The following is a 55673-nucleotide window of genomic DNA, read 5'->3' on the forward strand; positions in this document are numbered from 1 at the left end:
AGACGTCCTTCGTGGTCGACGACACCGCGGTCACCGTCTCCTGACCTGACCGACGCGAGGGCCCGGCGGCCACCCCTCAACGGTGGTCGCCGGGTCCGCGCCGTTATGGTCGCCGCACGGCGCACGTCGCCGGAGTGCTGTATCGGCGGCGTCGGACGGTGGCGCGGGAAGGGGTGGACGTGTCGGACGCGGAGTTGACCGTCGAGGTGACCGGACCGGTCGCGACCGTGGTGATCCACAACCCGGCCCGCCGCAACGCGATGACCGCGGCCATGTGGCGACAGCTCCCCGAACTGCTGGACCGGCTGGAACCGGACCCCGGCGTACGGGCGCTGGTGCTCACCGGCGCGGGCGACGCCTTCTGCGCCGGCGCCGACCTCGGTGACCTCGCCGAGCTGCTGGACGCCGGTGACGCCAGCATCGCGGTAGCCGCCGAGGAGCGGCTGGCCCGCTTCGCGAAGCCCACCGTGGCGGCGATCCGGGGCGCCTGCGTCGGAGGTGGCTGCCAACTCGCGGTCGCCTGCGACCTGCGGATCGCCGCCGACGACGCCCGGTTCGGCGTACCGCCGGCCCGGCTGGGACTGGTCTACCCGGCGCCGACCACCCGCCGGCTGACCCGGCTGGTCGGCCCGTCCGCCGCGAAGCACCTGCTGTTCACCGCCGAGCTGATCGACGCCGAGCGCGCTCTGCGGGTCGGCCTGGCCGACGAGGTGCTGCCGGCTGACCGGCTCGCCGCGCGGGTGGACGACCTCACCGCGGCGATCGCCCAGCGGTCGGCGTTGAGCGTCGCCGCCGCGAAGGAGATCGTGGACGACCGGGCCGGGCCGGCGCGGATCGCCTGGTGGCACCGGAAGGTGGCGACCAGCGGTGAGGCCCGGGAGGGGGTGGCAGCGGTAGCCGAGCGCCGGACGCCCCGCTTCGCCTGGCGTCCGCCGGACGGGGACTGACCCGTCGCAGCCGTGCCGGTCGCCGTAAGGTCCGGCTCCGCCACGAAGCGGTGCAGGCTGGCCGGCTCCCGCCATTCGACGATCTCGATCCCGGCTGGCGCCCCGCCGGGGCGGTACGGCAGGCTGTCCGTCGTGCAGCGTGATCAGTTGCTTGCGGGCCGCTACCGGCTCCTGGAGCGCCTCGGCAGTGGCGGCATGTCCGCGGTGCACCGGGCGTACGACGAGGTGCTCGAACGGGACGTGGCGGTGAAGGTGCTCGTCGCCTCGGACGCCAACGCCCGGCAGCGGATCCGGGCCGAGGCCAAGGCGGCCGCCAGGCTGTCGCACCCGCACGTCACCAGCGTCTACGACTACGGCGAGTCGAGGCTCGACGGCGCCCACGTCCCGTTCGTGGTGATGGAGCTGCTCGGCGGCCACACCCTCGAACAGCGGTTGGACGCCGGGCCGCTGCCACCCCGCGCCGGCCTGCGGGTCTGCGCGGAGGTGGCGACCGCGCTCGCTGCCGCGCACGCCCAGGAACTGGTGCACCGCGACATCAAGCCGGGCAACGTGATGCTCACCCCCACCGGCGCGAAGGTGCTCGACTTCGGTATCGCGGCGGCCGTCGGCGATCCGGAATTCGACTTCGAGGGGCGGCTGCTGGGCACGCCGGCCTACCTCGCCCCGGAACGGTTGGAGGGCGGCGAGGTTCTGCCGGCCTGCGACGTGTACGCCCTCGGCCTGCTCGTGCACCGCGTGCTGACCGGCCGGCCGCCCGGTACGTGGGCCGGGACGCTCCGCGTGCCGGCGCATGTCGAGCCCGACCCGCTGCCCGAGATCGTCGGAGTGCCGGCCGAGATCCGCCGGCTGTACCGCTGGTGTCTGGCCCGTGATCCCGCCGACCGGCCGCCGGCCACCGAGGCGGCCCGCATCCTGCTCGCCGCCGGCGAGCGGACCGCCGTCCGGCGCGGACCGGCCGCCGCCCCGGAGGCGAGCGGCGAACCGACCGCCATCGGGGGGACGGCCGTTGCCGTCGCGGGCCGGCCGAATTCGGACGCGCGACCTCCCGAGGTGGCGGACACCTCGTTCAGCAGGCCGGCCGAGCCGGCTGGCAGTGCGGCAGCCGGGACGACCGGTGCCGCGCGGCACCGGTCCTGGCGGTGGGGGCGGGCAGTGCTGGCGGTCGGCGTTGCGGTGGTCGCCGCGGTGGCGATGGGCGGGTCACTCGGCGACCCTGGCACGCGGCGACAGGGGGCGGACGCGCCGCGGACCGGCATCGGGCCGGGCGGCGCCACCACCGTGGCGATGCCGAGGACCGCCGAGTCATCCGACCTGGCCGATCCCCGCCCACCCGCAGCCCCACCCGCCGCCCCGCCGGCCAGCGCCGCCGCGCCCAGCGCCCGGACCAGCCCTCCGACCGATCCGGGCGGCACGCGTATCCCGAGCCCAACCGCCCCGCCCGCCGGCCCGACTCCGACCACCGCCGCACCCACGCCCGCTCCCCGACCTGGGGTGCCGGTGGACTCCCGGGGCGGGACGGTCACCGTCCGCTGCCTCGGGGCGTCGGCCGAGGTGCTCGCGGTGGCGCCCGCGCCCGGCTACCGGGCGGAGGCGTACGACCCGGGTCCGGCGAAGCGGGTCGAGGTCGAGCTGACCTCCGACGAGCACCGCAGTGAGGTCCGTGTGCACTGCGCCAACGGCCGCCCGAAGCCGAAGGTCAAGGAGCGTGCGGCTGACCGGGGGCGTGCGGGTGCCACGTCAAAGGCGTACCCCCGACGCGGCCCCCCGGCCCCGACGGCCGCTGATCACCGCCCGGCCAACAGGCCCCGGGGTCGTACCGACCACACCGGCTCGGTCGCGCCGCCCTCCGCCCGCAGGATGTGGTTCGCGGCGATGATCCCGGTCGCCGCGGAGCGTTCCATCAGCGCGCTCGGGAAGTCCGTGGCGATCCCGTCTCCGGCCAGGTAGAGGCCGGTCGCGTCGGTGCGTACCCCCGGTCGCCAGGCGTGGCTGCCGGGGGTGAACGCCGGTGCCTGCGCCTCCACCCGGGCGCGCAGCTCGCGGACCCGCAGGCCGGCGGCCTCCGGCCAGAGCGCCACCAGCTCACGGCGCATCCGCTCGGCCAGCTCCTCGGCCGGCACGTCCGGCTCGCAGGCGTACGCGTGCAGCTCGATGACCGAACCGCCGGTCCGCCGCGCCCAGCGCCGCGACTCGTTCTCCAACCGGTGGTAGAGCGTCACCGAGTCCAACGTGGGCTGCCGGGACACCCCGCTGAACACCGCCCGACCGGCGGCCACGTCCCCGTCGCACCAGTACCGGGCCACCGCGTACGGCGGGCCGGGCGTGCCGAACGCGGGCATCCGCGCCACCAGCTCCGGTGCCTGCCCGGCCAGGTCGGGGGAGGCCGTGACCAGCGTGGCCAGCGCCGGCGGGTCGAGGGCGAGCACGACGTGGCGCGCCCGGTGGCTGCCGCCGTCGGCGGTCGTCACCCGCCAACCGTCGGCGTCGCGGTGCACCCCGGTCGCCGCGGACCGGGTGAGCACCCGGCCGCCGTGCTTCTCCACGTGCCGGGTCAGCGGCTGCCAGATCGCGGTGGCGTAGTCCTCGTCCGGGCAGTCGAAGGCCAGCCCCTCCGGGTTGCCGAGCAGGTAGAAGTGGAACTGGGCGACCATCTCGGCGGCGGACATCTCCGCCTCGTGGTTGAAGAACGAGTGTGAGAAGACCTCGAACAGCATCGCCCGGGCGCGGTCCGGCAGCCGCAGCGAGGCCAGCAGTTGATCGGCGGTGGTGGCGTCCAGCTCGGCGTAGGTGCGTACCGGGTCGTAGCTGAGCAGCGGCAGCGCGGCGCCCCGGTCCATCAGCCGCAGGTCGGCCAGGCGCAGGCTGGGGCTGCGCAGCAGCAGCGCGAGCAGGTTCGCCGGCGGTGCGGGCGGCAGCTTGCCGAACTCCTCGGTCGGCCACCGGGCACTCAGGATCGGATAGCCCGGGATCGGCTTCAGAAAGCCCAGGTCGGGGTCGACCCGGCGAAGGATGGACCGCCAGTTGTAGTACTGCCGAAAGAACGCGTGGAAGCCGTGCTCGTTCTGCTGGCTGCCGTCGGCGAGCGCCTCCGGCCAGGCGCCCAGCCGTCCGCCGAGGGTGGGCGCCGCCTCCAGCACCGTCACCTCCACACCGCGCTCGGCCAGCACCGCGGCCGCCGACATGCCGGCGATGCCGCCACCGACCACCACCGCCGCGACCGGTCCCGGCACGCGGTCGGCGCCACCGCCTCCGGGGTCGACCTGATGCTGGCGTACGCCGATGAGCCGACCCACCACTTGCGACAGCGCCATGACCGCCTCCCCGTCCCAGTCTGCCCTTTTCTACGGCAGGCAGCGACGGGTGCGGTCGGAGGCGGGCCAGACGTACTCCAGGTCCTCCGGGACGTCGTCGCCGAAGATCGGGCGATAGTGCGTGGGGTCCTTGCGCAGCAGCGACGAACGGTGGCTCAGGTGCAGGTCGTCGCGACCCAGCCAGGGTGGCAGCTCACCGGCCCGGGCCAGTTCGTCCTGGGTACGCACGACGCCGGCGCCGCAGGCGGCGGTGAGGTCGACGGTCAGCGTGGTGGCGCAGGTGTCGGCCCTGCCCGGCTCGGACCAGACCGCGCACATGTCCAGCCCGTAGCGGGTGAGCGCCTCCTCGTACCCGGCCCACATCTTCACCGCCGGGTGGTTCCGCCAGCCGTACCCGGGTCGGGTCAGCCCGCGCAGCACCTGGATGGCCTCCACCCGCTGCTTGCCCAGCCGCTTCTGGTCCAGCGTGCGGGCGCTGGCCAGGAAGTCCGGGTACGGGAGGAAGGTCTGCATGCCGCTGCTCTACCCGCCGCCTGGGCCGGCATGCCTGGTCGGGATGATCCGGACGGGGTCCCCCACCGTGGCCGTGCTGGCTACGATCCGGGCATGGCGGAGCCGTGGCGGGACCGGGCGCGACGGGCGGTCGAGTGGAACTGGCGGCTGCGAGCCGCCGGCGATCCGCGACCGCACTACGTGATCTGTGGGCGCGACGCGCTGGCCTACTACGTGGCCCGGGCGATGCTCGAATCCGAGTTGCCGGCCGGCGGGGCCCGGGTGACCGTGGTGGTGCCGGAGCGCTACCGCAGCAACGGGCCGGACGTGGCCGGGCTGCGCGGCGTGCGGGTGGTCCGGTCGGAGCGGTTGGACGTGGCCACCTTCGAGGCCGCCGGTCTGGCCGGGGCGACCGGTCTGGCCCTGCTGCACCAGGACGACGTGGGCAACCTGCACGCCGCGCTCTGCGCACAGGCCGTCGACCAGCGGGTCCGTCAGGTGCTGCGGATGTTCAACGGCACCCTCGCTGACGGCGTGCGCAAGCTGCTCAAGGCGCCGGTCGAGGTGCTCTCCGACGCCGAGATGGCCGCGCCGGCGTTCGTGGCCGCCGCGCTGGGCGAGGTCGACCCGAACTCCTTCCAGCACCGGGACAAGACGCTGCGGGTGGCGCGGCGGGCCGACGTCCGACCGCAGGACGTGGTCTGCGCGTTGGCGGACTTCAGCGAGGCGCAGGGGGTGGAGCTGCTGCCGGCCGAGCAGGCCGGCGCCGACCTGGTGCTCGCCGAGGCGACCGGCCAGCCACCGGCCACCGAGGTGGCCGCGCGCCGGCTGGTCCGGGCCCGCCGTCGACGACGGCCGATGGCGGTGCTGCTGCGGGCCGTACGGGGCTTCGCCACCCGCAAGATCGGCATCGCGGTGATGCTGGTGCTCGCGGTGATCGCGGTGCTCGGCGCGTTGATCTCCCGGGCGGAGGACGTCTCCCCGGTGGAGGCGCTGTACCTGACGCTGGTCACCACGCTCAGCGGTGCGGATCCGGACACCGACAAGGCGGCCGACGCGCAGATCATGCAGGTGGTGCTCAACCTCGCGGGGTTGGCGCTGATCCCGTTGATCACCGCGGTGGTGGTGGACGGCATCGTCAACGCGCGGCTGGCCCTGCACACCGGCAAGCTGCAACCGGCCCGGGCCGGGCACGTGGTGGTGATCGGCCTCGGCAACGTCGGCACCCGGGTGATGGCGCAGCTCCGCGAGTACGACGTCGAGGTCGTGGCGATCGACAAGGACCCCGAGCCGCGCGGGGGCACCCTGGCGCGGCAGTTGGAGGTGCCGTTGATCGTGGGGGACGCCGCGCTGCCGGAGACCCTTGCCGCCGCGTCGGTCGCCGACTGCCAGGCGCTGGTGGTGGCGTCCACCGACGACGTGGCCAACCTGGAGGCGGCGTTGGCCGCCCGGGACCTCCGCACCGATCTGCGGGTGGTGCTGCGGCTCTTCGACGGTGACTTCGCCGAGCGGGTGGAGGAGACGTTCGCCCTGGGGGTGTCCCGTTCGGTCTCGTACCTGGCGGCCCCGGCCTTCATCGGGGCTCTCACCGAACGGGCGGTCATCACCACCATCCCGGTCGACCGGCACGCGCTGCCGGTCGCCGAGGTGCCGGTCGCGCCCGGCTCCGAGCTGGACGGTCGGCCGCTCGACGTGGTCAACCGCGACGGGCAGGTCCGACTGATCGCACGGACGCCGGCCGGCGGGGCGAAGACGATCTGGTGGAAGGACCTCGATCCCCGCCAGGTGATCTTCGCGGGTGATCGGCTCACCGTGGTCGCCCGCCGACGTGGGTTGGACTGGCTGACCAGGCAGTGTGCCCCGCCCGCCCGCACCGGTGCGGTTCCCCGGCCGGCCGGGCCGGTTCTCGGCGGAGAGTCGACCCCGCCGGCGGCATCCCGCTCGACGCCCGGGCCGGCGGACTGGGAGGTCGCCGCCGCGGCCCCCGGCGCGGCCCATCCGGTGCCTGACCGGTCAGCGACTCCGCTGCCGCACGAGGTGCCACGCGGCGCCGACGGCGAGCACGCCGAAGCCGGCCAGCACGCTGCCCAGCGGCAGGTTGACCGCGAGCAGCAGGCAGCCGACCAGCCCTAGGCCGGCGAGCACCTGAACCGGTATCCGCCGGCCCGGGTCCCGGCCCAGGGTCAGCGCGGCGGCGTTGGTGATCGCGTAGTAGACCAGCACGGTGCAGCTGGAGAAACCGATCGCGTCCCGCACGTCGCCGAGCAGTACGACCACGATCACCACGGCGGCCACCGCCAGCTCGGCGCGGTGCGGCACCTGGCGCACGGGGTGCACGGCGGCCAGCGCGCCGGGCAGGTCGCGGCGGCGGGCCATCGCCAGCGTGGTCCGGCCGACCCCGGCGACCAGCGACAGCAGCACTCCGGTGACCGCGATCGTGGCCCCGGCGCGGACCACCCAGGTCAGCCCGGGCAGTCCGGCGGCGGTCACCACGTCGACCAGGGGCGCGGCGGAACCGGCCAGCCGGTCGGCGCCGAGTACGCCGAGCGTGACGACGGCCAGCACCAGGTAGATCGCGAGCACCGCGCCGAGCGCCAGCGGCACCGCGCGGGGGATGGTCCGTCGCGGGTCGCGTACCTCCTCGCCGAGGGTGGCGATCCGGGCGTACCCGGCGAAGGCGAAGAACAGCAGCCCGGCGGCGGTGAGCACGCCCCGGCCGGAGCCGCCGGGGTCGCCGAGCCGGCCCAGGGCGACATCACCGCCGGCGACGCCGACGACCGCGACCAGGGTCAGCACCGCGAGCACCACCGCGACCAGCAGCTTCGTGACGGTGGCCGTCTTACCGATGCCGCGCAGGTTCACCGCGGTCACCGCGAGCACCGCGGCGGCCGCGACCAGCCGGGCCTGAGCGGGCCACAGGTACGCGCCGATGGTCAGCGCCATCGCCGCGCAGCTCGCCGTCTTGCCGACCACGAAACCCCAGCCGGCCAGGAACCCGGCGAACGGCCCGAGGCGTTCCCGGCCGTAGACGTAGGTGCCGCCGGACTCCGGGTAGCGGGCCGCCAACCGCGCCGAGCTGGTCGCGTTGCAAAAGGCGATGAAACCGGCGAGCGCCAGCGCGGGCAGCAGCCCGGCGCCGCCGGCCGCCGCCGTGGCCGGGGCGAACACCACGAAGACGCCGGCGCCGAGCATCGACCCGAGCCCGATGACCACCGCATCGGGTACGCCCAGCCTGCGCGCCAGTTGATCCACCGCCGAACCCTAGGGGTACGAGGTGAACGGCCGGTCCCATTCGCGTAGCCGGCCGGGTAGCGGCACGTCGTCCCAGGGCACCCGGTGCAGCAGCCGGTCCAGGAACAGCCCCAGCAGCAGCGCCGCCACTCCGTCGGTGAGCCAGTGGAAGTTCAGGTAGGTGGTGGTGACCAGCAGGATCGCCGGCGGGGCGAATCGGACCAGCCGGTGCACGGTCGGGTGCAGTCGCCCGGCCGTCAGCGCGGTCAGCAGTACGGCGATCACCCCGTACCAGACGATCGCGTTGGCGACGTGCCCAGACGGGTAGGAGAGGCCGTACTCGGTGGGCGGCAGGTCGTTGAAGATCCGGACGGACTGGGCCGGCGGCAGATCCGAGCTGGGCGCGGCCCGGTCGGTCAGGACCTTGAGCGGTCCGACCGTCAGGTACAGGAGCACGAACGCCCCCGCCACCAGCAGCAGCGGCCGGACTGTGCGGGCCCGCCACGCCACTGCCAGGGCGAGCGCCCCGGAGAGCGGCATCAGCAACCAGCCACCCTGCCCGAGGAAGTTGAACACCCGAGCCGTCCAGTAGATCGGCGCGGGGTGGTGGGCGTAGGCCCATTCGCGGACCGCGAGGTCCCACCCGAGCAACGCCCCTGCGGCGAGGGCCAGGGTCAACGCGCCGAACCCGACCAGCAGCAGCGCGTCGAACCACCAGCCGGCCGGGCGAACCGGCCGCAGCCGCAGGTCACGTCGTACCGCCATGGGTTTGAGCACGGGACCACGCTACCGGCCTCGGGCGAGGCCGGGGTGTGCGGCGCTGTGGGCCCAGCCACGATGGGAGGCGGATGCGGGGGGCGAGGCGGCATGCTTGTGCCCGTGCGGATCACCTCTGCCCTCGTGGACCCGGCGCTGCTCGACCTTCCGTGGTCGACACCGCTGGAGGAGTGGCCTGCCCAGCACCTGGTCGCCCTGCCGAAGGGCATTTCCCGGCACATCGTCCGGTTCGTCCGTCTCGGTGACTACGTGTACGCGTTCAAGGAGACTCGCGAGCGGATCGCCGAGCGGGAGTACGACCTGCTCCGGGCGCTGGAGCGGATCGACTTCCCATCGGTCGAGGCGGTGGCGGTCGTCGCCGATCGGCAGACCGAGGACGGGGAGCCCCTCGAATCGGTGCTGATCACCCGGCACCTGCAGTTCTCCCTGCCCTACCGGGCGCTCTTCTCGCACACGCTGCGACCGGAGACGATGAGCCGTCTGCTCGACGCGCTCGCCGCCTTGATCGTGCGGATGCACCTCACCGGCTTCTTCTGGGGCGACTGCTCGCTGTCCAACACGCTGTTCCGGCGGGACGCGGGCGCGTTCGCCGCGTACCTGGTGGACGCGGAGACGGGTGCGCTGCACACCTCGCTCTCCAACGGCCAGCGCGGTGAGGACCTGGAAATCGCCCGGGTGAACATCTTCGGCGAGGCGCTCGACCTCCAGGCTGCTGGCCTGCTGCACGAGTCCATCGACCCGGAGGTGGTCTGCGAGGAGGTCGTGCAGCGGTACGAGCGGCTCTGGCACGAGATCACCTACGAGCAGGCGGTCGAGCGGGAGGCCCGACACGACATCGAGGGTCGGATCCGCCGCCTCAACGAGCTGGGCTTCGACGTGGCCGAGGTGGCCATGTCGACCATCGACGACGGACGCTACCTGGTCCGGCCGAAGGTGGTCGACGCCGGCTACCACACCCGGCGGCTGCTGCGGCTGACCGGCCTGGACGCCGAGGAGAACCAGGCCCGCAAGCTGCTCAACGACCTGGACGCCTACCGGGCGGAGAGCGACCTCGCCGACGAGCAGCAGGCGGCGCACCGGTGGGTGACCGAGGTCTTCGAGCCGGTGGTCCGGGCCGTGCCCGCGCACCTGCGTCGCAAGCTGGAGCCGCAGGAGTTGTTCGCGCAGATCATCGAGCACAAGTGGCTGCTCTCCGAGCGGGCCGGCCGGGACGTCGGGATGCGCCACGCCGTCCAGTCGTACCTTGTCGACGTGCTGGTGCACCGCCCCGACGAGCAGGCCGTGCTCGGCGTCGAGGTCCCCACCATCGTCTGACCGCGGTGATCGTCGCACCGGCGACGACGCCGCGATGGCCGCCCTTAAGTGGCGGTCGCTGACGACCTCGCCCCGGATCGCCCCCGACCGGCCGCACCTACGCCCGCGGAGCAGCGGGCGTCACTCCACCCAGGAGCCGCCGCGCAGCACCCGGACCACGTTCAGGTCCTCGTCCAGCACCACCAGGTCGGCGCGGAGGCCGACCTGAAGGGCGCCGACCCGGTCACCCAGGCCGATGGCGCGGGCCGGGGTGGTGGCCACCATCCGGGCCGCGTCCGCGATCGGGATGCCGGCGTCCACGGCGTGCCGCAGTGCGGCGTCCATGGTCAGGGTGCTGCCGGCGATCGTGCCGTCGCGGGCCAGCCGGGCCACCCCGTCGGCCACCGTGACGGCCTGGCCGCCCAGCTCGTACTCACCGTCGGCCATCCCGGCGGCGGCCATCGCGTCGGTGATCAGGGCAGCCCGGTCCGGGCCCGCGGTCGAGGTGGCGAAGGTCAGCGTGCCGTCGTGCAGGTGCACCCCGTCGGCGACCAGCTCACAGACCACGGTGGGCGCGTCGAGCAGGGCCACCACCGGACCCGGCTCGCGGTGGTGCACCGGCCGCATGCCGTTGAACAGGTGGGTGCCGACGCTCGCTCCCGCGGCGACCGCGGCGCGGGTCTGGTCGTACGTGGCGTCGGTGTGGCCGACCGCGGCCACCACCCGCTGGGCGGTGAGCAGCTTGATCGCCTCCAGCGCGCCGTCGCGCTCCGGGGCGAGGGTGACCATCCGGATCGCGCCCGCACCCAGCTCGATCAGCTCGGCCAGCTCGTCGGTGGACGGGTCGCGCAGGTACTCCGGGTTCTGCGCACCGCAGCGGGCGGCGGAGAGGTAGGGCCCCTCGAAGTGGATGCCCGCCAGCACGCCCTCGTCGACCAGCGGGGCGAACGCCTCGGTGGCGGCACGCATCAGCGGGAAGGGAGCGCTGACCAGGCTGGCCAGCAGGGTGGTGGTGCCGTGCGCCAGGTGGAAGCCGGCAGCAGCCCGGGCCTGGTCGGCGTCCCCGGTGGTGAAGGTGTGCCCACCACCGCCGTGCGTGTGCATGTCGACGAAGCCGGGCAGGATCCAGTGCCCGTCGCGGACCGACGGATACTCCGCCACCGCGGTGATCCGGTCACCGGCCCACTCGACGCAGCCCTGCCGGATGACACCGTTCGGGGTCACCACTCGGCCGTTCACCCGTACGGTCATCGCTTCTCCTGATGGTCACGGACGCGCGCGGCGTCCAGGGCGAGCAGGGCGGCGCCGAGGCAGCCGGCCTCGTCGCCGAGGGCCGCCGCGACCAGCCGCGGCTCCCGGTGGAAGGTCATCCGCTCGTGCAGCGCCGCCCGCAGGGGGACGAGCAGCCGGTCCCCGGCCTGGGCCAGGCCGCCGCCGAGCACGATGGTCGCCACGTCGAACAGCGCCTGTCCGGAGGCCAGGCCGTCGGCGAGCGCCTCGACCGCCTCCTGCCAGACCCGGCCGGCCAGTGGCTCGCCGGCCGCGGCCCTCTCGGCCACCTCGGCCGCCGTCACCGGCCCGTCGGGCGACTCGCCGGCCAGCTCGGCATAGCGGCGGCCGATCGCGGCGGCCGAGGCGACCGCCTCCAGGCAGCCGGGCCGGCCGCAGCCGCAGCGCGGCCCGTCGGGACGGACCAGGATGTGGCCGATCTCCCCGGCGGCGCCGTGTGCGCCGACGGCGGCCGTGCCGTCGACCACGTGCGCGGCGGCGATGCCGGTGCCGATCGCCACGAAGAGAACGTGCCCGGTGCCGCGCCCGGCACCGAGTCGGGCCTCGGCGAGACCGCCGACCCGCACGTCGTGGCCGAGCGCCGTGGGCAGGCCGAGCCGCGCCACCGCCAGGTCCCGCAGCGGTACGTCCCGGAAGCCCACGTTCGCCGACCAGACCGCGACACCGCCCGCCTCGTCCACCACTCCGGGCACGGCGATGCCGAGCGCGACCGGGGTGAGCCCGTCGGCGCGGGCCTTGTCGGCCAGCCCTTCGGCGACGTCCAGGATGGTGCCGACCACGGCGGCCGGGCCGCGTGCGGCGTTGGTGGGGTGCCGTTCGGTGCGTACCGCGACGCCGTCCGGCCGGACCAGGGCGCACTTCATGCCGGTGCCGCCGACGTCCAGCGCGACGACCACCGGGTCGGCGGGCACGGCGTCGCTCACGGCGCCATCTCGGTTCGCGACTGCGGGGCTCGCAACCCCGGCTCACTCCTCGCGCTCACGCCAGCACCACCGACCGGGTCAGGTGTCGGGGTGCGTCCGGGTCGAGGCCCCGGCTGGTGGCGAGCGCGACCGCGAAGCGCTGGGCCAGGATCAGGTCGGCCATCGGATCGACCGGGGTACGACCGGCGGCCCAACTGCCCAGCACCGTGCGGCAGCCGTGGGTACGGCTGTGCACGAAGGCCGCGCCGGTGGCGGCGACATCCTCGGGCAGCCCGTCGGGCAGCTCGCCGAACGCCCAGACCAGCCGGCCGGGCGCGGCGATCGAGATGGGCCCGTGCCGGTAGTCCATCGCCGGGTACGCCTCGGCCCAGAAGGTGGCCGCCTCGCGGCACTTCAGCGCGGCTTCCTTGGCCAGCCCGACCGTCCACCCCCGACCGAGGAAGGTGACCTGCCCGATGGTTGTCGGGTCGATCGGCAGCGGGGCGCGCACCGCCACCTCGGCGTCGGCGGCGAGCGCGGTCACCGGGTCGCCGAGGTGGGCCCGGAGCAGGGCGAGCGCGGTGGTCGCGAAGCGGGTCTGCACCACCGACCGCTCGTCGGCGAAGGGCATGGTCACCGCGGCGGTGGCCAGGTCGACCGCCGGGGACGCCGGATCGCCGACGATGACGGTGCTGGGCACCCGCCCGCGTAGTGCGATGAGCAGGTCCAGCACCTCGGTGGTGGTGCCGGAGCGGGTGATGGCGATCAGCCGGTCGTAGTGGCGGCCGGTGGGGAACTCGGACGCCTGGAACGCGTCGGTCTCGCCCTGGCCGGCCTGCTCGCGGCGGGCCGCGTACGCCATCGCCATGAACCACGACGTTCCGCAACCGACGACGGCGACCCGCTCACCGGGGCGCGGCAGGTCACCGCGTACGACGCCGGCCAGATCGGCCGCCTCCCGCCAGCAGTCGGGTTGACTCGCGATCTCCGCGTCCACGTAAGCCATGGGAACTCCTCGCAGGGCCGGCCGATGCGCAATACGGCTCGTTACACCCGTATTTCGCGCGTCATTCTGCGCGAACCCGGGTGGTCGTGGCAACCGACCGGCCGATCGCGCAGGCCGGTCTTTTGCGCCACCTAGTTTCGCGCACTAGTGTGCACGCAATCAATCACCGTTCGTGCAGTCACTGGGAGGGCCCCCGCGGTGGACCGGTACGCCAGATGGAACGCCCTGCTCGAGATGCTGACCGACAACGGCCGGGTCAGCGTCGAGGCGGCCGCCGAGCGGCTGGACGTCTCCCAGGCCACCATTCGGCGCGACTTCGACCAGCTCGCCCAGCAGCAGATGATCACCAGGACCCGGGGTGGCGCCGTCGCCAACGGGGTCTCCTACGACCTGCCGCTGCGCTACAAGACGGCCAAGCACTCGGCGGAGAAGCAGCGGATCGGCGCCGCCGCCGCGGCGCTCGTCACGCCCGGCACGGTGGTCGGCCTGAACGGCGGCACCACCAGCACCGAGGTGGCCCGGGCGCTGGCCGTCCGGCCAGACCTGAACACCAGCGCCGAGGGTGCCCAGCTCACCGTGGTCACCAACGCGCTGAACATCGCCAACGAGCTGCTGGTCCGATCCCGGATGAAGGTCGTGGTGGCCGGCGGGGTGGTGCGCCCGAAGTCGTTCGAGCTGGTCGGCCCGCTGGGCGGGGCGCTGCTGCGTGAGGTCACCCTGGATGTCGCGCTGCTCGGCGTGGACGCGATCGACCCGCAGCTCGGCGCCGCCGCCCACCACGAGGGGGAGGCGGCGATGAACAACCTCATGGTGGCCCGCGCCAAGCGAGTGGTGATCATCGCGGACTCGTCCAAGTTGGGGGGTCACGCCTTCGCCCGGATCTGCCCGGTCGACCGGGTGGAGACGCTGGTGACCGACGCGGGCGCCGCCCCGGAGGTCGTGGAGGCCTTCCGTGCTGCCGGCGTGCAGGTCGTCTGCGCCTGACCTGTCACTTTCCGTCGATGAAACGCGTCTACCGGCGCGTCGATGCATACCGCGTATTGCGCGCGTCTGCATACCGCGTATGGTGTCGGCTGTCACGCCCACCATCGGGGGAGGTGCAGCTTGCCAGCTGTCCTGGAGATCGAAGGTCTACGTAAGACGTACAAGAGTCGTCGACGCGGCACCCGCAACGCGCTCGACGGCTTCGACATGCGGGTCGACGCCGGGCAGGTGCACGGCTTCCTGGGCCCCAACGGCTCCGGGAAGACCACCACACTGCGTACGCTGCTCGGCCTGATCCGGCCCGATGGCGGCCGGATGGCACTGCTCGGGCACGAGGTGCCCGGTGCGCTGGCCAGCGTCGCCGGCCAGGTCGGCGCGATCGTGGAGAGCCCGCAGTTCTTCCCGCACTTCTCGGCCCGGGACACGCTGTCCCTGCTGGCCGGGGCGGGTGAGGTGCCGGCCACCCGGGTCGACGAGGTGCTGGAGCTCGTCGGGCTGCGCGACCGGGCCGGCGAGCGGGTCAAGACGTACTCGCTGGGCATGAAGCAGCGGCTGGCCGTCGCCTCCGCGCTGCTGAAGAACCCGAAGCTGCTCATCCTCGACGAGCCGGCCAACGGCCTTGACCCGGGCGGCATCCGAGAGATGCGCACGCTGATGCGGACGCTCGCCGAATCCGGGATGACCGTGGTGCTGTCCAGCCACATCCTCGGCGAGATCCAGCTGATCTGTGACTCGGTCACCATCATCTCGCTGGGCCGGCGGGTCGCCTTCGGCCCGGTCGACGAGGTGCTGGCCCAGCACTCGTCCGGCGCGGTCCGGGTCCGGCTGGAGGCGGTCAGCGACCTGCCCGCGGCCACCGACGCGCTCACCCGGGCCGGGATGCGGGTCACCGGCCACCCGGACCACCTGATGCTGGCTGGCGTCGACAAGCCGGCCACGGTGACCCGGCTGCTCGCCGAGCACGACCTCTACGTCAGCGAGCTGGCCCCGGTCGCCGTCGACCTGGAGAGCGTCTTCCTCGAACTGACCGCCACCGCACCGGTACCCGGCCAGCACCGGCAGGTCGACGAGTCCATGAAGGTCGGTGGGACGGGGCAGCCCGACGCCACCGGAGGAGGGTGGGGCGCGTGAGCCTCTATCGTACGGAGCTGCGCCGGCTGGCCAAGCGGCGCTTCACCCGCTACATGTCGCTGCTCGGCCTGCTCGTGCTAGCCGCGGTGGTGGTCGGGGTCTTCCTCACCAACCAGAAGATCGACGCCGGCCAGCTGGCCCGGGCCGAGCGCCAGGCCGACCAGCAGTACCAGGAGCAGCTGCGCTGGAGCGAGCAGGAGCGCGTCAGCTGCGAGCAGGCCAAGGCGGCGAACAAGCCGAATGACGGCCGCTACCCCGACGACTGCTCCGTGATCACGGCTCCGTCGCGGGACCAGATCCAGGCGGAGTGGTTCCTGCCCTCGACGTTCAACTTCCGGCAGACGTTCGACGAGACGCTGATCCCGTTCGCGGCGATCCTCGCCCTGGTCGGGTTCGTGGTTGGCGCGTCCTTCATCGGCGCCGAGTGGAACACCGGCGGGATGATGAACCTGCTGCTCTGGCGGCCGAAGCGGCTCACCGTCCTGCTCACCAAGCTGGCCGCGCTGCTCACCGGCATTCTGGCGGTGACGCTGCCCGCGGCGGTGCTCTGGTTCGCCGGGTTCTGGGCGGTCGCCACCTTCCGGGGCAACACCGAGAAGATGACGTCCGGGGCCTGGCAGTCGTTCGCCCTCACCGGTTTGCGCGGCGTGGTGCTGGTGCTGGTGGTCACCACCATCGGCTTCGCGCTGGCCTCGCTGGGTCGGCACACCGCGATGGCCCTCGGCGGTGTGGTGGCGGTGATGGTGGTCGGCCAGTTCGGTCTCGGCATCCTGCTGTCGATGGCGAGCGTGCGGTTCGCCGAGGCATGGCTGCTGCCCACGTACGCGCTGGCGTGGATGACCAAGAAGGTCACCCTCCAGAACTGGAACTCCTGCAACGCCACCTACTACGGTGAGTGCAAACCGGACACGCTGGACATCACCTGGCAGCAGTCCTCCGTGCTGCTCTCCGTCGGGCTGGTGGTGATCCTCGGCGCGGCGCTCTGGGCGATGCGCCGGCGGGACATCTCCTGACCAACGCGGCGCGGCGCGGCCGGCCCGGCCGTCGGGTTTCCCGGCGTGCGGGGCCGGCCGCGCCGGCTGCTGCGACCCGGGCCGACCCTGGCTAGGCTGAACGCCATGCCCGCCGACGCCACCCCGGTCTCCCCCGAGCCGTCCACCGACGCTCGCCCGGGTGAGGCACCGGTCGGTGGTGGGCCGACCGTTCCGACACCCCGACCGGCGCCGCCCGTCGAGAGCACCGCCGACCCCGCGCAGGCCGCCGGGGACGATGCCGAACCGACCGGGCCGGTGGCGGGGCTGACCCAGCGGGAACAGGCCATCCTCGCCTTCGAGCAGCAGTGGTGGCGGCACGCCGGTGCCAAGGAGCAGGCCGTCCGGGACACCTTCGGGGTCTCCTCGACCCGGTACTACCAACTGCTCAACGGGCTGCTCGACAACCCGGCGGCGCTGGCCGCCGACCCCGTGCTGATCGGCCGGCTCCGCCGGCTCCGCTCATCGCGCGCCCGCGATCGCCGCCGCTGACGCCACCGCCCGCACACCGGCCTCAACTCCTGATTGTCCGGGTCCCGGCCGTCTGCTGACCGGGCACCGGGAACGGCGTCCCCGGTGCCCGGTCCGTCCAGACCGGTGGAAGCATGGCACCAGATTCGGCGGGTAGGCGGGGAGCGTCCCGGGCGCTGCCATGCGGCTCCGGGCCGATGGAGGGAGCGGGCTATGACGGGTACCAACCCGAGCCGGCCACCACAGGGTGCGACCGGCACCGCGCAGCAGGCTCGGCAGGAGGCGTCCCGGGTCGGACAGCAGGCCGCGCAGGCCGGTGGACAGGTGGCCCATACCGCCGCCGAGCAGGGCGGGCAGGTGGCCGCGGAAGCGCGCCAGCAGGCCCGGAACCTGACCGGAGAGGCCACCAGCGAGCTGCGTGAGCAGGCCAGATCGCAACAGCAGCGGGCCGTCGACGGTCTGCGCGACCTGGGCCAGGGGCTCAACTCGATGGCCGAGCAGGACGGTGACTCCCGGCTGGCCGGCCAGGCGGTTCGCCGGGCGGGGGACGCCGCGCAACGGGCGGCCGGCTGGCTCGACGGACGGGAGCCGGGGGACGTACTGGACGAGGTCCGCACGTACGCCCGACGCAACCCGGGGATGTTCCTGGCCGGCGCGGCGGTGGCCGGACTGCTGGTCGGGCGACTCGCCCGTGGCCTGACCAGCGCTGGCGGCGCAGGGATGTCAGGCGGCCCGGCAGCAGGGTACGGGCACCCGGACGGGGGTGGCCCGGAGCCCTACGATCGCGGGTTCAACGCGCCCTACCAGCCCGAACAGCCGTACACCGGTACGGCTCGGGCCCAGAACGTGTCGCCGGCCGGTCGGCCGGAGCGGGACCTGCCGGGCGGGGTGGCACCGTGAGCGCCCCGGAGAAGGAACGGACCCAGGCCTCCGTCGGCGACCTGCTGGGTGACGTCACCCGGGACCTCTCCACGCTGATGCGCAAGGAGGTCGAGCTGGCCAAGGCCGAGCTCCGCGAGGAGGCGAGCCAGGCCGGCAAGGCCGGCGGCATGTTCGGCGGGGCGGGGCTGGCCGGGTTCCTGGCCGTCCTGTTCGTGTCGTACGCGGTGTGGTGGGGGCTGTCCAACACGATGGACCAGGGCTGGGCGGCACTGATCGTCGCGGTGATCTGGGCGGTCGTGGCCGGTGGCCTTTTCATCAACGCCCGGAGCCAGCTGCAGCGGGCTCGTGCGGTGCTGCCGCGAACGAAGCAGACCGCCCGGGAGATGCCGGACGCACTGCGCGGTCGGTGAACGAGTCGGGAGGGGACAGATCATGTCCAGTGATCCGGATCGGATCCGGCGGGAGATCGAGACCACCCGCAACGAGTTGAGCAGTGACGTCGACGCGTTGGCCGACAGGGTCAACCCGCGTCGGATCGCCGGTGACCGCGTCGGGCAGGCCCGCGGCGCGTTCGCCCGAGCGAAGGAGAGGGTGATGGGCAGCTCGAGCCACATGGGGCAGGAGGCCAGCCAGCGGATGTCACACGTCGCCGGCTCGGTACGCGACGAGACCCGGTCGCTCGGACAGCAGTCCCGGGAGCAGACGCAGGGCAACCCGCTGGCCGCCGGCGTGGTCGCCTTCGGCGTCGGGTTGCTGGCCGCCTCGCTGCTCCCGTCGAGTGGGCGGGAAAGGCAACTGGCCGGTCGCGCCCGGGGCATGGTGAGCGAGCACTCCGACCAGTTGCGCGGGCAGGCGAGCCAGATCGGCCACCATATGCAGGACAACCTGCGGGAGCCCGCGCAGCAGGCGGCGCAGTCGGTGCGGTCCACCGCCGAGCAGGGGGTGTCCGCGGTACGCGACCAGGGCCGTTCAGCCGCCGGGCAAATGCAGGGGCAGGCGTATGCGGCCGCCGATGATCTCCGGCACCGCTGACCCGGCCGAGCGTCGGGGCTGGCACCGATGATGCGGGTACGCTCCGCGTCCGTGCCAGCCCCGGGCCGGCCGGTCAACGAGGACCTGGTCTTCCGGTTCGGCCCGCTGGTCGGCGTGCTGGACGGCGCCACCGTGCCGGAGGGCTTCGACACCGGCTGTGTGCACGGGCCGGAGTGGTACGTCCGGCACCTGGCCGCCCGGATCGGCATGGCCGAGGCGGCGCGCCCGTCGGCGAGGCTGACCAGCAACCTGGCGGCGGCCATTCTCGCCGTTCGCGCCGACCACGGCGGGCAGTGCGACCTTGATCATCCCGGTACCCCGTCCAGCACGGTCTGCCTACTGCGGGACTGCGGTGACAAGGTGGACCATCTGGTGCTCTGCGACAGCCCGCTGGTGCTGGACACCGGCCAGGTCAGCGTGGTGACCGACGACCGGCTGGAGGCGGCGGTGGCCGAGCTGCGCCGGACGGTCGCCACCGTGCCGGCCGACGCGGACCCGGTGACCCGCTTCCGGCACGCCGTGGGCGTCCAGCGGGAACGGATGAACCGCACACACGGCTACTGGGTGGCGGCGGCCGACCCGGACGCGGCCTTCCACGCGGTGACCGGGACGGTGCCCCAGCGGGGGCCGTCGGCGGTGCGTCGGGCGGCGCTGCTCAGTGACGGCGCGTCCAGCGCTGTCGACCAGTTCGGGCTGACCGACTGGGCGGGGCTGCTGGACATGCTGAGCGCCGACGGCCCGGGCGCGTTGCTCGACCGGGTCCGGGAGGCCGAGCGCGACCACCCCGACCGGCTGCGCCGGCACAAGCCCACCGACGATGCCTCGGTGGTGTTCTGCGAGTTCGGGGCGGCGACCTGAGGGCCCCGCGACTCGACTGGTTGGCAACAGAGCGTGAGGTGGACACTCGGGCGGTCCGACCGGTCGGTACCGGTAGCCGGACCGCCAGTGGATGCCCAATGGGGTGGACTTCGGCCGATCAGGGCGGCAGACTGCGGCACGTGGCGGGTGCGGTCCGGTTGGAGCCGGTGGATGAGCAGAACCTGGAGCCATTGCTCTCCGTAGCGGCTGCCGAGGCCGAGCCAGGTGATGTGATGCCTCCGGTCGACGCTCCCGCCGGCTGGTCGCTCGCCCGCCGCGAGGCTTTCCGGGACTTTCACCGCGCGAGCTTCGGCGGCCTGGACGGCCCGACACGCTCCCAGATGTACGCGATCCTCGTCGGCGGTGAGGTGGCGGGCATGGTTCGGATGACGCGTTGTGACGAGCCCGGCACGGTCGAGACCGGGATGTGGCTCGGTCGTTCGGCTCGCGGGCAGGGGATCGGCGCGACCGCCCTGCGCGAGTTGCTGAACGCCGCCGCCCGGGCGGGCATGCGGGCCGTGGTGGCGGAGACGACCGCGGACAACATCGGCGCGGTCGGCGTACTGAAAAAGTGCGGCGCCACATTGCGCGAGGATGGTGGCAAGGTGCGCGCCGAAATCTGCCTGGATTCGACGCCGCCAGCACTCTGAAGCGATTCTTAAGGTTCGTCTTCTCTGTCGTTTTCCCTGGTGGTTACCACCTGGACGTCCGTTCTGGGGCGTCCAATCCCGCGTTTCCGGATGGTGTTCGTCGACGCGGATGGAAATCGCCAGAACGGTTTCGGTGGAATGCCGTCGGGTACTGCCCGCCGGGTCCGCAGATACGGACGCCTGATTGAAGGCATGGTTCGCGCTATTCCCCGGTAGCCCTTCTCCGGCCCCCACCGGGCAGGCGTCCGCACCCTCCGGGGAGCGAAGGAGAACTGATGAAGACCGGAACACGAATCGGGCTGGCGGTGGGCTTCGGCTACCTGCTGGGCCGTCGCCGCAAGCTGCGTACCGCACTCACCCTGGCCGCCGCGGTCGCCGCCGGCCGAGCCAGCCGGGACCCCGCCGGGCTGCTGAAGCGGGGCACCAACGTGCTGCACTCGTCCCCCCAACTGAGCAACCTGAGCCGACTCGGCGGGCCACTGGTCAACGCGGGCCGGGCCGCCGCCACCGCGGCGGCCGGCAGCGGCGTCGACGCGCTCACCGGTCGGCTGCGCGACTCGGCCGACGCGCTGCGCCGCCGCTCCGGAGACCAGAGCGGCGCCGGCGACAACGACACGGGCCGCGACACCGACCGCGACACGGCGAACCAGACCGACCGGGACGACGCGGCGGCCGGGCAGCGGCGGGGGCGGTGACCATGGCGGGGAACACCTACCCGGGTGGGATCGGTGAGAAGCTCCGCGGCCAGTTGGCCGACGAGGTGCGGAACCTGGCCGAGGCGATCGGCGAGCGGGCGATGACGGTGGTGACCGAGCGGATCACCGGCGCGACCGGCCGGCTCAGCGAGTACGCGCGCCAGGGCGGCGGACCGGGCCTGATCGCCGCCGCCACCGGTGCACAGAAGCTCGCCGAGGGCGGCTCACCAATGAAGGCGATGGTGCACGCCGGGATGGCCGGCGGTAAGGAGAAGGTGATGTCGGCTCTCGGCCGCGCGGGCGGAAAGGGCGGCGGCAAGGGCGGCAAGAAGAAGGTCACCAACATCGTCGAGACGATCGAGGTGGGCGTGCCGGTGCGGGCCGCGTACAACCAGTGGACGCAGTTCGGCGACTTCCCGAGCTTCATGAAGAAGGTCGAGAGCGTCGACACGGACTCGGACGAGAAGCTGACCTGGAAGGCGCAGGTCTTCTGGTCGCACCGGACCTGGGAGTCGACCATCGTCCGGCAGGTGCCGGACAAGCTCATCCACTGGCGGTCCAAGGGTGAGAAGGGCTCGGTCGACGGCACCGTCAGCTTCCACGAGATCACCCCGGACCTGACCCGAATCCTGGTGGTGCTGGAGTACCACCCGCAGGGCCTCTTCGAGCACACCGGCAACCTGTGGCGCGCCCAGGGCCGGCGGGTGCGGCTGGAGCTGAAGCACTTCGTCCGGCACGTGATGACCGAGGTGGCGCTCGACCCGGACCAGGTCGAGGGCTGGCGGGGCGAGATTCGCGACTCCCAGGTGGTCAAGGACAACGAGACGGCCCTTCGCGAGGAGCGCGAACGGGACCAGCGCGGCCCGGGCGGGGGCGGTGGGGCGCCGACCGGTCCCGAGGCCGACGAGTTCGCCGAGGAGGAGCCGAGCGCGGAGGAGGAGCGGCCGCGCCGACGGCCCGCCGGGCGGCTGCGCCAGCGGCCACCCCGCCGGCCCGCCGAGCCGGAGTACGACGAGGAGTACGAGGCGTACGAGGACGGCTACGACGAGGGGTACGCGGACGAACCCGACGAGGAACCGCCGCCGGCCCCCCGTCGTCGCGCTCCCGAGCGGGCCCGCCGCGCTCAGCCGCGCGAGGAGCCGCAGCGGCCCCGGCCGCCGGTCCGACGCGGACCGGAACCGCCGCGCCGACCCGTGGTGCGCCGCCGCCGGGAGGAGGACGAGTGACGCTCGTATCCGACGAGGGCGGTGCCGGCGGGGCCCTGGAGCGTGTGGGCTCCGGCGGCGGGCTCGCCGACGTGGTGGAGACCGTGCTCGACAAGGGCGTGGTGATCGACGCGCAGGTGACCGTCGGCGTCGTCGGCATCCCACTGGTGGAGATCAACGCCCGGGTGGTGGTGGCGAGCATCGAGACGTACCTGCGGTTCGCCGAGGCGGTCGACCGGCTGGACCTCGCTCCGGACGAGGGCGAAGGCCTTGCCGGTCTGGTCGGCGGCGTTACCGGCGCCGTCCGGGACGTCACCGGCTCGGTCGGGGACGTGGCCGGCAACGTGCGGGACCTCGGGAGGGGCTGAGATGGCGGACGAGACGGGACTGTTCATCTACGGCGTGGTGCCCGCCGACGTGGAGGCGACGCCCGACGCGGCCGGGGTAGGCGATCCACCGGGCGAGGTGGCGGTGATCCGGCACGGTGACCTCGGCGCGCTGGTCAGTGAGGTGCCGTTGGAGGCGCCGCTGGGCCGGTCGGCGGATCTGCGTGCGTACCAGGAACTGCTGGACGGGACGGCGGCGGTGGCGCCGGTGCTGCCGGTGCGGTTCGGCACCGTGGTCACCGGGCCGGACGCGGTGATCGATCTGCTCCGGCCGCACCACGACCGGTTCGCCGCAGCGCTGGCCGAGTACGAGGGCCGGGTGCAGTACGTCGTGCACGGTCGCTTCGATGAGCGGACGCTGCTGCGCGGGGTGCTCGACGAGAATCCGACCGCCGCCGGGCTCGCCGAACAGGTACGCGGCCGGCCCGAGGCGGCCAGCCGTGAGCCACGGATCCGGCTCGGGGAGCTGATCAGCCAGGCGGTGGAGCTGCGCCGCGAGGCGGAGAACCGGCGGCTGCTCGACGCCACGGCCGAGTACGTCGTGTCCGCGCAGCCACGCCCTCCCAGCCACGAGCTGGACGCGGCGCACCTGGCCCTGCTGGTCGACGCCGACCAGGAGGCCGCTCTGGTCGACGCCCTGGAGGAGTACGCGCAGCACCGCGGGGGCCTGCTACGACTGCGGTTGCTGGGCCCGCTCGCCCCGTACGACTTCGTCAGCGCGCACCAGCTGGCGGGCTGGCCGGTGGACCTGCTCTGGGCGCTGCTGACCCTGCCGTACGCGCCGGTGCGCGGCCTGACCGCGGTGGTCGCGGTGGTCGCCCGGGAGGCCGAGTCGCGGCAGCGGAACCCGGTGAACGTCCGGCGCGAGCTGGAGGAACTGGACGCGGCGGCTGCCGCCGGTGAACTCAGCGCGGAGGAACGCGACCGGGCCGAGCAGCGGGTGCTGGACCGGCTGACCGGGGGCGCGGGTCGGGCCGGAGCGCGGGCGCGCCCGGCCCGGCGTGGCCCGGCACGCGAGGGAGGTGCGCGCGATGACCGACGACGACGTCCGGGCTCGACGGCGTGATCCGGCCGCCGAGGACTATCCCGATGAGGAGTACGTGGAGCCGGTGTCGGCTGCCGAGGCGGCTCGGGCGGGGCTGCGACAGCTCGTCGAGCTGACCGGCCGGGAGCCGTCCGGGACCACGTCGCTGGAGGCCACGGAGGACGGCTGGCTGGTCGGAGTGGAGCTGGTGGAGGCGCATCGGATTCCCGCCTCCGTCGATCTGCTCGGCCTCTACGAGGTGGAGCTGGACATCGAGGGTGGGCTGCTCGGCTACCGACGGGTGCGGCGCTACCAGCGCGGGAAGGGTGAGGTGGGCTGAAATGACCGCTGCGCAGCCGCCGTCGGTGGTGCAGAACTCCGGCCAGGTCCTGCCCGCCGGCCACGAGCCGGCCAACCTGGGCGACATCCTGGAGCGGGTCCTCGACCGGGGCATCGTGATCGCCGGTGACATCCGGGTCAGCCTGCTCGACATCGAGCTGCTGACGCTGAAACTGCGGCTGGTCATCGCGTCGGTCGACACCGCGCGGCAGATCGGCATCGACTGGTGGGAGCACGATCCGTGGCTCAGCTCGCGGGCTCGGCCCCCGGTGGAGCCGGGACCGCGTGACCCGGAGCAGGTCGAGGCGGAGCGCCGGCCCCGGGTGGCGGCCCGGGCGCGCCGCCGGGACGCCGAACTAGAGGAGTGGAATGAGTTCGACGGTTGAGGTGCCCGCCGCCGGGTCCGCCCCGGTCGCCGGGGCCTGGCTGCACGGCGTGGTCCGGGACGCCGATCCGGCGGCGCTGACGGCGATCGCCGGGATGGACGGCGCTCCGGTCCGGGCGGTGTCCACCTCCGGCCTGGTCGGCGTGGTCAGCACCGCGCCGCTGGACGAGTACGGCGAGCAGCCGCTGCGCCGCAACCTGGAGGATCTGGCGTGGCTGGAGCGGGCGGCCCGGGCACACCACGGCGTGGTCGAGGCACTGGCCCGACGGGGGCCGGTGGTGCCGGCCCGGCTCGCCACCGTGCACACCGACGACGGCCGGGTGGCCAGGTCACTCGCCGCGTGCCGAACCGAGCTGGAGGCCACCCTGGACCGCCTCACCGGACGCGGCGAGTGGGGTGTGAAGGGTTACCTGGTGCCGGGAGTGGCTCCGGCGAGCGCCGAACCCGTCGGGGCCGGCGGTGTGGGGACGGCGTACCTGCGGCGGCGTCGGGCACAGTTGACCGCCCGGGAGGAAGGCCAGCAGGCGGCGGGCGCGGCGGCGGACACGGTGCACGCCGCGCTGTGCGAGCTGGCCGTGGCGGGCCGGCGGCACGCGCCGCAGGACCGGCGGCTCTCCGGTGCGTCCACCCCGATGGTGCTCAACGGGGCGTACCTGGTGGACCTCGCGGCGCTGCCCGGCTTCACCGAGCTCGTCGGCGCGCTGGGCAGCCGGCATCCGGAGATCCGGCTGGAGCTGACCGGGCCGTGGCCGGCGTACTCCTTCGTCGCGGAACGGCCGGAGCCGGCGCTCACCGTGCGGGAGCCGTGGTGACCAGCGCGCTCGCGTCGAGCAGCGCGGACGATCCGTTGGCCTACCGGCCGGTCGCCCTGGTGGACCTGCTCGACAGGGTGCTCGCCACCGGGGTCGTGATCAGCGGCGACCTCACCCTGGCCATTGCCGACGTGGACCTGGTCCGGATCTCGTTGCGCGCGCTGGTCGCTTCGGTCGGCGCGCTGGCCCCGCCGGAGGACGCCGGATGACCGGGCGGGACGAGGCGGCGGAGCTGGCCGCCGCGCTGGGCGCGGAGTCGTGGCAGCCGCCCCGGGTCACCCCGCTGGACCGCCGGATCGCGGTGGACCGCGACTCGGTCGAGCGAGGGCTGGCCAGCCTGGTGCTCACGATCGTGGAGTTGCTGCGGCAGCTGATGGAGCGGCAGGCGCTGCGCCGGGTCGACCTCGGTGACCTGACCGAGGAGCAGATCGAGCGGATCGGGGTGACGCTGATGGCGCTGGAGGAGCAGATGGCCGGGCTGCGCGAACACTTCGGCCTGGCCCCGGAGGACCTCAACCTGGATCTCGGCCCCCTCGGCCCGCTGCTCCCCACCGAGTGACCCGAGCCGGCCGGCGGCAACCCCCGGAGAGGTCGCCGCCGACCGGTGGATCAGGCCGGTACCCGGACGATGTCGTAGTCGGTGTCCGGCGTGGACTCCACGTCGAACCGGCCGTTCACCACGTACAGCGCCGAGCCGAGCAGGTCACCGGTCGCCGGCGACCGCAGCTGGGGACCGGTGATCTCCCGCTGCACCGCCCCGGCGGTGTAACCGTGGTTGAGCCGGACCACCGCGATGACGTTGGTCAGGTTGCGGATCACGTAGAGGGTGTGGCCGCGCAGCACCAGGCCGTCGGCCCGCTCCACCGAGTAGCCACCGAGGTCGACGAGGCGGCTGCGGCCGGTGCGCGGGTCGATGCGTACCAGCCGACCGGGCAGCATCTGTGCGACCAGCAGATCGCCGTCCGGCAGTGCCACGATCCCGTTGTGGTAGGCGTCCGGCGTCGCAGCCGGTCCGCTGAGCGGCAGCACCCGGGAGGCCGTGGCGGCCGGCAGCCGGCCACCGTGGCCCAGCGGCACCACGTACAGAACCTGCCGGCCCGAGTCGGTGAAGTAGACCGCCCGCTTGGTGATCACGAGGTCGTTGACGTAGCTGCCCGGCTCGTCGGTGAACTGGTAGTGGGCCAGCAGCTTGCCGGTCCCCGCGTCGTAGACGCTGGCACCGCCACCGGAGAAGTCGGCGGTCCACAGCCGGCCCTGCTGATCGAGCTTGAGACCGGCCTTGTCCTTGCCCGGCACGGCCGGGATCAGCACCGAGCCACGGCCGGTGCGTAAGTCACCGCGCCACACCGCTCCGTCCAAGATGGAGCTGACGTAAACGGTGGTGCCCCGACCGATCGTCAGCCCCTCGGGAGTGAACCCGTTGGGCAGGGCGATCCGGGCCGGGAACGGCTTTGCCGGGTGGGCGGCTGCCGGCGAGCCGACCGTGGTGAGGGTGGCCGCCGCCACCAGGGAAACGAGGAGAAGCGAGAGCAGCTTGCGCAAGAAACACCGCCTGACGTCGCAGTGGATCGCTCCACAGAGGAATGTGACGTCCTAGGAACACCCTGGGTACGACGAAAGGTTGACTGCCGGATCAGTTTGGTCGCGTCACCCTCGCTCGGCGGCGTACCCGGCCAGCCAGGCGACCTGCGCGGGGTCCAGCGACGGACGGACCCGGCGCCGGGCCGTGGCGACGTGCGCGGCGGTGACCGTGGCCGCGGCCAGCGACTCACGCATCGCGGCGAGCGCCGCCTCCCGGACCAGAGCCGCGCAGTCGGCCGCGGAGAACCCGTCCAACTCCCCACCGAGCGCGGCCAGGTCGACGTCCGGCGCCAGCGGCACGTGCCGGGACGCGGCCCGCAGGATCTCCATGCGGGCCTCCCCGTCCGGCGGCGGCACGTAGACCAGCCGCTCCAGCCGGCCCGGCCGCAGCAGCGCCGGGTCGACCAGGTCCGGCCGGTTCGTCGCGCCGACCACCACCACGTTGCGCAGCGTCTCCACCCCGTCCAGCTCGGTGAGCAGGGCGGCGACCACCCGGTCGGTGGTCCCGCCGTCGGTGGCCTGCCCGCGGACCGGCGCCAGCGCGTCCACCTCGTCCAGGAAGATCAGCGTCGGGGCCGCCTCCCGGGCCCGGCGGAACAGCTCACGGACCGCGCGTTCGCTCTCACCCACCCACTTGGAGAGCAGCTCCGCGCCCTTCACGGAGAGCACGTTCGCCCGACCCGAGCCGGCCAGCGCGGTGACCAGATACGTCTTGCCGCAGCCCGGCGGCCCGTAGAGCAGCACACCGCGCGGCGGCTGCACGCCGAGCCGGGCGAAGGTGTCCGGGTAGGTCAGCGGCCAGAGCACCGACTCGCTGAGCGTCTGCTTGACCTCGACCAGGTCACCCACGTCGTCCAGGGTCACCGAGGCCAGCTCCAGCGTGGACGCGGCCATCGTGGTCGGCCGGACCACCTCCAGTGCGGCGGTGAAGTCGGCCATCGACACGGTCGGCGTCTCGGCCGACTTCTGCCGCAGCGCCGCGCGTACCCCAGCCTCCCGGACCAGCGCAGCCAGGTCCGCCGCGACGAATCCAGGGGTACGCCCGGCCACCTCGTCCAGCCGGACGTCATCGGCCAGCGGCACCTGCCGGGTCAGCACGGTGAGCTGCTCGCGGCGCAGCGCCGGGTCGGGCAGCGGGATGCTGATCCGCAGCGACAGCAGGTCCGGCGCGCGCAGCGCCGGGTCGACCGCCTCCGGCCGGCCGGTGGTGCACACCACGGCCGCACCCGAACGGACGGTCTCCATGAGCACCTGGCGGAACACCGTCGCCACCGGGCCGGGCTCGTCCGCCGGGGCGAGCGCCTCCACATCGGTGACCAGCAGGACCGCCGGCCCGCCGGCGCGGACCGCCGCCGCCACGGCGCGCAGCCGGTCGGCGGCGGCCTGGTTGGCCAGCGCGACCACCTCGGGCGCCCAGAGCGGGTGTACGCGGGCACCGACCCGGGCCGCGACCGCCCGGACCAGCGCCGACTTTCCCGAACCGGCCGGCCCGCTGAGCAGCACTCCCAGCGAGATGGTGGTGCCCAGCCGACCCAGCACCTCCCGGTGGTGGAAGCCGAGGTCGAGCAGTTCGGTCAGCTCCTCGGCCTGGGCCCGCAGCCCCGGCAGCTCGTCGACGTCGGGAGCGTCGTCCTCCTCCGTCGGGCCCATGGCCGCACCGGACGGAGTCTCAGCCGACCGGCGCCCTCCGGAAGGCCGCTCGGCCGGGGCGAGCCGACCGGGGATGGCGCCGTGGGTGGCCGGGCCGTGCTCCCAGCCGACCAGCGTGTCCATGGTGACCAGTGCGCCAGCGGCCGGCTCGACCGCGACCACGGTGAGCAGGGTGCTGGTCCAGGCGAACCCGACCGTGTTGGCGAGGCTGCGCCGAGCCGCCTCGATGAGGCTGCGTACCGAGGCGTCCGGCAGCACGTCCTGCGGCAACAGCGAGACGTCGTCGCCGGCGGTGACCACCTTGCCCAGCAGGGCGAGCCGGAGCATCTCCGGGCTGACCGCCGCGACCACCTCCACCGGCCCGGTCAGGGTGACCCGGCTCGCCGGGGTCAGCGGCACCGGAGTCACCCGCACCTGACCGCCGTCGTGGAGGCCGAGGTTGCCCAGCGTCAGGTCGTCGGCGTACAGCAGGACGGGGCTCGCGCCCGGCTTGGCCGCCGCCACGATTCCGGCGGTCTCCCGTCGGCCGACCAACCGGACCGGGTCGCCGGGGCGTAGACCCAGCGCGGTCAGCACCTCCGGGTGCAGGCGGACGACGCCCCGCCGGGCGTCCAGCGCCGCCGGCCGCAGGCTGGCCGTGAGAGTCAGGTCGGGTTGCGCCACCGCCCGACCGTAGCCGCCGCCAGCCAGTCCCGGCGTCAGCGCCGTGGATCCAGCTCGTCCAGCAGCGACGGGTCCCGCCGGATCAGCTCGGCCAGCCGGGCGGCCGGGTCCGGGGTCAGCCCGTTCGGGCCGGGTGCCCAGGCCGGCACCGTGCGGCCGGACAGCGGCCAGGCCGGCGGAGGCTCCACCGGGGCCGCCGAGGGTTCCGGACCGACCGTGACGTGCGGGCCGTCCCAGGAGATCAGTAATGGGTACGTCCGCCCGCCGTGCTCGACGCGCACCGTCACCGCCAGCCCCGGGTGGGCGCCGACGACCTGGCGTACCACCTCGGCCACCTCCTCGACCGGCCCCCAGCCGGCCACCTCGCCGGCGGTGTCCCGCCCAGCGTGCCGCCCCAGCCCGGCATTGCGGGCGTCGGTGTGGCCGCTCCCGAGGTTGGCCGGTCCACCGGCCGGACCCGGCGGTGTCGCGCTCTCGTCACGGTCGTTGGCCCGCCGGCGCAGCGCCTCCTCGCGCCGGGCCAGCCGGGCCAGCGTCTCGTCCAGGTCGCCCCTCACCAGATCACCCCTTCCCGCCACGGCCGGAGCCGGTCGGCTCAGGCCCTCCTGTCCCGGGTGGCCCGGTCCAGCGCACGATCCAGGACGACCAGCAGGGCGTCCCGCACCGAGAGCCGATCCCGGGCGTCGAACTGCACCAGAGGTACATGATCTCCGATGGCCAGTGCCCACCGGATCTCACCCAGCTCCAGGGCCAGCCGCCCGTCGAAGGCGTTGACCCCGACCACGAACGGCAGACCGGCCCGCTCGAAGAAGTCGATCGCCGGGAAGCAGTCGTCCAGCCGGGCGCTGTCGACCACCACCAGCGCGCCGAGCGCGCCCCGGGCGAGGTCGTCCCACATGAAGCCGAACCGGGCCTGCCCCGGAGTGCCGAACAGGTACAGCTTCAGGCTTCGGTCGATGGTCACGCAACCGAAGTCCATCGCCACGGTGGTGGTGGTCTTGGTCGACCGGCCGCCCGGGTCGTCCACACCGATCCCGGCGCTGGTCATCTCGGCCTCGGTGGTCAGCGGCGCGATCTCGGAGATCGCCCCGACCGTGGTGGTCTTGCCCACCCCGAACCCGCCGGCAATCAGGATCTTGACCGGGACGGGCGGTGCGGCCGGCGAACGGTGGGCCGGTGGTGGCGTCGCCCCGGTGCTGGTCGGCAGCCGGTACGGCGGAGGTGGCGCGGCCGGTGGCTGGCCGGTGCGCCCGAGCGCGGGGCCGATGCCCGGCGACGTGCCGTAGCGGGCGGCGGCGCTGTTGCCGGCGAGTCCCCCGAGCGGGGCGACCGGCCATTCAGGAGATCGCACGGAGTCCATCAATCACTCGCAGGATGAGGTCGGGGTCGAAGGCGTGGTCGGCTTCGGTGACGTGCACATCCAGGTGCCCGGCGGCACGCAGGTCGCCGACCAGGACCCGGGTCACGCCGAAGTGCAGCCGGGTCCGGGCGGAGAGTTCGGCCACCGAGATCGGCTCGGCGCAGAGCGCGATGATCGCCTGGAGCTCCGGTGCCAGCGGGACGGCCGGCGGGGTGATCCACGGGCCGGTGTCCGGGCGGAGGGTCACCTGCGACTCCAGCCCGATCGCCGGGTCCGCGCCCGCCACCCGTCCGGAGGTGAGCACGAACGGTCGGGGACCGGCCGGCCAGCCGACACCCGCCTCCGGCGCTGGTTCCGGGGACCCGCCGCCGTCGGTGGGGGGCGCCGCTCGCAGGTAGGGACGGATCCGGGCCCCGGGTCCCGGGTCCGGGTCCTCACCGGCGACGTCGCGGGTCATTGCTGGACGGCGTTCTTCAACTCGACGATCAGCCGCGGCGTGAGGGCGCCGCCGGCACGCCCGGCGAAGAGCGTCATCTCGTACGCGACCGTGCCCAGGTTCGCCGACCGGTCCGCGACCACGCCGAGCACTGATCCACTGCTGATCGCGCTGATCAGCAGGTAACCGTCGGCCATGTCGACGATGACCCGGTTGAGGCCGCCGAGCGCGTACCAGCTGGCCGCCCCGCCGGCGAGGCTGGTCATGCCGGAGACCACGGCGGCCAACCGCTCCGCGTTGGACCGGTCCTTGATGGCCGACATGGCCATCAACAGCCCGTCGGAGGAGACCGCTATCGCCTCCAGCACCCCGGCCGTGCTGGAGGTGAAGGAGTCCAGCAGCCAGTTGAACGTGCGGGCCTCCGGACTGAGGTCCCCGCCGTTGCCGGACTGGCTCTGGTGGTCGACGTTGTCGTGCAGGAAGGGGCTGGTCACTGGGCTGATCCTTCTTCGTTCCGGCGGTCTGGGCTGACTTCGCGGAGAGCGCGGGCGACGCCCGCCTCAAAATCGGTGATGAGATCGCGGACCTCGGCCGGGTCGCCGAGGTGCGGACTGGCCGGTTGGGCGGGCGCGGTGGCGGTGACGTTCGCCCCGGGCACCCGCCGGCTCAGCAGTGGCCGGCCCGGCGTCGCCCCGTTGCTGTCGGCCACCGCGGGGGCGGGACCACCCGGACTGGTGCGCGGGTCGACCGTGACGCCCGGGTGGCCGTTGCCGGGGGCGGCATTCAGCTCCGCCCGTCGTACGCCGGACTGGAACGCCTCGACGAGCGCGCGGGCGGCGGCCGGGTCGGCGCCGGTGGCGTCCACCGGGCCGACCGGCGCGGAGGCGGCGGGCAGGCTGGCCCCGGGCAGCCGCTGCCGGACCCGCGGGCCGGTCGGCGTGCCCGATGGTCCGGTGCCGGTGCCGGCGCCGGCACGGTGCGGCCCGGGTGGCGGATGCCGGCGGCGGCGATGCCCGGGCCGCCACCGGTCGCCCCACGCCCCGGTCGTCGGGGCAGGCCCGACTCGGTGGTGGGGAGGTCGACCGGTGCGGGTGACGTCGTGTTGGCGCCGGTGCCGACCGGTTCCCCGGCGCCGAACGCGTCCCAGGACGCACCGGACTCCAGACTGCGGGTGGCCCGGCTGAGCACGTCCGAGTCGAAGCCGGCCGGTGCCGCGGTGGCCGTGAGGGATCGTGCGCCCCGGCTGTGGCCGAGCGCGGCCGGCGAGCGCCGGTCCCGGTCCGGCACGGTGGCCCGGGCGACGGTGGCCCCGGCCCGGTCGGCGCGGCGGAGCACCAGCGACGCCGGTGGGATCTCCAGTTGGGCGGTCACCCCGCCGCCGTCGGTGGCGGTCAGGCTCACCGCCCAGCCGTGGCGGCGGGCCAACCGGCCCACCACGAAGAGGCCGAGCACCTCGGTCGGTGTCAGGTCGAGGCGCTCCCGCCGGGTGAGCCGTGCGTTCTCCTCGGCCAGCCGCTGCTCGGTCATCCCGATGCCGCGGTCCACCACCGTGATCCGGGCACCGAGCCCGGACGCCTCACCGGCCACCAGCACCCGCGTGTGCGGCGGGGAGAAGATGGTGGCGTTCTCCATCAGCTCGGCCAGCGCCAGAACGAGGTCGCCGACCACGGCCGGCGCGGCCGAGATGCCCGCCGGCACCCGCACCTCCACCCGGGTGTAGTCCTCGATCTCGCCGAGCGCCAGCCGCACCACGTCGGCCAGCGGCACCGGCGCGGTGTGCGCGTCCGCCCCGGCCGAGCCGGAGAGCACCACCAGGCTGCCGGCGTTGCGGCGCAGCCGGCTGGAGATGTGGTCGAGCCGGTACAGGTGCTCCAGCCGGCCCGGGTCGACCTCCTGCTGCTCCAGCCGGTCGATCAGCGCGAGCTGCCGCCCCACCAGGTTCTGGGTACGTCGGCCGACGTGGCCGAACATCTGCGCCACGTTGCGCCGACCGGCGACCTGCCGCTCGACCAGCCGGGCCGCGGTGCTCTGCACACGGTCGAAGGCGCGGGCCAGGTCGCCGATCTCGTCGTTGGCCCGGATGTCCACCGGATCCAGCCGGACCGGCTGGGCGCTCTCCGCCTCGTCGTCGGTGACCCGGACCAGTTCCGCCTCGGCGACCCGGGCGACCCGGTCGGCGGAGCGGGTGAGCCGGGTCAACGGCCGGGCCACCGTACGGGCGACGGCCGTGCTGAGCAGCACCACCAACGCCAGGATCAGCGCCGCGGCGCCTCCGACCAGGTACGCGGCGGTCAGCGCTCGCCGCTGCTCGGCGGTCACCTCGGCGAGTACGTCGGCGACCAGCTTCTTCTCCACGAACTGGCCGAGCCGGATCATCGAGCGGACGGACGGGAAGAGCACGTCCAGTGGAACGTCGCGGATCGCACCGGCCGGGTCCCGGGCGCTGGTGACCAGGAAGTCGGCGCTGGTACGGGCGGTCACGGCCACGTCGTTGAGCCGGGCCACCGTCAACTGTTCGGGCGTGATCAGACTGCGGAAGCGCTGGCTGTCCACCTGGAGGGCGGCCATGCACGCCACGTACCCGGCGCTGGCCTGCGCGCTGCCGGTCGCCTTGACCAGCACGATCAGGGTGGCGCACGCGCCCAGCCCCTCGTCGGCGCGCAGCAGCCCGTCCAGGGCCAGCACCTGGCGGCCCGGCCGGGTGTCGGTGTCCACGCTGAACGCCAGCCGCAGCGACTCGATCATTCCTCGGTTGACCGGGCCGAACGCGTCCATCACCTGGATCGGGTTCGCGGCCCGGGCGAGGACGGCGGTCCGCAGGTCGATGAGGCTGGACACCCCGTACAGGGCGTGCTCGACCTGGTCGGTCAGCGCGTCGCTCCCTTCGGCCCGCAGGTCGGCGACCCGGTCGTCCACGTCGGCGGTCTTGCGGACCAGTTCGGCGCGTTCCACTCGGCCGAGCAGGAAGCCGACCGAGAGGATGCGTTCCTGCTGGAGGTCCTGCACCAGGCTGCCGACCCGGCTGGCGAGTCGCACCCGCTCGGCGATGTCGCTGGAGCGCTGGGCCGCGGCCACCCGGTCGAGCACCACAGGCACGGCGAGGCCGACCATGCTGAGCAGGGGGATCACCACGAGCAGCGCGAGCTTGCCGCGGATCCGGAGCCTACCGAGCAGCATCGGACGGCCCCCACTGGGCGGATTCCGGGTCGCGCGTCGCGCCGACCGGTTGCAGCGATCGCGGGTCACCGGGCCGGCCGGTGCGGATCGCCGACTGCCAGGCGTCGCCCGATGGCGGGATGTCGCGGCTCACCATGGGCGCTGCGGGCATCGCGGCTCGGCGACGGGCCCGACGGCCGGCGGCGAGCAGCAGCGCGGCGAGCCAACCCAGCAGCAGCACGGCGGCGACCCCGGCGCCGGTTGTCAGCCAGCGGTCCCGGTCCAGCCCGTCGATCCGCTCGACCAGCAGGGCGTCCAGCTCGCTGAGGATGACCGGCTGGAGCTGGAGGGCGGCCGTGTGCGTGTCGAGCCGGGCGGCGGCCAGCCGGGCCGGGTGCACCGCGCCCGTGCCGGGGGCCGGGGCGGAGTGCGCGGCCAGCGCCTCCACCGAGCGCTGGTAGGTGTCCAGCGGGGTGAGCACGTTCGCGCCGAGGTCGGTGCTTTCCGAGCTGTCCACCGCGGAGCGCAGGTTGTCGACCAGGTCGGTGGCGGGCGCCAGGGCGGCCACCCGCAGGCCGGTCAGCTCGATCAGGCTGCGGGTCTGTTCGGCGGCCGGCCGGCGGGGAGCGAGCGTGCCCAGGTCGGCGAGCCGGCCGGCGAACACCACCGCCTCCGGCAGCTCCTGGCCGGCGCTGTCCTGAAGGAAGAAGGAGTCGGCACCCGGGTCGCGAACCAGCCCCGAGCTTTCCCGGACCTTGCGATGCAGCGCCAGCAGCAGATCGCTGACCTCGCCGTACGCGGTGTAGGCGGACTCGGGGTCGGTGGGGCTGCGATCGCGCAGCGCCTCCAGTTTGGCCCGCAGCCCGGCCCAGCGTTCCTGGCTGCGCAGCTCGGTGCCGATCCGGGCGTCCACCGCGGCGGCGTCCTCGACCGCGCGGGTCAGCGCCTCGCCGGGAGCGGGGCGGCCGTTGACCGCGGCGGACTGGGCCTCGACCAGGGCGTCGGTGACCGGGGCGAGGGCGCGGAGGTACTGCACGCCGAGCCGTTCCCGGGCGGCCAGGTCGCGGTTGTCACCGGTCTGCCGCCAGGTCTGCGTGAGGAGCAGACCCACCGGCGCCAGCAGCGCCGCGACGAGCAGCAGCGGCAGCAGTCGGCCCCACATGGACGGCCGTCGACGGGCCCGTGGCGCGGGGACTGTCATGTGTGTCTCCTCCGGCGTCGGGCGGGGGATCGGCGCGGTGTCGGGTTCGCCGACGAGTCCCGTGCACCGGACCGGAAAACTAGCCGAATCGTCCGTGGGCGAACCGGGTGCTGCTCAGTCAGGTTTGCGTCACTTCGAGCGATGTCACCGTTCGTCCGGGTCGCCGGCACGTTGTGTTCCATCGGGGGTGTGACATGAAGGGATCGAGGTGGATATCCGCCGAAGATCGGAATTCACGTGATCCGAACTCAACTCACTGCGCAGCCTTCGACGGTGCGCGGTCGCATCTAGCCGAATCGCCGATCGGGGCAACCGGACGGACGTACGGCGGATCTCAGCCAACGCTCAGCCTGCGGCCCGTACCGTGTGCCGCATGAGATCGCCGTCGCCGGCCGCGTGGTTCCGGCGTGCCCTGCCCACCCGCCGCCGAGCGATCGCCGCAGCAGCGGTCGTCGTGCTCCTGGCGGCTGCCGTGACCTGGGCGGTGTGGCCGCGGGGATCGGGCGTACGCACCGAGAGCGCGATGCTCACGGTCCGCTCCGGACCGGCCGGCGACCAGCCGGTGGACCTGGACACCACCTTCTACCTGCCGACCGACGCCTCGTCCGGTCGGAAGGTGCCGGCGGTGCTGCTGGCGCACGGGTTCGGCGGCACCAAGGAGTCGGTGCGCTCCGACGCGGAGGAGTTCGCCGGGCGCGGCTACGCGGTGCTCACCTGGACCGCGCGGGGCTTCGGCCGCAGCGGCGGCGAGATCCACCTGGACAGCCCGGACTACGAGGTACGCGACGCGCAACGACTGCTGGACTGGCTGGCCGCCCGGCCGGAGGTGCGCACCGACGGCGCCGGCGACCCGAAGGTCGGTGTGGTTGGCGGCTCGTACGGCGGTGGGTTGGCGCTGCTGCTGGCCGCCCAGGACCGCCGGGTGGACGCGATCGTCCCCATGATCACCTGGAACGACCTGTCCCGGGCGTTCCTGCCGGAGAGCACCGGCGGAGCGCCGACCGAGGGCGTGTTCAAGAAGGGCTGGGCCGGTCTCTTCTTCGGTGGGGGCGGCAACGTGGGCACCGGCCCGGCCGGGCTCTCCGGAGGGACCGCCGCCCAGCCCGAGGGAGCACCCGCGTCAGCCGGCCCGCCCAGCCCGGGGCCGGGCGCCGGCCCGGGCACCGGTCCCGGTGGCGTTCCGGCGGGTGCCGCCGACCCGTCCTGCGGCCGGTTCGCCGCCGACGTGTGCGCCGCGTACCTGCGGATCGCCACCACCGGCCGGGCCGACCAGGCCGCCGTGGACCTGCTGCGCCGGTCCAGCCCGGCGGGCGTGCTGGACCGGATCGCGGCGCCCACCCTGCTGGTGCAGGGCGAGGCGGACACCCTCTTCCCCCTCGGCGAGGCGGACGCCAACGCGAAGGGCATCGCCGCCGCCGGCACGCCGGTACGGGTCGCCTGGTTCACCGGCGGGCACGACGGCGGTGCGGGCCCCCGTTCGGACTCGGACCGGGTGAAGTTCCTGACCGTCCAGTGGCTGGACCACTACGTCAAGGGCGAGGGCGACGCGCCCGGCGACGACTTCACCTGGTCGCGGATCGCCGGCTTCGACGCGCTCGACCGGGGCCTGGTCGCGACCGGCTTCCGCCGCACGGACTACCCGGGCCTGGTTGGCACTGCCCGCCGGGAGGTCACGGTCGCCGGCCCGGCCCAGCCGATCGCGAACCCCCCGAACGGCAACCCGGCCGCCATCTCCTCGGTGCCGTTCGCCGGCGGCCTCGCCTCGCTGCTGGACGGGGTGGCCGGCGACGTGCCCGGCCAGCACGCCCGTTTCGAGTCGGCGCCGCTGACCGATGCGGTCGACGTGGCGGGCGCCCCCACCGTCACCCTGCGGGCCGCCTCACCGACCGGCGAGGCGGTGCTCTTCGTCAAGCTCTACGACGTCGACCCGGACGGCGCGGCCACCCTGCCGAACGGGCTGGTCGCCCCGGTCCGGCTCACCGGCCTGCCGCAGCGGGTGCAGGACGCCCGCCCGGTCACCGTGACGCTGCCCGGGATCGTCCGCCGGGTCGAGGCCGGTCACCAGCTGCGGCTGGTGGTGGCCAGCTCCGACCAGGCGTACACCACGCCGGCCCAGCCCACCGTCTACACGGTGGCGGCGGACGGCGCGGTCAGCCTGCCCACGGTCAGCGGGGAGCCGATCCCCACCACGGCGACGATCTGGCGCTGGGTGCTCGCCGGCCTGCTCGCCGCCATCGCGATCGGCCTCGTCGTGGTCGTGGCCGTGGTCCGCCGCCGGCACCGCCGGCAGGACCGCTCCGTGCACCCGGAGTACGCGGGCACGCCGCTGGCCGTGCGCCGGCTGCGCAAGGAGTACGCGGACGGCTTCGTCGCGGTGTCGAACGTGGACTTCGAGGTCCATCCGGGTCAGGTGGTGGGCCTGCTCGGGCCGAACGGCGCCGGCAAGACCACCACGCTGCGGGTGCTGATGGGGCTGACCCAGCCGACCGCCGGGGAGATCTACGTCTTCGGCCGACGGCTGGTGCCCGGCTCGCCGGTGCTGTCCCGGATCGGCGCGCTGGTGGAGGGGCCCGGTTTCCTGCCGCACCTGTCGGGTCTGGACAACCTGAAGGCGTACTGGCGGGCCACCGGGCGGCCGTGGGAGGACGCGCATTTCGACGCGGCACTGGAGATCGCCGGCCTGGGCGACTCGGTGCACCGGAAGATCAAGAACTACAGCCACGGGATGCGCCAGCGGCTGGCCATCGCGCAGGCCATGCTGGGCCTGCCGGAGCTGCTGGTGTTGGACGAGCCGACCGACGGGCTCGATCCGCCGCAGATCGCCGAGATGCGCCGGGTGCTCCAGCGGTACGCCACGGACGGCCGGGCCGTGCTGGTCTCCAGCCACCTGCTGGCCGAGGTGGAGCAGACCTGTACGCACGCGGTGGTGGTGAACAAGGGCCGGATCGTGGCGTCCGGGCCGGTGGAGGAGATCGTGGGCGAGTCGCCGAGCGTCCTCTTCGACGTCACCGACCCGGTGGCGGCGCGGGCGGTGCTGGACCGGCTGCACGGGGTCCGGGTGCTGCCGGAGAGCGACGGTCAGCTGGTGGTCGACACCAACGGCACGGCCCGCAGCGACGTGGTGGCCGAGTTGGTGCGCGCCGGCATCGGGGTGGACCGGGTGGTGCCCCGGCGCCGCCTGGAGGACGCGTTCCTCGCCCTGGTGGGCGAGAACTCTCGGGGAAGCGGTGACCGGTGATGGCTGGCTCTTCCGTCGAGACGCCGATGGGCGTCACCGATCCGGCCGGTGCGGCCCGGGGCTACCGGCCGTCGGCGACGATGCCGTTCGGCGCGGAGTTCCGCCGGCAGGCGTCCCGGCGGCGGACTCAGCTGGCGCTCGGGTTCATGGTCCTGCTGCCGCTGATCATCCTGGTCGCCTTCCAGTTCAACTCGGGCGGCGACGACGACAACGGCAACAACGAGTTCGCCAGTCTGGTCGACCTGGCCACGTCCGGCGGGCTCAACTTCACCCTGTTCTCGATCTTCGTGTCGGCGTCGTTCCTGCTCGTGGTCGTCGTCGCGCTGTTCTGCGGCGACACGGTGGCCAGCGAGGCGAGCTGGGGCAGCCTGCGTTACCTGCTGGCGATCCCGGTGCCCAGGGCCCGGCTGCTCACCGTGAAGCTGGTGGTCGCGCTCGCGTACTCGGGGCTGGCCCTGCTGTTGCTGGCCGGCACGGCCCTGGCCGCGGGCACCCTGCGGTACGGCTGGTCGCCGTTGCGCAGCACGGTCGCCGCCGAGCTGGAGCCGACCGAGGGGCTGCTCCGGCTGCTGGCCGTGCTCGGCTACCTGGCGGTCGTCCTGCTGGTGGTCGCCGGCCTGGCGTTCCTGCTGTCGGTGACCACGGACGCCGCGCTGGGCGCGGTGGGCGGCGCGGTGCTGCTGTGGATCCTGTCCAGCATCCTGGACCAGATCACCGCCCTCGGCGTGCTGCGCGACTTTCTGCCCACCCACTTCAGCACCGCCTGGCTGGGACTGCTCTCCACCCCGGTGCAGACCGACGACGTGGTACGCGGCTGCATCTCGGCGATCAGCTACGCGACGCTGTTCTGGGGGCTGGCGTTCTGGCGCTTCACCCGCAAGGACATCACCTCATAGCCGGCTGTCCGATGGGCTCACCGGCGGTGGGGCGGGCCGCGTCGGCACCGGCGTGGACGGCTCTGCCTTCTTCCAGGCACTGACGCCGATCCGGCCGGTGTTGCCCACGTCGATCGGGCCGTCCGGGTCGACGTCCTCGGCCGGCTGCCCGGCGGCGGGTGCGACCCGAAGGTATTCCCCGTTGGTGGCCACCACCTTCGAATCGGTGACCAGGTTGCGCCAGAGCACCGCGGCGGTGGCCCGTTCCCCGGTCTGCAGGGTGACCTCCCGGGGCGGCTGGTCGAAGCCCGACGTGATCCCCTTCGCCCCGGGCAGCACGCGCAGGATGATCAGCTTGCGGTCCTCGTCCAGTACCCGCGGCGCCGGGTATCCCTTGATCCGGTAGGGGCGGTCGCCGCAGTTGACCAGCTCCAGGCCGAGGGCGCGCAGCCCCATGGCGGCGTCCGACCCGGTCGACCGGATCCGGACACCGGACTCCGGGCAACCGGCCAGCGGGTCGACGCTCGCCGTCGGGCTGGGCGCGCCCGGCCGGCCGTTCGTGACCGCCGGCGGCGGGCTCGGGCCGTCCCCGGCCTGGCCGCGATGGTCGGCGGGGGCGCAGGCGCCGAGCGCGAGCACCATGACGACCGCCGCGCTGGTCCGTCGCGCTGTCGCAGCGTCGTGGAAGATCATTCACCGATCCTTGCCCATGTGGGCTTCCCACCGCCGCCCGGCCCCTCGCTATCGGCAGCTCTCGCGGACGTCAGCCTCGGTTGGACTGGGTGAGGACCGCGTCCAGTAGGCCGGGGTAGAGGCGGTCCAGTTCGTCGCGGCGGAGGCGGACGTAGCGGCTGGTGCCGGCGGCGCGGGTGCGGGTCAGGCCGGCCTCGCGCAGCACCTTCAGGTGGTGACTGCGGGTCGCCTTGGAGACGCCGATCTCGAACGTGCCACAGGCGCGCTCGCCGCCCTCGGCGAGCGCCCGCACGATCTGTAGCCGCACGTCGTCGGCGAGTGCGGCCAGCACGGCGGTGACCGGTACGGCGGCCAGGTCGGGTTCGTGCGGCTCCATGTGACCAGTGTAACCGTTGTTCGACAATCGTCGAACATCTCCCTAGGGTCGGTGTCGTTGGTTCGAAAGTACTCGAACATTGGAGCTGACGATGCGATCCCGCGCCGCCGCCTACCCGTTACTCGCCGTGCTCAGTTGGGGAGTGATGTTCCCGATCCTGGCCAGTGCGCTGACCTGGGTCGATCCGCTCAACCTGACCACCGCCCGCTACCTGCTGGCCACTGTCATCCTGGTCGGCATCCTGCTGCTCCGCGAGGGCGCCGGCGCGCTGCGGCTCGGCGGCCGGGCGGTCGAGGTGGCGGTGCTCGGCGCGGTCGGCTTCGCCGGCTTCAACGTGCTCACCAACCTGGCGCTCGAACACGCCGCACCGCAGCAGGTCGCCCTCTTCGTGGCGACCACCCCGGTCATCACCCAGCTGGTCCGCTGGGTCCGCGACGGCGTACGCCCGAAGCCGCTCCTGCTGGCCCTCTCCCTGGTGGCGCTTCTCGGCGTCGGCCTGGTGATCACGCGCGGGAGCCTGGCCGGGCTCGGTCAGTTCGGCCTCGGCGGTCTGATGATGATCGGCGCGGTGTTCGGCTGGGCCATCTACACCCACGGCGCCAGCCGGTTCGGCGGCTGGTCGCCGCTGCGGTACACCACCCTCACCGCGCTCGCCGGCACGGCCGCCATGCTCGCCGCGAGCGTGCTCGCCGACGGCATCGGCTGGCAGCACGCGCCGGGAGCCGCCGACCTGGTGGCGGTCGCGCCGCAGTTGGCGTACGCCGTGATCGTGGGCGCCGTGGTCGCGGTGCTGGCCTGGAACACCGGCGTGCAGCGGCTCGGCACCGCCAACGCCGCGCTCTTCATGAACCTGGTCCCGGTGACCACCTTCGCAGTGCAGATCGCCCGCGGCTACCGGCCCGAGCCGGTCGAGCTTGTCGGGGCCGCGATCACCATCGCCGCCCTGGTCGCCGCCAACGTGGCGACCCGCGCCCGCACCGCCGCGGTGCCCGCGGACCAGGCGACCGCCGTCGTCGACCGGACGGCGGTCGTCGACCCGGTCGCGGTGGTGGCCCGCTAACCGGCCGGCCGAGTCAGATCGACGGCGCAGGTCGTCCCGGCCGCCGCCGGCCGATCGCTCACCTGGCGGGACGCCGGGAGCCTCCCGTCGCCGCATTGCCTAGACTCGGCGGCACAACTGAATACCTCATCCAGAGGGGCTGAGGGATACGGCCCGACGACGCCCCGGCAACCACCCCGCGCGCTCACCGCTGAGCGCCCCGCGGGGCAGGTGCCAATTCCGTCCCCGCCGCACCGTGCGATGCGGGGAAAGATGAGAGGACCCTCGACATGACGTCGACGCTCGCCGCCTCCGGCATCGACACCTCCGCCAGCCCCGCCCGCGCCCTGGTCTGCCGCGCCTGTTCGGCCCGCTACCCGCTCGCCGCCCAGCACGCCTGCTACGAGTGTTTCGGCCCGCTGGAGGTCGACTACGACGCCACAGCCCTGGCCACGGTCACCCGTGAGCGGATCGAGGCCGGCCCGGACAACATCTGGCGGTACGCCGCGCTGCTGCCCGCCGGTCAGGACCCGTCCACCCGCGTCACCCTGAACCCGGGGCTCACCCCGCTGGTAGCGGCCCCGCACCTCGCCGCCGAACTGGGCATCACCGCGCCGCTCTGGGTCAAGGACGACAGCGCCAACCCGACCCACTCGTTCAAGGACCGGGTCGTATCGGTGGCGCTCACCGCCGCCCGGGCGCTCGGCTTCACCCGGTTCGCCTGCGCCTCCACCGGTAACCTGGCCAACTCGGTGGCCGCGCACGCCGCCCGCGCCGGGGTGCCCTCGGTGGTCTTCATCCCGAGCGACCTGGAGCAGGGCAAGGTCATCACCACCGCGGTCTACGGCGGTGACCTGGTCGCCATCGACGGCTCGTACGACGATGTGAACCGGCTCTGCGGCGAGCTGGTGGAGACCGACGAGTTCGAGGACACCGCGTTCGTCAACGTCAACGTCCGGCCGTACTACGCCGAGGGCTCCAAGACACTCGGGTACGAGGTGGCCGAGCAGCTCGGTTGGCGGATCCCGGCCCAGGTGGTCATCCCGATGGCCAGCGGCGAGCTGCTCACCAAGATTGACAAGGCGTTCTCCGAGCTGGTCGAGATCGGTCTGGTCGAGGCGCCGGCCGGCGGCTGGAAGGTCTTCGGCGCCCAGTCCGCCGGCTGCAACCCGATCGCCACCGCCCTGCACGCCGACACCGACACGATCACCCCGGTCAAGCCCACCGGCATCGCCAAGTCGCTCAACATCGGCGACCCGGCCGCCGGCCTCTACGCCCTGGAGGCGGTCCGCCGCACGGACGGCTGGATGGAGTACGCCGACGACGACGAGATCCGCGCCGGCATCCGACAGTTGGCACGTACCACCGGGGTCTTCGCCGAGACCGCGGGCGGGGTCACCGTGGCGGTGCTGCGCAAGCTGGTCGAGTCCGGCCGGCTCGACCCCACGGCGGAGACGGTCGTGTTCAACACCGGCGAGGGCCTGAAGACCATCGACGCGGTAGCCAACCAGGTCGGCCCGACGCACCACATCAAGCCCTCCCTCCGCGCCGCCCGAGACGCCGGCCTCCTGGGCTGACCCAGGTTCGTTCCCACCCGTGCCGGGGATGGGGGATCGCCCGGATGGGGGATCGGGCCGATCCGCCGGGTAACTGGCATTTAGCTGTGAGTGTGGAAAACCCGCCGCTCTGGACTTGACGGCAGGAACCGGACGGCGCAAGATGCTCCGTGCGGGAGGGCATTTCGCCGGAGACTTTTGAAGTTCTTGCGACCCAACGCCGGAGGCGTTGTGCGAGTGTCCCTCCCGACCACGTCCGATCGGGCCAGCGATTAATTCGCTGGCCCGATCGCGTTTCCGAGGTGCACGCTCGGCGGCATGAACATCACCATCGCGTCATTCGACGGCGCCGACCGGGCCGCGGTCGACGAGGCGTTCCGGATCGGCGCGGCGGCCAACGACGCCGACCTGCCGGACTTCCCGCCCTTCTGCCGGCGGCGCTTCGACGCGTTCTTCCACACCCCGATGCCCGGCACCGAGACCCTCTGGGCGCTGGCCCGGCTGGACGGCGTGCCGGCCGGATACCTCCAGCTCGAGCTTCCGCAACTGGACAACACCGACAACGCCACGGCGGAGGTGGTGGTGGACCCGGCGCTGCGGCGGCGGGGCGTCGGCCGGGAGTTGCTGGCGCACGGCGTACGTCTGCTGCGCGAGCGCGGTCGCAAGCGGGTGCTCGGCATGGCGGTCTCCGCGCTGCCCGGCGGCCCGGCGCGGTCGGCGGCCGGCGGCGCGTTCGCCGCCGCGGCCGGCGCGGAGCCGGCGCTGGCCGAGGTGCGCCGCCGGCTCGAGGTTGACACCATCGACCGGGCCGTGCTGAGGGCGGCGCTGGCCGAGGCACACACCCTGGCCGAGGGCTACCAGTCGGTCTGCTGGCAGGGCGCGACCCCGCAGGAGTACGTCGCGGACGTCGCCTACCTGGACGGCCGGCTGCTCATGGACGCGCCCATGGGAGACGTGCAGTGGGAGCCGGAGCGGGTGGACGCCGAGCGGGTCCGGGGCACCGATCGGGCACTGGAGGCCCGGGGCCGGCGGCGCTATCACCTCGGGGTACGGCACGAGGCGTCCGGCCGGCTGGTCGCCTGGACCCTGCTGGACGTGGGCGCGTCCGCCGACTGGCACGCGTTCCAGCAGATCACCATCGTCGACCCGGACCACCGCGGGCACCGCCTCGGCCTGCTCGCGAAGATCGAGAACCTGCACCACCTGCTCACCCACGAGCCGGCGGTGCGCGTGATCGACACCTTCAACGCGGCCAGCAACAGCTACATGGTGGCGATCAACGAGCGGCTCGGCTTCCGCCCGGTGGACTCCTGGAACAACTGGCAGCTCACCCTCTGATCTTGGCGGTCACCCGTCCGGCCGGTCCAACTGCCCGGCCAGCTCGCGGACCGCAGCCTGGAAGTCCTCGTCCGGGATGAACCGGTGCCCGTGCAACGGGGGCGGCACGGTGTCGGTCGGCGGGATGAGCAGACCCTTGGGATCCCGTACCCGGCGGTCGACCCGGGCCGCCGGATCGTCGGGCGTGACCTTCGTCGGACCGAACACCGGCCCGCCCACCGGGTCGGTGTACCGCCAGAGGTTGATCCACCGCCACGACAACCGGTCGCCCAGCTCCCGCAACACCTCGTCGTTGACGTACGCCGGGAAGATCCTGCGGTACCGCTTCCTCAGTGGGGAGGCGTAGGTGAGCAGCGCGATCCGCCGCTGGCAGTCGTCCGGGAGTTGGAGCACCGTCACCGCGATCAGCACGCTGCCGTGGCTCTGGCCGGACAGCACCACGCCCTCCCCTGCGGCGGTGAGCTGCCCGATTCGGCGGGTCAGCTCGGGGACCGCCCGCTCGACGTAGCAGGGCGGGGCGAGCGGGTGCGTGGCGCGCGGCCAGAAGGTGGCCAGGTCCCAGAGCACCCCGACCAGCCGGATCGCGTCGGACCGGTAGGCGAACAGTCCCATCCCGGCGAGGATCAGGGCGAACAGGCCGATCAGCAGGGCGCCGAGGTCGGTCACGAAGACCACCGGACGGGCCAACGGCTCGCCACCGAGCGAAAGAGCGAGCGCACCCGGTCCGAGGCCGATCGCCGACAGCCCGGCCGCGGTCAGGGTGAGCACCGCCAGCACGCCGTACGCGGAGGCCAACAGCGGCCCGAGTCGATCCACCAGCGAGGCGTGCGCGATCGCGTCCCGGACGGCCCTGGGCCGTTCCGGTGGCACCTGGGACGCTTCCGGGTAGTCCGCCCGGACCAGCTCCTCGGCCGCCCGGCGGCGGCGGTCCCGGCCGATCCGGGGGGCGAGCAGAGCCACCACGATCACCACCAGCACTGCCAGGGAGAAGCCCAGGGTGACCCACCGGTAGGCGACCGGCGGTTCCAGCGGTGGTGCGTCGGGCGGCAGCGGCCGGGCCGGCGTCGGGCTGGAACCACGGTCCAGGTACTCGGCGAGTCCGTAGGTCATGCCCGAGGAGTAAGCGACTCCCAGCCCGATCGCGACGGATATGAGCACGGGCGCCCCCGCCCCGGTGAGCAGGTAGCGCGGCCGCGACAGGTGACGGCGCTGCACCAGGACGACCACGCTCAACACGGCGAGCAGCACCATCTGCCCGGCGAAGAGCCCGGCGACCAGCACGCCGTACCCGGGCAGCGTCCCCTCGGCCGACCACGGCGGCCGGGGCGACAACGCGTACCCCAGGGTCAGTGCGGTGAGCGCGACCGCCACCCACCGGATCGTCGACGCGACGACCTGGTCCTGCTCGCGGCGCTGCTCGATGCCCGGCAGGCAGAGCAGCACCGCCGCGCCGCCGAGCAGCAGCACGTCCGCGGCCAGCAGCAGCCAACCGGGCAGGGCGCCGTCGTGCGGAGCGAGCGCCAGCAGCAGCGTGACGTCGAGCGTGCCCAGCGCCACCGCGGTGTGCAATGAGCGCAGCCGACGCAGCAGCGAGCGAGTGTCCCAGAAGGCGGGCGTGTCCAGCCGGTCCGCGCCCACCCCGGGCACCCGGACGCTGTCCTCGGGGAGCTGCCAGGTCCGGGCACCGAGCCGCCAGACCACGGCGATCGCGATGATCGGCAGCGCGGCCAGCAATGCGAGGCGCTGGCCCGGCGGCACGCCACCCAGCCAGGAGATCTCCCGGCGCCCCTCCAGGCACCTCGGGTAGGCCGCGCACTGCCAGGCGATCAGGTCGAGGGACACCCCGACGGTGGAGAGCACGTACATCGCGGTCATCGTCGCGGCCAGCAGACGACACACCGCTCGCGCGGCGGTGCCGCTCTGGCCGGGGACCGGCAGCGTCCAGGCCGCGATGTTGCTGAGCATGAACGGGAGCAGCAGGACCAGGGAGAAGGTCCGTCTCGCGGTGCCGCCGCCGGTCAACCGACTCCAGCGGTACGCCTCCAGCGTCGCCCCGCCCGGGTCCGCCGGATCGCCGAAGCCGGGCCGGGGTCGGTAGAAGCCCGCGTCGTCGTCCCCGGCGACCCGTACCACGATGGGTCGGTCGAGGATCGTCTCCGGACCCTTGTCGGCCACCCCGTGTACCCGGATCTCGGTGATCCCCACCCATCGCCCTTTCCTGGCCCGAGCACGGCGGATACCCGCTGCCGTCCGGACCAATCCCGACCTCCGCGCGGCCTGCTGCGCTGTCGGGCATTGGCGCTTCTGCTCCCGGACACGGCTGCGGCATGATGGCGGGCATGACGGAGACCCCGCATCCCCTGTACGACAGGCACGCCGACACCCTCAACCGTGCGCTGACCGCGATCACGGAGCGGGGCTACTGGTCCGCCTATCCCGAGTCCCCCAGCCCTCGCGTGTACGGCGAGACCGCCGCCGCCGACGGTAAGGCCGCCTTCGAGGCGTACCTGGGTGGCGACTTCCCGCTCGACCAGCCGGGCGCTGGCGACCGGGTCGCCACCGAGGCGAGCCCGTTCGGGGTGGAGCTGGCGGTGCGCTACCCGCACGCCGGCACCGACGAGCTGGTCGCCGCCGCCACCGCCGCGCTGCCGGCCTGGCGCGACGCCGGCCCGCAGGCTCGGGTGGGCGTCTGCCTGGAGATCCTCGACCGGCTGCACAAGCACATCTTCGAACTGGCCAACGCGGTGCAGTTCACCAGCGGGCAGGCGTTCGTGATGGCCTTCCAGGCCGGTGGCGCGCACGCGCTGGACCGGGCGCTGGAGGCACTGGCGTACGCGTACGCCGAGATGACCCGGCACCCGGGGACGGCCGGCTGGGAGAAGGCCGCCGGCAAGGGCGACCCGCTGCGGATGACCAAGACGTTCCACGTGGTGCCGCGTGGGGTGGCGCTGGTGATCGGCTGCAACACCTTCCCGACCTGGAACTCGTACCCGGGGCTGTTCGCCTCGTTGGTCACCGGCAACCCGGTGATCGTCAAGCCGCACCCGCGCGCGGTGCTGCCGCTGGCCATCACCGTGAAGTACGCCCGGGAGGTGCTCGCCGAGGCGGGCTTCGACCCGAATCTGATCATGCTGGCCGCCGAGGCGCCCGGCGAGAAGCTCGCCAGCGACCTGGCCCTGCACCGGTCCGTGAAGATCGTCGACTTCACCGGCTCCACCGAGTACGGCGACTGGCTGGAGACGCACGCCCGGCAGGCGGCGGTCTACACCGAGAAGGCCGGGCTGAACACGGTGGTGATCGACTCCACCGACGACTTCGCCGGGATGTGCCGCAACCTCGGCTTCACGCTGACCCTGTACAGCGGCCAGATGTGCACCACCTCACAGAACATCTTCATCCCCGCCGGTGGCATCGAGACCGACCAGGGGCACAAGAGCTTCGACGAGGTGGCCGGCGGGATCGCCGCGGCGGTCGGCAAGCTGACCGCCGACCCAGCCCGGGGTGTGGAGCTGACCGGCGCCATCGTCAACGACGGGGTGCTGGAGCGGCTGGCCGAGGTGACCAAGGTCGGCGAGCCGGTGCTGGAGTCCCGGGCCGTGGCGCACCCGGCGTACGCCGACGCGGTGGTGCGTACCCCGACCATCGTGAAGCTGGCCGCGGACGACGCGGAGACCTACGGCCGCGAGTGGTTCGGGCCGATCTCGTTCGCCATCGCCACCGAGTCCACCGCGCACAGCCTGGAGCTGCTGCGCCGGACGGTCGGCGAGAAGGGCGCGTTGACCGCGGGTGTCTACTCCAGCGACGAAGCGGTGCTGGACGCGACCGAGGCGGTGGCGGTCGAGGTCGGGGTGCACCTGTCCTGCAACCTGACCGGCGGGGTCTTCGTGAACCAGTCGGCGGCCTTCTCCGACTTCCACGGCAGCGGCGCCAACGCGGCGGCCAACTCGGCGCTGACCGACGGGGCGTACGTGGCGAATCGGTTCCGGATCGTGCAGTCGCGTCGGCACGTTTGATCTTTGCTTTGGTTGCGGTTGGGGTTTCCGGGGCAGCCCGCCCCGCTCCGGGCGGTCAGGCTTGATCCCTGCGCGGGGCGGGCTGCCCCGGAAACCCTTTCGGGGCACGCTGGTCGGGAGGCCGCCCGGCCGTGGGTGGGGTGGGTCTTAGTCGGGTCTTGCCTTTTTGATGGTCTTTTGGTTTTGGTTTAGGCGGGTTTGCGCATCTGGAGTTCGGTGAGTGCGGGGATGGTGGGGTGCGGGACGCGCACGCCGGTGTCGACGAAGCCGAGTCGTTGGTACGCCCGGTAGGCCCGGTCGTTGCCGACCACCACCTCCAGCATCAGCTCGGGCCGCCCGCACGACCGTGACCAGGCCGCCACCGCGTCGACCAGTTCGGCGAGCAGTCCACCGCCCCGCCAGGCGGGGGTCACGTAGACCGCGTAGATGACGGTGAGGCCGGTTTCGGTCGGGGTGGCCGTGCCTCCGGCGTGCCCGACCAGCCGGCCGCCCGGGTCGGCGACGAACTGCGCGGTGTCGGACCCGATCGAGGTGTACGCGACCCGGGCGGCGTAGTCGGCGTGCGGTCGGGCCGCCGCGTCGGCCAGGGTCTCCAGGAAGGCCAGCGGCGCGTCGGCGAGCATCTCCAGGCGCAGCGCCCGCATCCGTGCGGCGTCCGCCGGCAGGACCCGGCGAATCTTCGCCTGCCGTGGGGCGGCCCCGCGCGGATAGGTGGTCATGCCCGCATGCCTATCACAGCGTCGGGCGGCGACTCCGGCCGCGCCCGCCGCCGTCGGCCACCTTCGAACGGCCCGGTCACCGGGCGCCGCGCGCTGGACGCCCCGGACCGTTGTTCCGACATCCCGCTGCGCGGTCCACGCGCCCGGCGTCGCCCGTTCACGTCGCCTGCGGCAATCACCGGCGTGAATCTGGGTGATCGGAAACCGGGGCCGAGGGAACGGGGCCGGGGCGATCGGAATATGCCCGATTTGTGGTCGTGCGCGGCCGTCACTCCTCGTGTAGCGTGCGATTTCGGTCACCGTTTCAGCGGCCGTCATCGATCGCCGGAACGGTGGCCCGGAGGCGCCCGGCCCTGCCGCGCGCCGGGGCAGGCAACGCCGCGCAGAGTGAGGAAGTGCACCGTGGCACAGGGCACCGTTAAATGGTTCAACTCCGAAAAGGGCTACGGCTTCATCGCCGTCGACGGCGGTCAGGACGTGTTCGTCCACTTCTCCGCGATTGAGATGGACGGCTACAAGGCGCTGGACGACGGCCAGCGGGTGGAGTTCGACATCGCGCAGGGCCAGAAGGGCCCGCAGGCGGAGCGGGTGCGCGTCATCGCCTGAGTGGGCCGACGCCGGCTCGTCCCGGAGGGCCGGGGCTGCGTCACGCGGCCGGACCCTGGAAGATCGTGAACCATTCCAGCCGTTGCTGAGGAGGGTTCATGTCCGACCAGCCGCCCCCGGCCTCCCCACCCCCGGGTCAGCCCGACCCGTCCGGCCCGCACCCGGCCGCGTCAAGTCCTCCCGCTGGTGACCCGACCGCGCCATCCCCCTGGGGCCCGCCGCCGGGTGCCCCTCCCGGCTGGGATCCGAGCGTGCCGCCCGCCTGGGGGCCGCCACCGGGCGCGCCTCCGCAGGGTTGGGTGTTCCCGCCCACCGGCGGCTACCCGGTCGGCGCCGGGCCGTACGGCGGGCAGCCCTGGTACCCGGGACCCCCGGCCTCCGGGTGGTATCCGCCGGGCCTCGATCCGGCGGACCGGCTGGTCACCCCACCGGGGGCCGGGCTGGGCGCCTGGTTCGACCGGTGCGTCGGCGCGGTCCGGCGTGGCTGGCGACTGCTGCTGCCCATCCTGCTGCTCACGCAGGTGCTGCCGGCGGCGGTGCTGTCGGTGCTCTCGCTCGGGCTGGACCCGACCGCGAAGTGGGAGACGACCGCCGTCGAGGAGTCGACCTCCCTGCCGGACACCTTCTTCACCGACCTGGCGACCATGTTCCTGGTGCTCATCGGCGGCAGCCTGCTGATCGGGTTGGTGCAGGCCGTGGGCTGGGCGGCCGGCACCTGGGTGATCACCCGTCAGGCGGTCGGTGAGCCGGTCAGCCTGGGGGAGGCGCTGCGCTACGGCCTGCGCCGCGCGCTCGGGCTCTGGGGCTGGACGCTGCTGATCGGCGTGATCGTCGGCCTGGGCGTCTGCTTCTGCGTCCTCCCCGGCATCTATCTCGCCTTCGCGCTCAGCATGGCCGGGCCGGTCTATCTCTTCGAGCGGGAGAACCCGATCGGCCGGTCGTTCCGGATGTTCCACGACCGGCTGGGGCTGCTGCTGGGTCGGGTGGCGCTGGTGGCGGCGGCGCTGATCGTCGGCACTGTGGTCGCCGGCGTGCTGGAGGGGGTCGGCAGCGCCCCGTTCGGGGCCGACCCACTCGCCACCCCGGGTTCCGCGATCGGCGTGGTGCTGGTGATCGCCGTCGGCGCGGTGCTGGCCCTCCCCGTCCATCTCGCGCAACTGGTGGGGCTGCTGGTGACGTACGCCGAGCAGCGGGCCCATGAGGGGCCGGTGAACGGCGCCGGACTAGCCGCGGAACTCCGTTGACCGAGGCGTTCGTGCTTGCACTCGGCAGGGGAGAGTGCTAAACAAGTCATTGGCACTCGCATACCGTGAGTGCCAATGGTCGGGACGGTGGGGCCAGGGTCGCGCCGGCGCGGAGACGCCGGGGTGACACATGGCCGGTCGTCGCGGGCTATCCGGCCCGGCCGAAGGACGTCGTCGTCGCCAGGTGGCGACGTCCCAAGGTGCGTACACCAGGCGGCCCACCCGGGGCACACATCTCGGGTGGCCCGTGAGTGTCCAGGAGGACAACGCCGTATGGCCAAGATGATCGCGTTCGACGAAGAGGCGCGCCGCGGCCTCGAGCGGGGCATGAACCAGCTCGCCGACGCCGTAAAGGTGACCCTCGGCCCCAAGGGCCGCAACGTCGTGCTCGAGAAGAAGTGGGGTGCCCCCACCATCACCAACGATGGTGTGAGCATCGCCAAGGAGATCGAGCTCGAGGACCCGTACGAGAAGATCGGCGCTGAGCTGGTCAAGGAGGTCGCCAAGAAGACCGACGACGTTGCCGGTGACGGCACGACGACGGCGACCGTCCTGGCCCAGGCCCTGGTTCGCGAGGGCCTGCGCAACGTGGCCGCCGGCGCCAACCCGATGGCCCTGAAGCGGGGCATCGAGGCTGCGGTCGCGAGCGTCTCGGAGGAGCTGTCCAAGCTCGCCAAGGACGTCGAGACCAAGGAGCAGATCGCTTCCACCGCCTCCATCTCCGCTGGCGACAGCACCGTCGGCGAGATCATCGCCGAGGCGATGGACAAGGTCGGCAAGGAAGGCGTCATCACCGTCGAGGAGAGCAACACCTTCGGGCTGGAGCTGGAGCTCACCGAGGGTATGCGCTTCGACAAGGGCTACATCTCGGCCTACTTCATGACCGACCCGGAGCGCATGGAGGCCGTCTTCGACGACCCCTACCTCCTGATCGTCAACAGCAAGATCTCGTCGGTCAAGGACCTGCTCCCGATCCTCGAGAAGGTCATGCAGTCGGGCAAGCCGCTGCTGATCATCTCCGAGGACATCGAGGGCGAGGCCCTGGCCACCCTGGTCGTCAACAAGGTCCGGGGCACCTTCAAGTCCGTCGCCGTCAAGGCTCCGGGCTTCGGTGACCGCCGCAAGGCCATGCTCGCCGACATCGCCATCCTCACCGGTGGCCAGGTCATCAGCGAGGAGGTCGGCCTCAAGCTGGACGCCGTCGGCCTCGACATGCTGGGCCGCGCCCGCAAGGTCGTGGTGACCAAGGACGAGACCACCATCGTCGACGGTGCCGGCGACGCCGACCAGATCCAGGGTCGGGTCAACCAGATCCGGGCCGAGATCGACAAGAGCGACTCCGACTACGACCGTGAGAAGCTGCAGGAGCGGCTGGCCAAGCTGGCCGGTGGCGTTGCGGTGATCAAGGTCGGCGCGGCCACCGAGGTCGAGCTCAAGGAGCGCAAGCACCGCATCGAGGACGCCGTTCGCAACGCGAAGGCCGCCGTCGAGGAGGGCATCGTCCCGGGTGGTGGCGTCGCGCTGGTGCAGGCCGGCAAGACCGCCTTCGACAAGCTGGACCTGGTCGGCGACGAGGCGACCGGTGCCAACATCGTCAAGGTCGCGCTGGACGCCCCGCTGCGGCAGATCGCCGTCAACGCCGGCCTCGAGGGCGGCGTTGTGGTGGAGAAGGTCCGTAACATCGAAGCGGGTCACGGCCTCAACGCCGCCAACGGCGAGTACGTGGACCTGCTGGCCGCGGGCATCATCGACCCGGCCAAGGTGACCCGGTCGGCGCTGCAGAACGCCGCTTCCATCGCGGCGCTCTTCCTCACCACCGAGGCCGTCGTCGCGGACAAGCCGGAGAAGACCCCGGCTGCCCCGGCTGGCCCGGGTGGCGGGGACATGGACTTCTGAGTCCAGATCCGACACCGAACGGGGCGGGCCGCTGACGCGGTCCGCCCCGTTCGTCGTCAGGTGGGTAGCGGGCGCTGGTTGCGCCGCTTCTGCGCCCGGTCGTACGGCGGGGGCAGTTGGATCGGCGCGTCCACCATCTCCTGCGACTCCTCGGCCACCGGCTCGCCGTTGGTGGTCATCTCGGCCAACTGCTCGGCGTCGCCGTAGTCGAGCCGGTCGAGCGGCAGTTGGCCGGGGAGTTCGCCGACCGGTTTCCAGGTGACCTGCGGGCCGTCCTCGGTCTGGTCGTCATCCGTGGTCATGGCTGCCTCCTCTACCGAAACGGTAGGGGGCGTCGATGCCCGACGCGGGCGAATGGCACTATCTGAGTCTATATCCCATTCGCCCTTATTTGGCGTTCAGCGTCCGCCGGTACAGGAAGAAGACCCGCTCGATCCGGGCGCCGGCGCTGCCGGAGTAGAACGGCACCGGCCCCACCCAGCCGATCTGCGCCTGGTCCAGCCCCGCTTCCCGCTGATCGCGCAGGCAGCGACGCAGCAGCACCCCGCCGATGCCCGAACCCTCGGCGGCCGGCGCGGTACCCATCGGCCCGAACCAGCTCGGCCGAGACGAGCCGTAGGCGGCGAAGCCGAGCAGCTCGCCCGCCCGCTCCGCCACGTGGCATCCGGCGCCGTCGCGACCCACCGACCCGGCCAACTCGCCGTCCCACGCGCCGCCGAAGGTGGACCGGGCGAACGCCGCCAGCGCCGGAAGGTCCTCCGGCTCTGCCCGGCGTACCGTGATCCCCTGCCCGGCCAGCCGCCGCTCGGCCGCCTCGGTGGACCGCAACGCCGGCGACCCGTCGTACGACAGGTCGGCGGTCATGTTCCAGGCGGTCCGGTCCTGCTGGTAGCCGAGCGCCAGGGCGGTGCAGACCGCCGGCGTGTAACGCACGTCGATGCCCGGCCAGGCGTAGTACGGCGGGTTCCCGGCCAGCAGCACCTCGGTCACCCCGTGCTCGGCGAGCACCCGTTCGGCCCGCCCGAGCAGCGCCCGGCCGACGCCCCGACGACGCTGGTCCGGGAGCACCGCGACCAGGTCCACGTGCCCGAGAGCCGGGTCGGCCGACGACACCGAACAGAGCAGTACTCCGACCAGGTCCGCACCCCGGTACGCGCCCAGCCCCACCACCAGCCGGTCGGCGGCGGCCCGCGGCCAGAGCGCGTCCACGATGGCGGCCGCCTCGACGGCGTCCTCGGGCAGATCGAGCGCCTGCTCGCAGAGCCGCACCGCGGCGCGGGCCAGGTCAGGGGTCAGCTCGGTGACGGTGATCTCGGCGTCCATGGTCGCCGACCCTAGATCACCGGGTGTTGGTTCGTGCTCCCGCCCGTCCTCAACGCTGGGCGGCTTGGACGGCGGCGTACGCGTCGACCTGCCCGGCCCCCGTGACGTTCGCCGGTCCGCCGCAGGCGTCGGCCGGGTTGCGGGAGCGGTAGGTCGGCACGGCCGGCGTCGCGGTGTCCCGCAGGATCTGCCGGGTTCGGGCCAGGTCGCCGACCAGCTCCGGGTTGGCCGACCACATCAGCGCGACCACCCCGGCCACCTGCGGGGTCGCCATCGAGGTGCCGTCCAGTTTGGCGTACCCGCCACCCGGCATGGCCGACACCACGCCCACGCCGGGCGCCAGCACGTCCGGCTTGCCCGGACCGCCCGGCACCGGCCCACGCGAGGAGAACTCGGCCACCCGCCGCTGTGCGTCCACCGCGCCCACGGTCAGCACGTCCGGATACGGCGCAGGCGGGTCGTCGATCGACGCGCACCACGGCCCGGTGTTGCCGGCGGCGGCGACCACGAAGATCCCCGCGGCGTCCAGCGCGGCGGTGGCCGGCCGCAGCACGTTCCGGTCGCAGCCCTCGATGGGCGGGCAGCCCCACGAGTTGGTCAGCACCTGCGGGGCGCGCTCCGGCCGGCCGTCGGTGAACGGGTCGCCGCCGGCGGGGAAGGGCGCCAGCATGAACTGGAGGCAGTCCAGGTAGTGCCCGGGGCTGCCCAGGTTGCGGTCCAGGTTGACGCAGCCCACCCACTGCGCGTCCGGCGCCACCCCGATGCCGTCCCGCCCGACCGCGCTGCCCACCGTGTGCGTGCCGTGCCCGCCCTGGTCGGTCGGGGTGCGGGTGCCGTCCCACGGGTCGTACCAGGAGTCGTCCCCGCCGCGGAACCCCGCCCGCAGCGCCGGGTGGGCGCCGTCCACGCCCGAGTCCGAGCTGCCCACCACCATGCCCGCGCCGGTCACGCCGAGCTGCGACCAGACCCGGTCGGCGCCGAGTTGGCGGATGTTCCACTCCGGGCCGGTGGGCGCGGCCGCGGTGCCCCGGTTCTGCCCGGCCGGGGCCGGCAGGGGCCGCAGTCGCTGGCTGACCAGCACCCGGGCCACCTCCGGACGGCGTGCGAGCCAGGCCCGCACCGCCGGACCGCCGTCCACCTCGACCGCGTTCACCAGGTAGTACGGCACCGGATCGAGCCGCAGCCGGCTCAGCTCCCGGCGCAGGTCGGTCTGGCTACGGTCGGCGGTCGTCACGAGCCGCCGGTAGACCTCCGCCGCGCGGGCGTCCCGTCCGGCCCGGCCCGGAGCGCCCGCTGGCAGGCCGGTCAGGTCGGCCTGCTCGCGCAGCACCACGAGCAACCGCTCGCCGTGCAGGCCGGGCTGACCGGGCCCGAGGTCGACCACGCCCACCGCGACCAGCAGCACCGCCGCGGTGAGCGCGGCGACCCGGCGACTCGGGGTGCGGGCCGCGCGCCGGGCCAGCAGCACCGCGTACCCGATGGCGACCAGGGCCGCGACGGCCAGGCCGGCGCCGGCGGTGGCCGCCACCCAGAACGGCACATCGCGGGTGCCGACCAGCAGCAGGGTGATCTCTTC

General features: G+C 73.5%; 51 protein-coding genes, 5 pseudogenes and 1 riboswitch (2 of these 57 running past the window's edge). Of the genes and pseudogenes, 32 read left to right on the forward strand and 24 right to left on the reverse strand.

Annotated features, from left to right (window positions below; translation table 11 throughout):
- From ACFYPS_RS12115 to ACFYPS_RS12125, 3 genes and pseudogenes are all read left to right on the forward strand, one after another.
- Positions 1-44: the final stretch of a M4 family metallopeptidase gene (locus ACFYPS_RS12115; RefSeq protein ID WP_387324338.1), read on the forward strand. It extends 2350 nt beyond the left edge of the window; 44 of the gene's 2394 nt are visible here — the last part of the coding sequence; its start codon lies off the left edge, out of view; the stop codon is at positions 42-44.
- A gap of 129 nt (positions 45-173) precedes the next feature.
- Entirely contained in the window at positions 174-947 is a 774-nt protein-coding gene (locus ACFYPS_RS12120) for an enoyl-CoA hydratase/isomerase family protein (RefSeq protein WP_387324633.1), read from the forward strand.
- Positions 948-1079: 132 nt separating this feature from the next.
- Positions 1080-1838, forward strand: a pseudogene (locus ACFYPS_RS12125) (serine/threonine-protein kinase); the annotation flags it as partial.
- A gap of 893 nt (positions 1839-2731) precedes the next feature.
- On the opposite strand, the gene ACFYPS_RS12130 reads toward ACFYPS_RS12125, so the two are convergent.
- Complete coding sequence (locus tag ACFYPS_RS12130; RefSeq protein WP_387324341.1) at positions 2732-4258, reverse strand: FAD-dependent oxidoreductase; 1527 nt, start codon at positions 4256-4258, stop codon at positions 2732-2734.
- A 30-nt stretch (positions 4259-4288) separates the two neighbouring features.
- Entirely contained in the window at positions 4289-4771 is a 483-nt protein-coding gene (locus ACFYPS_RS12135; protein ID WP_354963504.1) for an MSMEG_6728 family protein, read from the reverse strand.
- Between the two features lie 93 nt (positions 4772-4864).
- Between ACFYPS_RS12135 and ACFYPS_RS12140 the strand changes: the two genes are divergently transcribed.
- Positions 4865-6883 carry a potassium channel family protein gene (locus ACFYPS_RS12140; protein ID WP_387324343.1) on the forward strand — a complete coding sequence of 673 codons (2019 nt, stop codon included), beginning with the start codon at positions 4865-4867 and terminating at the stop codon, positions 6881-6883.
- Here the strand turns inward: ACFYPS_RS12140 and ACFYPS_RS12145 are convergent.
- Positions 6764-8002, reverse strand: a complete 1239-nt coding sequence (locus ACFYPS_RS12145) for an APC family permease (protein ID WP_387324346.1) — start codon at positions 8000-8002, stop codon at positions 6764-6766. The genes ACFYPS_RS12140 and ACFYPS_RS12145 overlap by 120 nt on opposite strands.
- Positions 8003-8011: 9 nt before the next feature.
- Positions 8012-8728, reverse strand: coding sequence for a phosphatase PAP2 family protein (locus ACFYPS_RS12150; protein ID WP_387324635.1), 717 nt, complete (start codon positions 8726-8728; stop codon positions 8012-8014).
- A gap of 120 nt (positions 8729-8848) precedes the next feature.
- On the opposite strand from ACFYPS_RS12150, the gene ACFYPS_RS12155 reads away from it, so the two are divergent.
- Positions 8849-10072 (forward strand): DUF4032 domain-containing protein, encoded by a 1224-nt coding sequence (locus tag ACFYPS_RS12155; protein ID WP_387324349.1) that lies wholly within the window; start codon positions 8849-8851, stop codon positions 10070-10072.
- Positions 10073-10192: 120 nt separating this feature from the next.
- Here the strand turns inward: ACFYPS_RS12155 and nagA are convergent, their stop codons facing one another.
- Genes nagA through ACFYPS_RS12170 form a run of 3 tightly spaced genes read right to left on the reverse strand, consistent with a single transcriptional unit; the run spans position 10193 to position 13249 of the window.
- Positions 10193-11302, reverse strand: a complete 1110-nt coding sequence (gene nagA, locus ACFYPS_RS12160; RefSeq protein WP_387324352.1) for an N-acetylglucosamine-6-phosphate deacetylase — start codon at positions 11300-11302, stop codon at positions 10193-10195.
- A complete protein-coding gene (locus ACFYPS_RS12165) occupies positions 11299-12264 on the reverse strand; it encodes an ROK family protein (RefSeq protein ID WP_387324355.1) in 966 nt (321 codons plus the stop codon). The genes nagA and ACFYPS_RS12165 overlap by 4 nt, the downstream gene beginning before the upstream one ends.
- Positions 12265-12319: 55 nt before the next feature.
- Positions 12320-13249: an SIS domain-containing protein gene (locus tag ACFYPS_RS12170; protein ID WP_387324358.1), complete on the reverse strand. Its 930-nt coding sequence runs from the start codon at positions 13247-13249 to the stop codon at positions 12320-12322.
- Positions 13250-13447: 198 nt separating this feature from the next.
- Between ACFYPS_RS12170 and ACFYPS_RS12175 the strand changes: the two genes are divergently transcribed.
- The 18 genes and pseudogenes from ACFYPS_RS12175 (at position 13448) to ACFYPS_RS12260 (ending at position 25693) form a co-directional block, all read left to right on the forward strand.
- Positions 13448-14233: a DeoR/GlpR family DNA-binding transcription regulator gene (locus ACFYPS_RS12175; protein ID WP_354963511.1), complete on the forward strand. Its 786-nt coding sequence runs from the start codon at positions 13448-13450 to the stop codon at positions 14231-14233.
- A 120-nt stretch (positions 14234-14353) separates the two neighbouring features.
- The gene (locus tag ACFYPS_RS12180) at positions 14354-15364 is read left to right on the forward strand and encodes an ATP-binding cassette domain-containing protein (protein WP_354963512.1); all 1011 of its coding nucleotides are present in this window, start codon (positions 14354-14356) and stop codon (positions 15362-15364) included.
- Positions 15361-16377, forward strand: a complete 1017-nt coding sequence (locus ACFYPS_RS12185; protein ID WP_354963513.1) for an ABC transporter permease subunit — start codon at positions 15361-15363, stop codon at positions 16375-16377. Before ACFYPS_RS12180 ends, ACFYPS_RS12185 begins: the two co-directional genes overlap by 4 nt.
- 105 nt (positions 16378-16482) lie before the next feature.
- Positions 16483-16887: a DUF3263 domain-containing protein gene (locus tag ACFYPS_RS12190; protein ID WP_354963514.1), complete on the forward strand. Its 405-nt coding sequence runs from the start codon at positions 16483-16485 to the stop codon at positions 16885-16887.
- Between the two features lie 192 nt (positions 16888-17079).
- Positions 17080-17766 carry a hypothetical protein gene (locus ACFYPS_RS12195; protein WP_354963515.1) on the forward strand — a complete coding sequence of 229 codons (687 nt, stop codon included), beginning with the start codon at positions 17080-17082 and terminating at the stop codon, positions 17764-17766.
- A complete protein-coding gene (locus ACFYPS_RS12200) occupies positions 17763-18158 on the forward strand; it encodes a phage holin family protein (protein ID WP_354963516.1) in 396 nt (131 codons plus the stop codon). The genes ACFYPS_RS12195 and ACFYPS_RS12200 overlap by 4 nt, the downstream gene beginning before the upstream one ends.
- A gap of 22 nt (positions 18159-18180) precedes the next feature.
- Positions 18181-18780 carry a DUF3618 domain-containing protein gene (locus ACFYPS_RS12205; RefSeq protein WP_354963517.1) on the forward strand — a complete coding sequence of 200 codons (600 nt, stop codon included), beginning with the start codon at positions 18181-18183 and terminating at the stop codon, positions 18778-18780.
- Positions 18781-18831: 51 nt separating this feature from the next.
- Positions 18832-19638, forward strand: a complete 807-nt coding sequence (locus ACFYPS_RS12210) for a hypothetical protein (RefSeq protein ID WP_354963518.1) — start codon at positions 18832-18834, stop codon at positions 19636-19638.
- Positions 19639-19778: 140 nt separating this feature from the next.
- Complete coding sequence (locus tag ACFYPS_RS12215; protein WP_354963519.1) at positions 19779-20288, forward strand: GNAT family N-acetyltransferase; 510 nt, start codon at positions 19779-19781, stop codon at positions 20286-20288.
- A 275-nt stretch (positions 20289-20563) separates the two neighbouring features.
- Positions 20564-20983: a hypothetical protein gene (locus tag ACFYPS_RS12220; protein WP_354963520.1), complete on the forward strand. Its 420-nt coding sequence runs from the start codon at positions 20564-20566 to the stop codon at positions 20981-20983.
- A 2-nt stretch (positions 20984-20985) separates the two neighbouring features.
- Positions 20986-22209 carry an SRPBCC family protein gene (locus ACFYPS_RS12225; protein WP_354963521.1) on the forward strand — a complete coding sequence of 408 codons (1224 nt, stop codon included), beginning with the start codon at positions 20986-20988 and terminating at the stop codon, positions 22207-22209.
- A pseudogene (gene gvpJ / locus ACFYPS_RS12230) lies at positions 22206-22421 on the forward strand (gas vesicle protein GvpJ); the annotation flags it as partial. The gene ACFYPS_RS12225 and the pseudogene gvpJ (ACFYPS_RS12230), both read left to right, overlap by 4 nt.
- Before the next feature lie 136 nt (positions 22422-22557).
- Positions 22558-23640, forward strand: a complete 1083-nt coding sequence (locus ACFYPS_RS12235) for a GvpL/GvpF family gas vesicle protein (protein WP_387324365.1) — start codon at positions 22558-22560, stop codon at positions 23638-23640.
- Entirely contained in the window at positions 23606-23938 is a 333-nt protein-coding gene (locus ACFYPS_RS12240) for a gas vesicle protein (protein WP_354963524.1), read from the forward strand. Before ACFYPS_RS12235 ends, ACFYPS_RS12240 begins: the two co-directional genes overlap by 35 nt.
- Before the next feature lie 49 nt (positions 23939-23987).
- A pseudogene (gvpJ, locus tag ACFYPS_RS12245) lies at positions 23988-24140 on the forward strand (gas vesicle protein GvpJ); the annotation flags it as partial.
- 166 nt (positions 24141-24306) lie between these two features.
- Positions 24307-25134, forward strand: coding sequence for a GvpL/GvpF family gas vesicle protein (locus ACFYPS_RS12250; RefSeq protein ID WP_387324368.1), 828 nt, complete (start codon positions 24307-24309; stop codon positions 25132-25134).
- Positions 25131-25343 (forward strand): gas vesicle protein, encoded by a 213-nt coding sequence (locus ACFYPS_RS12255; protein WP_354963526.1) that lies wholly within the window; start codon positions 25131-25133, stop codon positions 25341-25343. Before ACFYPS_RS12250 ends, ACFYPS_RS12255 begins: the two co-directional genes overlap by 4 nt.
- A complete protein-coding gene (locus ACFYPS_RS12260; protein ID WP_354963527.1) occupies positions 25340-25693 on the forward strand; it encodes a gas vesicle protein K in 354 nt (117 codons plus the stop codon). The genes ACFYPS_RS12255 and ACFYPS_RS12260 overlap by 4 nt, the downstream gene beginning before the upstream one ends.
- Positions 25694-25743: 50 nt before the next feature.
- On the opposite strand, the gene ACFYPS_RS12265 is transcribed toward ACFYPS_RS12260, so the two are convergent.
- The 10 genes and pseudogenes from ACFYPS_RS12265 to ACFYPS_RS12310 form a co-directional block, all read right to left on the reverse strand.
- On the reverse strand, positions 25744-26676 hold the full coding sequence (locus ACFYPS_RS12265) for an SMP-30/gluconolactonase/LRE family protein (protein WP_387324370.1): 933 nt from the start codon (positions 26674-26676) through the stop codon (positions 25744-25746).
- A 105-nt stretch (positions 26677-26781) separates the two neighbouring features.
- Positions 26782-28341: pseudogene (locus ACFYPS_RS12270) on the reverse strand (AAA family ATPase); the annotation flags it as partial.
- Between the two features lie 92 nt (positions 28342-28433).
- A pseudogene (locus ACFYPS_RS12275) lies at positions 28434-29028 on the reverse strand (ATPase); the annotation flags it as partial.
- 35 nt (positions 29029-29063) lie between these two features.
- Positions 29064-29585, reverse strand: coding sequence for a hypothetical protein (locus ACFYPS_RS12280; RefSeq protein WP_354963530.1), 522 nt, complete (start codon positions 29583-29585; stop codon positions 29064-29066).
- A gap of 38 nt (positions 29586-29623) precedes the next feature.
- Positions 29624-30388: an ATP/GTP-binding protein gene (locus tag ACFYPS_RS12285; protein WP_387324373.1), complete on the reverse strand. Its 765-nt coding sequence runs from the start codon at positions 30386-30388 to the stop codon at positions 29624-29626.
- Positions 30366-30845: a DUF742 domain-containing protein gene (locus tag ACFYPS_RS12290; RefSeq protein ID WP_354963532.1), complete on the reverse strand. Its 480-nt coding sequence runs from the start codon at positions 30843-30845 to the stop codon at positions 30366-30368. Before ACFYPS_RS12290 ends, ACFYPS_RS12285 begins: the two co-directional genes overlap by 23 nt.
- Complete coding sequence (locus tag ACFYPS_RS12295) at positions 30842-31318, reverse strand: roadblock/LC7 domain-containing protein (protein WP_354963533.1); 477 nt, start codon at positions 31316-31318, stop codon at positions 30842-30844. The genes ACFYPS_RS12290 and ACFYPS_RS12295 overlap by 4 nt, the downstream gene beginning before the upstream one ends.
- A complete protein-coding gene (locus ACFYPS_RS12300; RefSeq protein ID WP_387324378.1) occupies positions 31315-31689 on the reverse strand; it encodes a hypothetical protein in 375 nt (124 codons plus the stop codon). Before ACFYPS_RS12300 ends, ACFYPS_RS12295 begins: the two co-directional genes overlap by 4 nt.
- Positions 31608-34001: a nitrate- and nitrite sensing domain-containing protein gene (locus ACFYPS_RS12305; protein WP_387324381.1), complete on the reverse strand. Its 2394-nt coding sequence runs from the start codon at positions 33999-34001 to the stop codon at positions 31608-31610. Before ACFYPS_RS12305 ends, ACFYPS_RS12300 begins: the two co-directional genes overlap by 82 nt.
- On the reverse strand, positions 33988-35181 hold the full coding sequence (locus ACFYPS_RS12310; RefSeq protein ID WP_387324384.1) for a hypothetical protein: 1194 nt from the start codon (positions 35179-35181) through the stop codon (positions 33988-33990). Before ACFYPS_RS12310 ends, ACFYPS_RS12305 begins: the two co-directional genes overlap by 14 nt.
- A 373-nt stretch (positions 35182-35554) precedes the next feature.
- Here ACFYPS_RS12310 and ACFYPS_RS12315 point away from each other — a divergent pair, with 373 nt between their 5' ends.
- Both ACFYPS_RS12315 and ACFYPS_RS12320 read left to right on the forward strand, forming a co-directional pair.
- Entirely contained in the window at positions 35555-38419 is a 2865-nt protein-coding gene (locus tag ACFYPS_RS12315) for an alpha/beta fold hydrolase (protein ID WP_387324386.1), read from the forward strand.
- Positions 38419-39315, forward strand: coding sequence for an ABC transporter permease subunit (locus tag ACFYPS_RS12320; protein WP_354963537.1), 897 nt, complete (start codon positions 38419-38421; stop codon positions 39313-39315). Before ACFYPS_RS12315 ends, ACFYPS_RS12320 begins: the two co-directional genes overlap by 1 nt.
- Here the strand turns inward: ACFYPS_RS12320 and ACFYPS_RS12325 are convergent.
- Both ACFYPS_RS12325 and ACFYPS_RS12330 read right to left on the reverse strand, forming a co-directional pair.
- The gene (locus tag ACFYPS_RS12325; protein WP_354963538.1) at positions 39310-39987 is read right to left on the reverse strand and encodes a DUF4232 domain-containing protein; all 678 of its coding nucleotides are present in this window, start codon (positions 39985-39987) and stop codon (positions 39310-39312) included. The two genes, ACFYPS_RS12320 and ACFYPS_RS12325, sit on opposite strands and share 6 nt — an antisense overlap.
- A 70-nt stretch (positions 39988-40057) precedes the next feature.
- On the reverse strand, positions 40058-40363 hold the full coding sequence (locus ACFYPS_RS12330; RefSeq protein WP_354963539.1) for a metalloregulator ArsR/SmtB family transcription factor: 306 nt from the start codon (positions 40361-40363) through the stop codon (positions 40058-40060).
- 91 nt (positions 40364-40454) lie between these two features.
- Here ACFYPS_RS12330 and ACFYPS_RS12335 point away from each other — a divergent pair, with 91 nt between their 5' ends.
- From ACFYPS_RS12335 to ACFYPS_RS12345, 3 genes are all read left to right on the forward strand, one after another.
- The gene (locus ACFYPS_RS12335; protein ID WP_354963540.1) at positions 40455-41423 is read left to right on the forward strand and encodes a DMT family transporter; all 969 of its coding nucleotides are present in this window, start codon (positions 40455-40457) and stop codon (positions 41421-41423) included.
- Positions 41424-41546: 123 nt separating this feature from the next.
- A riboswitch (SAM riboswitch) is annotated at positions 41547-41682 on the forward strand.
- A 10-nt stretch (positions 41683-41692) separates the two neighbouring features.
- A complete protein-coding gene (gene thrC, locus ACFYPS_RS12340; protein ID WP_354963541.1) occupies positions 41693-42979 on the forward strand; it encodes a threonine synthase in 1287 nt (428 codons plus the stop codon).
- A gap of 297 nt (positions 42980-43276) precedes the next feature.
- Complete coding sequence (locus tag ACFYPS_RS12345) at positions 43277-44296, forward strand: GNAT family N-acetyltransferase (protein WP_354963542.1); 1020 nt, start codon at positions 43277-43279, stop codon at positions 44294-44296.
- Between the two features lie 9 nt (positions 44297-44305).
- On the opposite strand, the gene ACFYPS_RS12350 is transcribed toward ACFYPS_RS12345, so the two are convergent.
- Complete coding sequence (locus ACFYPS_RS12350; RefSeq protein ID WP_387324393.1) at positions 44306-46501, reverse strand: hypothetical protein; 2196 nt, start codon at positions 46499-46501, stop codon at positions 44306-44308.
- A 134-nt stretch (positions 46502-46635) separates the two neighbouring features.
- Between ACFYPS_RS12350 and paaN the strand changes: the two genes are divergently transcribed.
- Complete coding sequence (gene paaN, locus ACFYPS_RS12355) at positions 46636-48309, forward strand: phenylacetic acid degradation protein PaaN (RefSeq protein WP_354963544.1); 1674 nt, start codon at positions 46636-46638, stop codon at positions 48307-48309.
- A gap of 188 nt (positions 48310-48497) precedes the next feature.
- Here the strand turns inward: paaN and ACFYPS_RS12360 are convergent, their stop codons facing one another.
- Positions 48498-49028, reverse strand: a complete 531-nt coding sequence (locus ACFYPS_RS12360; protein WP_354963545.1) for a GNAT family N-acetyltransferase — start codon at positions 49026-49028, stop codon at positions 48498-48500.
- 402 nt (positions 49029-49430) lie between these two features.
- On the opposite strand from ACFYPS_RS12360, the gene ACFYPS_RS12365 reads away from it, so the two are divergent.
- From ACFYPS_RS12365 to groL, 3 genes are all read left to right on the forward strand, one after another.
- Positions 49431-49634, forward strand: a complete 204-nt coding sequence (locus tag ACFYPS_RS12365) for a cold-shock protein (protein WP_089018748.1) — start codon at positions 49431-49433, stop codon at positions 49632-49634.
- Between the two features lie 251 nt (positions 49635-49885).
- The gene (locus tag ACFYPS_RS12370; protein ID WP_354963546.1) at positions 49886-50878 is read left to right on the forward strand and encodes a hypothetical protein; all 993 of its coding nucleotides are present in this window, start codon (positions 49886-49888) and stop codon (positions 50876-50878) included.
- 273 nt (positions 50879-51151) lie between these two features.
- Complete coding sequence (gene groL, locus ACFYPS_RS12375) at positions 51152-52774, forward strand: chaperonin GroEL (protein ID WP_354963547.1); 1623 nt, start codon at positions 51152-51154, stop codon at positions 52772-52774.
- Between the two features lie 56 nt (positions 52775-52830).
- On the opposite strand, the gene ACFYPS_RS12380 is transcribed toward groL, so the two are convergent.
- From ACFYPS_RS12380 to ACFYPS_RS12390, 3 genes are all read right to left on the reverse strand, one after another.
- On the reverse strand, positions 52831-53076 hold the full coding sequence (locus ACFYPS_RS12380; RefSeq protein WP_354963548.1) for a hypothetical protein: 246 nt from the start codon (positions 53074-53076) through the stop codon (positions 52831-52833).
- A gap of 85 nt (positions 53077-53161) precedes the next feature.
- A complete protein-coding gene (locus ACFYPS_RS12385; protein WP_354963549.1) occupies positions 53162-54097 on the reverse strand; it encodes a GNAT family N-acetyltransferase in 936 nt (311 codons plus the stop codon).
- A gap of 49 nt (positions 54098-54146) precedes the next feature.
- Positions 54147-55673 carry the 3' portion of a S8 family serine peptidase gene (locus ACFYPS_RS12390; protein ID WP_354963550.1) on the reverse strand. Its footprint extends 954 nt past the window's final position, so the window shows 1527 of its 2481 coding nt (coding positions 955-2481); the start codon falls outside the window, past its right edge — the gene reads right to left on this strand; it ends in the stop codon at positions 54147-54149.

It is taken from the genome of Micromonospora sp. NPDC005087 (genome assembly GCF_042872965.1).
Lineage (GTDB): Bacteria > Actinomycetota > Actinomycetes > Mycobacteriales > Micromonosporaceae > Micromonospora.

What these genes read in the sequence shown, in the direction of transcription:
- ACFYPS_RS12130 (WP_387324341.1), bottom strand. Translation starts at nt 4,258, where the DNA reads ATGGCGCTGTCGCAAGTGGTGGGTCGGCTCATCGGCGTACGCCAGCAT.
- ACFYPS_RS12135 (WP_354963504.1), bottom strand. Translation starts at nt 4,771, where the DNA reads ATGCAGACCTTCCTCCCGTACCCGGACTTCCTGGCCAGCGCCCGCACG.
- ACFYPS_RS12140 (WP_387324343.1), top strand. Translation starts at nt 4,865, where the DNA reads ATGGCGGAGCCGTGGCGGGACCGGGCGCGACGGGCGGTCGAGTGGAAC.
- ACFYPS_RS12155 (WP_387324349.1), top strand. Translation starts at nt 8,849, where the DNA reads ATGCTTGTGCCCGTGCGGATCACCTCTGCCCTCGTGGACCCGGCGCTG.
- nagA (WP_387324352.1), bottom strand. Translation starts at nt 11,302, where the DNA reads ATGACCGTACGGGTGAACGGCCGAGTGGTGACCCCGAACGGTGTCATC.
- ACFYPS_RS12170 (WP_387324358.1), bottom strand. Translation starts at nt 13,249, where the DNA reads ATGGCTTACGTGGACGCGGAGATCGCGAGTCAACCCGACTGCTGGCGG.
- ACFYPS_RS12190 (WP_354963514.1), top strand. Translation starts at nt 16,483, where the DNA reads ATGCCCGCCGACGCCACCCCGGTCTCCCCCGAGCCGTCCACCGACGCT.
- ACFYPS_RS12195 (WP_354963515.1), top strand. Translation starts at nt 17,080, where the DNA reads ATGACGGGTACCAACCCGAGCCGGCCACCACAGGGTGCGACCGGCACC.
- ACFYPS_RS12205 (WP_354963517.1), top strand. Translation starts at nt 18,181, where the DNA reads ATGTCCAGTGATCCGGATCGGATCCGGCGGGAGATCGAGACCACCCGC.
- ACFYPS_RS12220 (WP_354963520.1), top strand. Translation starts at nt 20,564, where the DNA reads ATGAAGACCGGAACACGAATCGGGCTGGCGGTGGGCTTCGGCTACCTG.
- ACFYPS_RS12225 (WP_354963521.1), top strand. Translation starts at nt 20,986, where the DNA reads ATGGCGGGGAACACCTACCCGGGTGGGATCGGTGAGAAGCTCCGCGGC.
- ACFYPS_RS12235 (WP_387324365.1), top strand. Translation starts at nt 22,558, where the DNA reads ATGGCGGACGAGACGGGACTGTTCATCTACGGCGTGGTGCCCGCCGAC.
- ACFYPS_RS12240 (WP_354963524.1), top strand. Translation starts at nt 23,606, where the DNA reads ATGACCGACGACGACGTCCGGGCTCGACGGCGTGATCCGGCCGCCGAG.
- ACFYPS_RS12250 (WP_387324368.1), top strand. Translation starts at nt 24,307, where the DNA reads ATGAGTTCGACGGTTGAGGTGCCCGCCGCCGGGTCCGCCCCGGTCGCC.
- ACFYPS_RS12260 (WP_354963527.1), top strand. Translation starts at nt 25,340, where the DNA reads ATGACCGGGCGGGACGAGGCGGCGGAGCTGGCCGCCGCGCTGGGCGCG.
- ACFYPS_RS12285 (WP_387324373.1), bottom strand. Translation starts at nt 30,388, where the DNA reads ATGGACTCCGTGCGATCTCCTGAATGGCCGGTCGCCCCGCTCGGGGGA.
- ACFYPS_RS12290 (WP_354963532.1), bottom strand. Translation starts at nt 30,845, where the DNA reads ATGACCCGCGACGTCGCCGGTGAGGACCCGGACCCGGGACCCGGGGCC.
- ACFYPS_RS12305 (WP_387324381.1), bottom strand. Translation starts at nt 34,001, where the DNA reads ATGCTGCTCGGTAGGCTCCGGATCCGCGGCAAGCTCGCGCTGCTCGTG.
- ACFYPS_RS12310 (WP_387324384.1), bottom strand. Translation starts at nt 35,181, where the DNA reads ATGACAGTCCCCGCGCCACGGGCCCGTCGACGGCCGTCCATGTGGGGC.
- ACFYPS_RS12315 (WP_387324386.1), top strand. Translation starts at nt 35,555, where the DNA reads ATGAGATCGCCGTCGCCGGCCGCGTGGTTCCGGCGTGCCCTGCCCACC.
- ACFYPS_RS12320 (WP_354963537.1), top strand. Translation starts at nt 38,419, where the DNA reads ATGGCTGGCTCTTCCGTCGAGACGCCGATGGGCGTCACCGATCCGGCC.
- ACFYPS_RS12325 (WP_354963538.1), bottom strand. Translation starts at nt 39,987, where the DNA reads ATGATCTTCCACGACGCTGCGACAGCGCGACGGACCAGCGCGGCGGTC.
- ACFYPS_RS12330 (WP_354963539.1), bottom strand. Translation starts at nt 40,363, where the DNA reads ATGGAGCCGCACGAACCCGACCTGGCCGCCGTACCGGTCACCGCCGTG.
- ACFYPS_RS12335 (WP_354963540.1), top strand. Translation starts at nt 40,455, where the DNA reads ATGCGATCCCGCGCCGCCGCCTACCCGTTACTCGCCGTGCTCAGTTGG.
- thrC (WP_354963541.1), top strand. Translation starts at nt 41,693, where the DNA reads ATGACGTCGACGCTCGCCGCCTCCGGCATCGACACCTCCGCCAGCCCC.
- ACFYPS_RS12345 (WP_354963542.1), top strand. Translation starts at nt 43,277, where the DNA reads ATGAACATCACCATCGCGTCATTCGACGGCGCCGACCGGGCCGCGGTC.
- paaN (WP_354963544.1), top strand. Translation starts at nt 46,636, where the DNA reads ATGACGGAGACCCCGCATCCCCTGTACGACAGGCACGCCGACACCCTC.
- ACFYPS_RS12360 (WP_354963545.1), bottom strand. Translation starts at nt 49,028, where the DNA reads ATGACCACCTATCCGCGCGGGGCCGCCCCACGGCAGGCGAAGATTCGC.
- groL (WP_354963547.1), top strand. Translation starts at nt 51,152, where the DNA reads ATGGCCAAGATGATCGCGTTCGACGAAGAGGCGCGCCGCGGCCTCGAG.
- ACFYPS_RS12380 (WP_354963548.1), bottom strand. Translation starts at nt 53,076, where the DNA reads ATGACCACGGATGACGACCAGACCGAGGACGGCCCGCAGGTCACCTGG.
- ACFYPS_RS12385 (WP_354963549.1), bottom strand. Translation starts at nt 54,097, where the DNA reads ATGGACGCCGAGATCACCGTCACCGAGCTGACCCCTGACCTGGCCCGC.